This window comes from Massilia scottii (assembly GCF_030846495.1).
GTDB lineage: Bacteria > Pseudomonadota > Gammaproteobacteria > Burkholderiales > Burkholderiaceae_D > Telluria_A > Telluria_A violaceinigra.
In genome coordinates, this window is record NZ_JAVCWM010000010.1 from 113244 (window position 1) to 170914 (window position 57671).

General features: G+C 62.7%; 48 protein-coding genes and 4 tRNA genes (2 of these 52 cut by a window edge). 30 read left to right on the plus strand and 22 right to left on the minus strand.

The features are described 5' to 3' along the window. The 5 genes from RBA41_RS16050 to RBA41_RS16070 form a co-directional block, all read right to left on the minus strand. A protein-coding gene (locus tag RBA41_RS16050) for an ABC transporter ATP-binding protein (protein WP_306625081.1) crosses the window boundary here: on the minus strand, positions 1–556 show its 5' portion. Its footprint begins 575 nt before the window's first position; only the first 556 of its 1131 coding nucleotides appear in the window; it begins with the start codon at positions 554–556; the stop codon falls past the left edge of the window. Positions 557–589: 33 nt separating this feature from the next. Beyond that, positions 590–1456, minus strand: coding sequence for a carbohydrate ABC transporter permease (locus tag RBA41_RS16055; protein WP_306625082.1), 867 nt, complete (start codon positions 1454–1456; stop codon positions 590–592). After that, a complete protein-coding gene (locus tag RBA41_RS16060; RefSeq protein WP_229413767.1) occupies positions 1446–2300 on the minus strand; it encodes a carbohydrate ABC transporter permease in 855 nt (284 codons plus the stop codon). The genes RBA41_RS16055 and RBA41_RS16060 overlap by 11 nt, the downstream gene beginning before the upstream one ends. Before the next feature lie 201 nt (positions 2301–2501). Then, a complete protein-coding gene (locus RBA41_RS16065) occupies positions 2502–3755 on the minus strand; it encodes an ABC transporter substrate-binding protein (protein ID WP_306625083.1) in 1254 nt (417 codons plus the stop codon). Between the two features lie 102 nt (positions 3756–3857). Further along, a complete protein-coding gene (locus tag RBA41_RS16070) occupies positions 3858–5141 on the minus strand; it encodes a maltoporin (RefSeq protein ID WP_306625085.1) in 1284 nt (427 codons plus the stop codon). A 436-nt stretch (positions 5142–5577) separates the two neighbouring features. On the opposite strand from RBA41_RS16070, the gene RBA41_RS16075 reads away from it, so the two are divergent. The 6 genes from RBA41_RS16075 (at position 5578) to RBA41_RS16100 (ending at position 11834) form a co-directional block, all read left to right on the plus strand. Continuing rightward, a complete protein-coding gene (locus RBA41_RS16075) occupies positions 5578–6906 on the plus strand; it encodes an ABC transporter substrate-binding protein (RefSeq protein WP_306625086.1) in 1329 nt (442 codons plus the stop codon). A 7-nt stretch (positions 6907–6913) separates the two neighbouring features. Beyond that, positions 6914–7627: a response regulator gene (locus RBA41_RS16080; RefSeq protein WP_306625219.1), complete on the plus strand. Its 714-nt coding sequence runs from the start codon at positions 6914–6916 to the stop codon at positions 7625–7627. Further along, entirely contained in the window at positions 7620–9086 is a 1467-nt protein-coding gene (locus RBA41_RS16085; RefSeq protein WP_306625087.1) for an ATP-binding protein, read from the plus strand. Before RBA41_RS16080 ends, RBA41_RS16085 begins: the two co-directional genes overlap by 8 nt. A 40-nt stretch (positions 9087–9126) precedes the next feature. Further along, positions 9127–10275 carry a class I SAM-dependent methyltransferase gene (locus RBA41_RS16090; protein WP_306625088.1) on the plus strand — a complete coding sequence of 383 codons (1149 nt, stop codon included), beginning with the start codon at positions 9127–9129 and terminating at the stop codon, positions 10273–10275. 119 nt (positions 10276–10394) lie between these two features. Beyond that, positions 10395–11369 (plus strand): J domain-containing protein, encoded by a 975-nt coding sequence (locus RBA41_RS16095; RefSeq protein WP_306625089.1) that lies wholly within the window; start codon positions 10395–10397, stop codon positions 11367–11369. 51 nt (positions 11370–11420) lie between these two features. After that, the gene (locus tag RBA41_RS16100; protein ID WP_306625090.1) at positions 11421–11834 is read left to right on the plus strand and encodes a lysozyme inhibitor LprI family protein; all 414 of its coding nucleotides are present in this window, start codon (positions 11421–11423) and stop codon (positions 11832–11834) included. A gap of 93 nt (positions 11835–11927) precedes the next feature. Here the strand turns inward: RBA41_RS16100 and RBA41_RS16105 are convergent, their stop codons facing one another. Together RBA41_RS16105 and RBA41_RS16110 are read right to left on the minus strand one after the other, a co-directional pair. Then, the gene (locus RBA41_RS16105) at positions 11928–12209 is read right to left on the minus strand and encodes a type II toxin-antitoxin system RelE/ParE family toxin (protein WP_306625091.1); all 282 of its coding nucleotides are present in this window, start codon (positions 12207–12209) and stop codon (positions 11928–11930) included. Positions 12210–12218: 9 nt separating this feature from the next. Further along, positions 12219–12638 (minus strand): ParC-related protein, encoded by a 420-nt coding sequence (locus RBA41_RS16110; RefSeq protein WP_306625092.1) that lies wholly within the window; start codon positions 12636–12638, stop codon positions 12219–12221. Positions 12639–12772: 134 nt separating this feature from the next. Here RBA41_RS16110 and RBA41_RS16115 point away from each other — a divergent pair, with 134 nt between their 5' ends. Beyond that, positions 12773–13141: a hypothetical protein gene (locus RBA41_RS16115; protein WP_306625094.1), complete on the plus strand. Its 369-nt coding sequence runs from the start codon at positions 12773–12775 to the stop codon at positions 13139–13141. A gap of 148 nt (positions 13142–13289) precedes the next feature. Continuing rightward, on the plus strand, positions 13290–13874 hold the full coding sequence (locus RBA41_RS16120; protein WP_306625095.1) for a hypothetical protein: 585 nt from the start codon (positions 13290–13292) through the stop codon (positions 13872–13874). 12 nt (positions 13875–13886) lie between these two features. Here the strand turns inward: RBA41_RS16120 and RBA41_RS16125 are convergent, their stop codons facing one another. Continuing rightward, positions 13887–14393: a chemotaxis protein CheW gene (locus RBA41_RS16125; RefSeq protein WP_099873737.1), complete on the minus strand. Its 507-nt coding sequence runs from the start codon at positions 14391–14393 to the stop codon at positions 13887–13889. A 280-nt stretch (positions 14394–14673) separates the two neighbouring features. On the opposite strand from RBA41_RS16125, the gene RBA41_RS16130 reads away from it, so the two are divergent. From RBA41_RS16130 to rpoC, 16 genes are all read left to right on the plus strand, one after another. After that, positions 14674–16266, plus strand: a complete 1593-nt coding sequence (locus RBA41_RS16130) for a DUF3369 domain-containing protein (RefSeq protein ID WP_306625096.1) — start codon at positions 14674–14676, stop codon at positions 16264–16266. Positions 16267–16430: 164 nt separating this feature from the next. After that, positions 16431–18071, plus strand: coding sequence for a response regulator (locus RBA41_RS16135; RefSeq protein WP_306625098.1), 1641 nt, complete (start codon positions 16431–16433; stop codon positions 18069–18071). A 24-nt stretch (positions 18072–18095) separates the two neighbouring features. Further along, positions 18096–19652, plus strand: coding sequence for an HDOD domain-containing protein (locus RBA41_RS16140; RefSeq protein WP_306625100.1), 1557 nt, complete (start codon positions 18096–18098; stop codon positions 19650–19652). A 256-nt stretch (positions 19653–19908) separates the two neighbouring features. Continuing rightward, positions 19909–19993 (plus strand) — tRNA-Tyr (locus RBA41_RS16145). Positions 19994–20034: 41 nt separating this feature from the next. After that, a tRNA-Gly gene (locus RBA41_RS16150) sits at positions 20035–20108 on the plus strand. Positions 20109–20166: 58 nt separating this feature from the next. Next, a tRNA-Thr gene (locus tag RBA41_RS16155) sits at positions 20167–20241 on the plus strand. A gap of 93 nt (positions 20242–20334) precedes the next feature. After that, the gene (gene tuf, locus RBA41_RS16160; protein WP_167076263.1) at positions 20335–21540 is read left to right on the plus strand and encodes an elongation factor Tu; all 1206 of its coding nucleotides are present in this window, start codon (positions 20335–20337) and stop codon (positions 21538–21540) included. A gap of 108 nt (positions 21541–21648) precedes the next feature. Then, a tRNA-Trp gene (locus RBA41_RS16165) sits at positions 21649–21724 on the plus strand. A 34-nt stretch (positions 21725–21758) separates the two neighbouring features. Beyond that, positions 21759–22145 carry a preprotein translocase subunit SecE gene (gene secE, locus RBA41_RS16170; protein ID WP_306625103.1) on the plus strand — a complete coding sequence of 129 codons (387 nt, stop codon included), beginning with the start codon at positions 21759–21761 and terminating at the stop codon, positions 22143–22145. 1 nt (position 22146) lies between these two features. After that, positions 22147–22836: a transcription termination/antitermination protein NusG gene (gene nusG / locus RBA41_RS16175; protein WP_306625105.1), complete on the plus strand. Its 690-nt coding sequence runs from the start codon at positions 22147–22149 to the stop codon at positions 22834–22836. 139 nt (positions 22837–22975) lie between these two features. Further along, positions 22976–23407, plus strand: a complete 432-nt coding sequence (gene rplK, locus RBA41_RS16180; protein WP_054265745.1) for a 50S ribosomal protein L11 — start codon at positions 22976–22978, stop codon at positions 23405–23407. Next, complete coding sequence (gene rplA, locus RBA41_RS16185) at positions 23407–24102, plus strand: 50S ribosomal protein L1 (protein ID WP_054265746.1); 696 nt, start codon at positions 23407–23409, stop codon at positions 24100–24102. The genes rplK and rplA overlap by 1 nt, the downstream gene beginning before the upstream one ends. A gap of 267 nt (positions 24103–24369) precedes the next feature. Then, positions 24370–24912 carry a 50S ribosomal protein L10 gene (gene rplJ, locus RBA41_RS16190; RefSeq protein WP_166880643.1) on the plus strand — a complete coding sequence of 181 codons (543 nt, stop codon included), beginning with the start codon at positions 24370–24372 and terminating at the stop codon, positions 24910–24912. 109 nt (positions 24913–25021) lie between these two features. Further along, entirely contained in the window at positions 25022–25396 is a 375-nt protein-coding gene (gene rplL, locus RBA41_RS16195; protein WP_306625107.1) for a 50S ribosomal protein L7/L12, read from the plus strand. Positions 25397–25650: 254 nt separating this feature from the next. Continuing rightward, on the plus strand, positions 25651–29757 hold the full coding sequence (rpoB, locus tag RBA41_RS16200) for a DNA-directed RNA polymerase subunit beta (RefSeq protein ID WP_306625109.1): 4107 nt from the start codon (positions 25651–25653) through the stop codon (positions 29755–29757). A gap of 117 nt (positions 29758–29874) precedes the next feature. Then, a complete protein-coding gene (rpoC, locus tag RBA41_RS16205; protein ID WP_306625110.1) occupies positions 29875–34110 on the plus strand; it encodes a DNA-directed RNA polymerase subunit beta' in 4236 nt (1411 codons plus the stop codon). Positions 34111–34376: 266 nt separating this feature from the next. Here the strand turns inward: rpoC and RBA41_RS16210 are convergent, their stop codons facing one another. After that, complete coding sequence (locus tag RBA41_RS16210) at positions 34377–35174, minus strand: hypothetical protein (RefSeq protein WP_306625112.1); 798 nt, start codon at positions 35172–35174, stop codon at positions 34377–34379. Positions 35175–35588: 414 nt separating this feature from the next. Here RBA41_RS16210 and RBA41_RS16215 point away from each other — a divergent pair, with 414 nt between their 5' ends. The 4 genes from RBA41_RS16215 to RBA41_RS16230 all read left to right on the plus strand — a co-directional run bounded on the left by RBA41_RS16215 (position 35589) and on the right by RBA41_RS16230 (position 39833). Continuing rightward, positions 35589–38372 (plus strand): RIFT barrel domain-containing protein, encoded by a 2784-nt coding sequence (locus RBA41_RS16215; RefSeq protein WP_306625114.1) that lies wholly within the window; start codon positions 35589–35591, stop codon positions 38370–38372. A gap of 101 nt (positions 38373–38473) precedes the next feature. Beyond that, a complete protein-coding gene (locus RBA41_RS16220; RefSeq protein WP_306625115.1) occupies positions 38474–38860 on the plus strand; it encodes a VOC family protein in 387 nt (128 codons plus the stop codon). 97 nt (positions 38861–38957) lie between these two features. After that, complete coding sequence (locus tag RBA41_RS16225) at positions 38958–39398, plus strand: hypothetical protein (protein ID WP_306625116.1); 441 nt, start codon at positions 38958–38960, stop codon at positions 39396–39398. A 42-nt stretch (positions 39399–39440) separates the two neighbouring features. Then, positions 39441–39833, plus strand: a complete 393-nt coding sequence (locus RBA41_RS16230; protein WP_306625118.1) for a hypothetical protein — start codon at positions 39441–39443, stop codon at positions 39831–39833. Positions 39834–39931: 98 nt separating this feature from the next. Here RBA41_RS16230 and RBA41_RS16235 read toward each other — a convergent pair whose 3' ends face one another. The 8 genes from RBA41_RS16235 to RBA41_RS16270 form a co-directional block, all read right to left on the minus strand. Then, positions 39932–40498, minus strand: a complete 567-nt coding sequence (locus tag RBA41_RS16235) for a chalcone isomerase family protein (RefSeq protein WP_306625120.1) — start codon at positions 40496–40498, stop codon at positions 39932–39934. A 2-nt stretch (positions 40499–40500) separates the two neighbouring features. After that, positions 40501–41685: an alpha/beta hydrolase family protein gene (locus RBA41_RS16240; protein WP_306625121.1), complete on the minus strand. Its 1185-nt coding sequence runs from the start codon at positions 41683–41685 to the stop codon at positions 40501–40503. After that, a complete protein-coding gene (locus tag RBA41_RS16245; RefSeq protein ID WP_306625122.1) occupies positions 41672–42895 on the minus strand; it encodes an adenine nucleotide alpha hydrolase family protein in 1224 nt (407 codons plus the stop codon). The genes RBA41_RS16240 and RBA41_RS16245 overlap by 14 nt, the downstream gene beginning before the upstream one ends. A gap of 41 nt (positions 42896–42936) precedes the next feature. Then, complete coding sequence (locus RBA41_RS16250; protein ID WP_306625124.1) at positions 42937–44151, minus strand: hypothetical protein; 1215 nt, start codon at positions 44149–44151, stop codon at positions 42937–42939. A 65-nt stretch (positions 44152–44216) separates the two neighbouring features. Further along, on the minus strand, positions 44217–45935 hold the full coding sequence (locus RBA41_RS16255) for an alpha/beta fold hydrolase (RefSeq protein WP_306625125.1): 1719 nt from the start codon (positions 45933–45935) through the stop codon (positions 44217–44219). Between the two features lie 144 nt (positions 45936–46079). After that, entirely contained in the window at positions 46080–47234 is a 1155-nt protein-coding gene (locus RBA41_RS16260) for an ABC transporter permease (protein ID WP_374709561.1), read from the minus strand. A gap of 8 nt (positions 47235–47242) precedes the next feature. Then, entirely contained in the window at positions 47243–48166 is a 924-nt protein-coding gene (locus RBA41_RS16265; protein ID WP_306625126.1) for an ABC transporter ATP-binding protein, read from the minus strand. Beyond that, positions 48163–49125 carry an HlyD family secretion protein gene (locus RBA41_RS16270; RefSeq protein ID WP_306625128.1) on the minus strand — a complete coding sequence of 321 codons (963 nt, stop codon included), beginning with the start codon at positions 49123–49125 and terminating at the stop codon, positions 48163–48165. Before RBA41_RS16270 ends, RBA41_RS16265 begins: the two co-directional genes overlap by 4 nt. A gap of 203 nt (positions 49126–49328) precedes the next feature. Here RBA41_RS16270 and RBA41_RS16275 point away from each other — a divergent pair, with 203 nt between their 5' ends. Further along, positions 49329–49922, plus strand: coding sequence for a L,D-transpeptidase family protein (locus RBA41_RS16275; RefSeq protein WP_306625129.1), 594 nt, complete (start codon positions 49329–49331; stop codon positions 49920–49922). Here RBA41_RS16275 and RBA41_RS16280 read toward each other — a convergent pair. Beyond that, entirely contained in the window at positions 49919–50287 is a 369-nt protein-coding gene (locus RBA41_RS16280) for a LysR substrate-binding domain-containing protein (protein WP_306625130.1), read from the minus strand. The two genes, RBA41_RS16275 and RBA41_RS16280, sit on opposite strands and share 4 nt — an antisense overlap. A 13-nt stretch (positions 50288–50300) precedes the next feature. On the opposite strand from RBA41_RS16280, the gene RBA41_RS16285 reads away from it, so the two are divergent. Then, positions 50301–50669, plus strand: a complete 369-nt coding sequence (locus tag RBA41_RS16285; RefSeq protein WP_306625221.1) for a DoxX family protein — start codon at positions 50301–50303, stop codon at positions 50667–50669. Between the two features lie 40 nt (positions 50670–50709). Here the strand turns inward: RBA41_RS16285 and RBA41_RS16290 are convergent, their stop codons facing one another. The 4 genes in view from RBA41_RS16290 to RBA41_RS16305 are tightly spaced (each overlapping or abutting the next) and all read right to left on the minus strand, a layout consistent with a single transcriptional unit that may run on beyond the window. After that, entirely contained in the window at positions 50710–53802 is a 3093-nt protein-coding gene (locus RBA41_RS16290) for an efflux RND transporter permease subunit (RefSeq protein ID WP_306625131.1), read from the minus strand. Next, positions 53799–54884, minus strand: a complete 1086-nt coding sequence (locus RBA41_RS16295) for an efflux RND transporter periplasmic adaptor subunit (RefSeq protein WP_306625132.1) — start codon at positions 54882–54884, stop codon at positions 53799–53801. The genes RBA41_RS16290 and RBA41_RS16295 overlap by 4 nt, the downstream gene beginning before the upstream one ends. Beyond that, entirely contained in the window at positions 54881–56071 is a 1191-nt protein-coding gene (locus RBA41_RS16300; RefSeq protein ID WP_306625133.1) for an MFS transporter, read from the minus strand. The genes RBA41_RS16295 and RBA41_RS16300 overlap by 4 nt, the downstream gene beginning before the upstream one ends. Continuing rightward, positions 56068–57671, minus strand: the 3' portion of a protein-coding gene (locus tag RBA41_RS16305) for an ATP-grasp domain-containing protein (RefSeq protein ID WP_306625134.1). The gene runs 472 nt beyond the window's last position; 1604 of the gene's 2076 nt are visible here — the last part of the coding sequence; the start codon falls outside the window, past its right edge; its stop codon occupies positions 56068–56070. Before RBA41_RS16305 ends, RBA41_RS16300 begins: the two co-directional genes overlap by 4 nt.

Consider the following 57671-nt stretch of genomic DNA (forward strand, 5'->3'; position numbering starts at 1 on the left):
TGCCCAGGCGCTGGTGCATCAGTTTGATCTCGGCGCGCATTTCCACGCGCAGCTTGGCGTCCAGGTTCGACAGCGGTTCGTCGAACAGGAACAGCGACGGGTCGCGCGCGATGGCACGGCCCATGGCCACGCGCTGGCGCTGGCCGCCCGACAGCAAGGCAGGTTTACGGTCGAGCAGGTGGGTCATCTGCAGCGTTTCCGCCACGCGCGCCACGATCTTTTCCTGTTCCGCCTTGGGCACCTTGCGGATGCCCAGCCCGAACGAGATATTCTCTCGCACCGTCATGGTCGGATACAGCGCGTACGACTGGAACACCATGGCGATGTCGCGCGACTTGGGCGGCACGTCGTTGACGACACGGTCGCCGATCAGGATCTCGCCTTCGGACACCGTCTCCAGCCCGGCGATCATGTTCAGCAAGGTCGACTTGCCGCAGCCGGAGCCGCCGACCAGGATCAGGAACTGGCCATCCTCGATCTCGAGGTTAATGCCTTTTAAGATTTCGGCGCCGTTCGGGTACACCTTGCGCACATTGCGAATCGATAAACTGGCCATCGTTGTGGTTCTCCTGCCTTGAATTAGTTGAAATCAGCCCTTGACCGCGCCCGCGGTCAGCCCGCGCACGAAGTATTTGCCAGCCACCAGGTACAGCCCCAGGGTCGGCAACGCGGCGATGATGGCGGCGGCCATGTTGACGTTGTATTCGGTGACGCCGGTCGAGGTGTTGACCAGGTTATTGAGCGCCACCGTGACTGGTTGCGCATCGGCGCCGCCGAACACCACGCCGAACAGGAAGTCGTTCCAGATCTGGGTGAACTGCCAGATGAAGCACACCATGAAGATCGGCAGCGACAGCGGAAAGATCACGCGGCGGTAGATGGTGAAAAAGCCTGCGCCGTCGATGCGCGCCGCGTTCACCAGTTCTTCCGGCACGGTGACGTAGTAGTTACGGAAGAACAGCGTGGTAAACGCCACCCCGTAGATGATGTGCACGATGACCAGGCCGGTGGTGGTGTTGGCCAGGCCGGCCATGCCGAGCAGGCGCGCCATCGGCAGGATCACGACCTGGAACGGGATGAAGCAGCCCACCATCAGGGCCGTGAACACCACGTTCGAGCCGCGAAAGCGCCAGTGCGCCAGCACGTAGCCGTTGAGGGAGCCGATCAGGCTCGAAATGAGCACCGCCGGTATCGTCATGCCGACCGAGTTCCAGAAGTAGGGCGCCAGGCCTTCGCAGCGCACGCCGGTGCAGGCGCCGCTCCAGGCGCGCGTCCAGGCTTCGGTGCTCGGTGCCAGCGGCAGGTCGAGGATGGTGCCGGTGCGGATCTGCTCGAGCGACTTGAACGAGGTGGTGAGCATCACGTACAGCGGCGCCAGGTAGTACAGCGCCACGAGGGTGAGCAGCACGTAGATGAAAATACGTCCCGGGGTGAGCTGCTTCTGATCAGCGTCCATGGCGCGCTCCTTTGGTTTCGAGGTACATGAGTGGCACCAGTACCGCCAGCACGGTGGCCAGCATCATCATGGCCGACGCCGCGCCCAGGCCCAGCTGGCCGCGCGTGAACGAGAACTGGTACATGAAAATGGCCGGCACGTCGGACGAGGTGCCCGGCCCGCCGGCGGTCAGCGCCATCACCAGGTCGAAGCTCTTGATGGCGATGTGCGACAGCACCAGCAGCACGCTGAAGAACACCGGCCGCAGCGCGGGAATGACGATGCGCAGGTAGATCGTGGGCAGGCTGGCGCCATCGACCATGGCGGCCTTGATGATGGCGTCATCCACGCCGCGCAAACCGGCCAGGAACAGCGCCATCACAAAACCCGACGACTGCCACACGCCGGCGATGACGACCGTGTAGATCGACATCTCGGAGTCGACCAGCCAGTCGAGCCTAGCGTTGACGAAACCCCAGTCGTGCAGCATTTTTTCCAGCCCGAGGCCGGGATTGAGAATCCACTTCCACGCCGCGCCGGTCACGATGAACGACAGCGCCATCGGGTACAGGTAGATCGCGCGCAGGGCGCCCTCGGCGCGGATGCGCTGGTCGAGCAGGATCGCGATCGACAGGCCGATGGCCAGGCACAGCAAGATGAACAGGCCGCCGAAGATGCCCAGGTTGGCCGCCGCGGTCCACCAGCGATCGAGGCCGAACAGGGCGGTGTACTGGCCGAAGCCGGCGTACTCGAAGCGCGGCATCATGCGCGATTCGGTCAGCGACAGGAAGGCGGTGAGCACGATGAAGCCGTACACGAACACCAGCGACATCAGGATGGTGGGCGCCAGCACCAGGCGCGCCATCCAGGCGTCGACGCGGGCGGCCCAGCGGCCGGGAACCGCGGGGGCGCGCGTGCGCGCCTGCGGCCCCGGACTGGAAGTCAGGGAGGAAGCGGACATGAATAGATCTCCAAAAGACGGATGCAGGCCGGCGCCAAATGCGGCGGGCCGGGCTGACGGGTGCGCGCGCGGCCGTGAGCCGCGCGCGGGGGTGCTACAAGAGGCTTACTGCGTCTTTGCTGCCTTGGCCAGGGCCTGCACGGCTGCCTGCGGAGTCATGGTGGAGTTCATGAACTTGGCCACCACGTCCTGGATCGCGCCGGCCTTGGCCGAATCGAGCGCCATGCCGTGCGCCAGGCTCGGCAGCAGGGCGTTGCCCTTGTTGCTGGTCGCCATGTCATCCATCGACTTGGTGGCGCAGCTGTCGAACTTGGTGCGGGCGATGTTGGCGCGCGCCGGGATCGAACCCTTGTTCAGGTTGAACACTTCCTGGAATTCCGGGCTCATCACGGCCGACGCCAGGGTCAGCTGGGCTTTCTGCTCTTCCGGATTCTTGACCGTGAACATGGCCAGCGAATCGATGTTGAAGGTGAACGATTTCTCGGTGCCCGGCGCGGCGACGCACAGGAAGTCCTTGCCCGCAACCTTGCCGGCGGCGGTGAATTCGCCTTTGGCCCAGTCGCCCATGAACTGCATGCCGGCCTTGCCGTTGATGACCATGGCGGTTGCCAGGTTCCAGTCGCGGCCTGCGGCATCCTTGTCGATGTAGGTCTTGATCTTCGCCAGCGTTTCAAACGACTTGATCATGGTCGGGCTGGTCAGGCTGGCCTGGTCGAGCTTGACCAGCGACTTGTTGTAGAAGTCGGCGCCGCCGACGCCCAGCACGACCGTTTCAAAGATGGTCGTGTCCTGCCATGGCTGGCCGCCGTGGGCGATCGCCACCAGGCCGGCTTTCTTGATCTTGTCGGCCGCGGCGAAGAATTCGTCGAAGTTGGTCGGGGTCTTGGCGCCGGCCTTGGCCAGTACCGCAGGGTTGATCCACAGCCAGTTGACGCGGTGCACATTGACCGGCGCGGCGACGTAGTGGCCCTTGTATTTCATCACGTTGGAGATGACCGGCGGCAGCAGGCTGTCCCATTTGCCGGCCGTGGCCGCGCTGTCGATATTGGCCAGCACGCCTTCATTGCCCCATTCCTGGATGGCCGGGCCCTTGATCTGGGCCGCGGTCGGCGGGCTGCTGGCGATCACGCGCGCTTTCAGGGCGGTGGTGGCGTTTTCGCCGGCGCCGCCAGCGACCGCGAAGTCTTTCCAGACCACCCCCTTCGCTTCCATCATTTTTTTCAGTTCGGCAATCGATTTGGCTTCGCCGCCGGAAGTCCAGTAGTGCAGCACTTCGACTTGCGGTGCGGCTTGCGCCACGCCGGCCAGGGTGGCCAGGCCGGCCGCGGCCAGGAAGAACTTGAGTTGTTTGATTTTCATCTGGTTCGTCTCCAACGATTTTTTGATTTGACTGCGAGTGTGACTGCGTCGATCTCGGTGCGCGGGGTCAGCCGCGCACCATTGCTGCTCGATTTCCTGCTGTTACCACCAAGCTTCCAGGTGGACGCCATACGAGGTGCCGCTGGTCTTGTCGCCATACACCGGGCCGCCGTTGTTGAAGGCATTCACGGCGCCCTTGGCGGCGTCGTTCCATTTGCCGTAGCTGACGAAGGCGCGCAGTTCCGGACGGGCGTAGTAGTCGCGGCCCAGGCTGATGGTCGGGGCGATGGTCAGCTTGGTCAGGCGCTGGGCGGAAGGATTGAGCTTGTCTTTCAGGCGCGTTACGCCCAGTTCCGCCTGCATCTTGAAGTTTTCAGCCAGGGCGTACGCAGGGCGCGCGCCGACGGTGGTCCAGGTGCTGCTGCCGCCCAGGTCCGACTTGTCGCGCTGGTACAAGGCCACGAATTCCATGCTGAAGTCGCGCGTCGGCTGGATCACGATATCGTTGAACACGCGCACGCGGGTGACGTCCGAATCGAGCAGGGTGCTGCCGGAAGGGCCGATACGGGCGCAGCAAGGACCGTTGATGCCGGTGCCAGGGCCGACGCCGTACTGCACGCCGAAGGTGTTGCCGCCGCCGAGGATCTTGGCCTGGCGGTGGAACAGCGAGACCTGGTAGCCGTCGTGGGTCTTGACGTTGTTGTTGTCGTCCTGGGCATGGATCAGGCTGACAGCGATGTCCAGGGTGCCGTTCGGGTTGACCGGCAAGCCTTCGTACACGATGTTCTGGCGCAGTGCGGAATTGGTGCTGCGCAGGGTGCGCACGCCGGTCAGCGGGTCGGTGGCGTAGACGTTGTCGTCGTTGTCCTTGAACAGGGCGTAGCTGATCTTGCCCGGGCCGACAGGGTAGCCGTCGACGCCGCCGCCGGTGCCGTTCATGTTGATGTACTGCATGTCCAGCATGTGGATATCAGGACGGTAGTAGTGACGCTTACCGGCCCAGATGATGCCGCCGTTCATGAACGGCAGGTTTTTCGCTTCCACATAGGCTTTCGAGACGGCCAGTTTGGCGTCGCCGAAGTCCGAGCTGTTCTTGTAAGCGTCGACCCAGAAGGTGCCGACGAAGGTGGCGCCGTTGCTGGCCTTGGCCAGGGCGTGGGTGTAGCCGAATTCGGTGAAGCTGTCGCACTCGTTGCCGAGGCGGTAAGACATGGTGATGCCGCCCAGGCCGTAGCAGCTTTGCGAGCCGCCGTTGGTGGCCGAGCCGACGCCTGCGCGCAGGTAACCGTGGAAGCCCTCGGTCTCATGGTCCCCGGCGACGGCGGCGCTGCTGGCGAAAGCGAGCAGCAATGCAGTTGCTAATGTACTCAAAGTAATGCGTTTCATTTAGTCTCCTTATTAGTATGTAAAGTAGCGGGGCGAGGTGGCGCTACCTTGATCAGCACGCTTGCGGCACTGTTGCGTCGACATCCCGGCCACCTTAAAGCGTGTTCAAGCGACAACGTGGGCGACAGTAGCATCGGCTCGCAAAAAAGTGCGATTGGCGAACAATCGCCCCTTGTAACATTCCAAGTGCTTGATTTGTAAGGAAAGCGCCATTTTCGCGCTGTTGAGCTTGCAACATATCTTTACAATCGCGGCGCGCGGGAATTCACGTTCGCTCACTCTGCCGTAGCGCCGAAAATACCGATCAATCCGGACGGCGCCGCCTGCAACAAAACGAAACAATTCGCAAAATAACTTTGCAAATCGCTGTAGTAAAATTACATTTTTTGTGCAGTTTTTTCGTTATACACTGTCCCGCAAACAGGAGGGCGTGATAGTGGCGAAAGCGACAACGGGTAAAGTGCCCCGGGAGGCAGGCGCGCGCGGCAGGCGCTTGCTGGCCGCGCTGGCGCTTGCCGTGCTGGTTCTGCCGGTTCCGGCCAGGGCGGAGGCCAAGGCCAAGGCCGAGGCCAGGCCCGCGCCCGAGTCGCTGCAGGTGCTGCACTGGTGGCAGTCGGCCAGCGAGCGGCGCGCGGTCGACCTGCTGGCCGAGCGCCTGGGCCAGCAGCACGTGCAGTGGCGCGACGCCATGGTGCCGGGCGGCTCGGGCATCGGCGCCGGCATCGTCCTGCGCAGCCGGGTGCTGGCCAAGGATGCCCCGGAAGTCGCCCAGCTCAATGGTATCGTGATCCGCGACTGGGCCCGGCTCGGTTTGCTGGCCGACCTGGACCAGGTGGCCGCGCGCGGCGACTGGGAGCGCCAGCTGTTGCCCGGTATTGCGGCCCTGATCCGCCCCGGCCAGCATGTGGTGGCGGCCCCGCTCGGCATTCACCGGATCAATATCCTGTTTCACAACCGCGCCCTGTTCGCCCGTCACGGCTTGAGCGCGCCGGTTACCTGGCCCGATTTCGAGCGCGCCGCCGCCGTGCTGGCGCGCGCCGGCGTGACGCCGCTGGCGCAAAGCAGCGAACCGTGGCAGGTCGCCACCCTGTTCGAGACCCTGGTGCTGGCCGAGGGCGGGGCGGCATATTTCCGCCAGCTGTTCCAGCAGCGCGAGCCGGCCGCGTTCGCCGATCCGCGCCTGGGCCGCGCCCTGACGCGCCTGCGCGGCCTTAAAAAGTGGATGGGTACGCCGGTGCGCGAACTGAGCTGGGCGGAAGAAGTGCGCCAGGTGGCCGACGGCAGCGCCGGCATGCTGGTCATGGGCGACTGGGCCAAGGGCGAGCTCAACGCCCTGGGATTGCACAGCGACCGCGATATCGGCTGCGGCGCCGTGCCCGGCACGGCCGCCTTTCACCTGTATAACGTCGACATGCTCAGCATGCTGGCCGAGCGCCCGGCCCAGCGCGCCTCGCAGGAAACGCTGGCGGCCATGGTCATGCAGCCGGCCCTGCAGCGCGACTACAGCCGCGTCAAGGGCTCGGTGCCGGTACTGCGCGCGCCCGACCTGGCTTCCATGGATGCCTGCGCGCGCGCTTCCTGGACCCTGTTCGCCACGTCCCCGGCCGGGCAGGTGCCGAGCATGGTGCACCGCATGGCCACCGACGAAACCGCACGCGACGCCATGGTGGCCGAGCTGCACCGCTTTTTTCTTAACGAACGCGTCAGCGTCGCCGATACCCAACGCCGTCTGGGCGTGATCGGCCGCCGCCCGCAAGACAGGTAAGCTACACATAATGCGAAACATCCTCATCGTCGACGATGACCAGAAGATCAGGACCCTGCTCAAGACTTACCTGGAAAAGAACCAGTACTCGGTCACCCTGGCCCACAACGGCGCGTCCTTCTTCACCGAATTCAACCGCAGCGTGGACACCCTGTCGCTGGTCATTCTCGACGTCATGCTGCCCGACACCGACGGCTTTGCCTTGTGCCAGGCAGTGCGGCGCCGCTCGAACGTGCCGATCATCATGCTCACCGCCAGTTCCGACGAAGCCGACCGCGTGGTCGGGCTGGAACTGGGCGCCGACGACTATATTTCCAAGCCGCACAGCCCGCGCGAGCTGCTGGCGCGCATCAAGGCGATCCACCGCCGCACCGGCATGGAAGCGGCTGCGCCGCCGCGCTACCACCGTTTCGGCGGCTTTACCATCGACACGGTCGAGCGCAGCGTGGTCGACCATATCGGCACGCCGGTGCCGCTGTCGGGGCTCGATTTCCAGCTGCTCAAGTATTTTATCGACCACGCCGGCGAAATCCTCGACCGCAGCGTGCTGTGCGAAGCCACGCGCGGGCGCGACGCCGGGCCGTTCGACCGCTTCCTCGATGTGCAGATCAGCCGCCTGCGCCTGCGTTTCAACGATTGCGGCAAGCAGCCGTGGCTGATCAAGACCGTGCGCGGCGCCGGCTACGTGTTCGCCGCCAGCGTCATCAGCAGCCATGAATAAACGTCCGCGCGGCTGGGCGCGCTGCCTGCCGCAGTCGCTGCTCGGACGGCTGACCTTGCTGATGGTGGCCGGCGTGATGCTGACCCAGCTGGCCGGCAACTACATCTGGGCCAGCCAGCGCCGCGCCGAGTCCCAGGTCGAGGTGGCCAACGCCGCCCAGCAGCTCGGCCACAGCGCCGCCAGCGCGGTGCGCTTTTTCCTCAGCCTGCCGCCGAATTACCGGCCCCTGATCATCCAGCAGTTCGGCGAAATGGGCGGCACCCGCTTCTTCGTCAGCCTGAACCGCGCCGCGGTGCCGGCCGAAAGCATCGGGCCGCAGCCGCTGGCCGATATCGCGCTCGCCACCGTCCAGTCCACCCTGCACGCCGACCTGCCCAACAACCGCAATGTGCGCGTCGCTTTTGTGTGGCCCGAGCACCTGGTGGTGGCCGACGACGGCACCCGCCTGTCGGCCCTGCCGGAGAGCCGGGTGCGCCAGATCGTGCTGGCCAAGCCGGCCCCGGTGCTGCTGATGCAGGTGGAAATGGAACCGGGCCACTGGCTGTACCTGGCCACCCTGATGCCCAGTCCCTATTTTCTCGACAGCGGCAAGCTGTTTACGCGCGACCACCTGCTGCTGCACGCGCTGTCGCTGCTGGCGGTGGTGATGCTGTCGATTCCCGTGGTGCGCTGGACCACGCGCCCGCTGGCGGCGCTGTCGGAAGCGGCCACCGCGTTCGGCAACGGCGAGCGCATGCCGGCCCTGCCGGAGACCGGCAGCCGCGAATTCGTCAACACCGCGCGCGCCTTCGGCGCCATGCGCGAGCGCATCGGGCGCTACATCGACGACCGCGAACGCCTGTTCGTGTCGATCTCGCACGATTTGCGCACCCCCATCATGCGCCTCAAGCTGCGCGCCGAACTGCTCGACGACGACACCTTGCGCGCCGAATTCCATGAAGATATCGACGAACTGGAAATGATGGTCAAGGGCGCGCTCCAGTGCGTCAAGGACAGCGATATCCACGAAACCCCGACCGAAATCCGGCTCGACGCCTTTTTGGCGCGCATGGTGCGCGGCGCCCAGCTGGCCGGGCACGAAGTCTCGTTCGCCCCGACCGGCCTGTCGGTGACGGCCAAGCCGCTGGCGCTCAAGCGCGCCATCGGCAACCTCTTGGAGAACGCGCTGCACTATGGCGAACGGGCCCAGATCGCGGTGCGCGCGGTCGGTTCCAGCATCCGCATCGCCGTGCGCGACCACGGTCCCGGCGTGCCGGAAGACGCCCTGGCCCAGCTATTCGAGCCGTATGTACGCCTCGAACACGGGCGCAAGCAAAACAGCAGCGGCATGGGGCTGGGACTGGGCATCGCGCGCGGCATCGCCCAGGCCCACGGCGGCCAGCTGCTGCTGCAGAACGCCGAGGGCGGCGGCTTTTGCGCCACCCTGGTGCTGCCCAACGCGTCCGGGGGCGCCGGCTGAACGGATTGTTCACTGCGGCCGTTGTCGCTACAATGCCCGGATGTCCCTTCCTGTCCCCGATAGCGACGCGCTGGCCGCGTCCCACGCCCTGCAAAACCTGATTGCCGCCGAGATCGAGCGGCACGACGGCGCGATTTCCTTTGCCCGCTTCATGGAGCTGGCCCTGTACGCGCCAGACCTGGGCTACTACACCGGCGGCGCCGCCAAGCTGGGCGCGGCGGGCGACTTTGTCACCGCGCCCGAAATCAGTTCCCTGTTCGGGGCCGCGCTGGCGCAGGTGGCCGCGCCGCTCATGGCGCAAAGCGCACCGGCGATCCTGGAATTCGGCGCCGGCACCGGCAAGCTGGCGCGCGACGTGCTCACCGCGCTGGCGGCCGATGGCGTGCCGGTGGCGAGCTACGCGATCATGGAACTGTCGGGCGAACTGCGCGCGCGCCAGCAGGAAGCGCTAAAAGACTTCCCCCAGGTGCGCTGGCTGGACGACTTCCCGCCCGCCTTCGACGGCGTGGTGCTGGCCAACGAAGTGCTCGATGCCATGCCGGTGGCGCTGGTGCGCAAGGATGCGGGGCTGTGGCGCGAGCTGACGGTCACGGTGGAGCAGGGCGAGTTCGCCTGGCTGCCGCGCGTGCCCGACGCCGCGCTGGCGGCCCAGATCGGGCGCCAGATTCCGGACGCCGACCTGCTGCCGGACGGCTACCTGACCGAGGTCCATCCCGTGGCCTGCGGGTTCATGGGGTCGCTGGCGCGCATGTTCGGCACCGGAACGGGCGCCGCCATCCTGCTCGACTACGGTTTTCCGGCGCACGAGTTCTATCTCGACCAGCGGATCGGCGGCACCCTGATGTGCCACTACCGCCACCACGCTCATCCCGAGCCGTTCTACCTGCCCGGTTTGCAGGACATCACCGCCCACGTCGACTTCACCGCCATGGCGCTGGCCGCCCAGGATGCCGGACTCGACGTGCTGGCCTACATGAACCAGGCCTCGTTCCTGCTCGGCGCCGGCATCGGCGAACTGCTGCTGCGGCACGACCCGTCCGATCCGATGCGCTACCTGCCCCAGTCGAAGGCCCTGCAAAAACTGGTTTCCCCGGCCGAAATGGGTGAACTGTTCAAGGTGCTGGTGGTGGGACGCGGCGTGGCCCTGCCCGAGGCGGTGGCGCGGGCCGACCGCAGCCACCGCCTGTAGAGCATCTGGCAACTTGCCTTGCCGCTACAATGACGATGAAGGTGTTACGCCGGGCGGGCTTGCCGGCGTGACGACATCGGCTATCATGGACGACTGCCCGCTTCCCCGACCCGACGACAATGGCCAAGATCCACACACATTATGACAACCTGAAGGTGGCGCGCCTGGCGCCGCAGGAAGTCATTCGTGCCGCCTACAAGGCCTTGAGCCAGAAATATCATCCCGACAAGAATCCCGGCGACGAGAAGGCCGCGCGCATCATGGCGATCCTCAACAGCGCCTACGGCACCTTGTCCGACCCGGTGCGGCGCAAGGAGCACGACGAGTGGATCGCGGCCGAGGAATGGGAAATCGAATGGCTGGAGAGCACCCGTACCGAGGACGGCCGCGACAAGCCGCGCCATGAAGCGGCGCCGGCGTGGGATGCGGCGCCGGTCGAGGTGGTGGCGCCGTACCGGGCCGTGCGCGATCCGCGCTGGTGGTTCGGGCTGATGCTGTTTTTCGGCCTCGGGTGCGCGGCCGGCGTCTTGTTCATGGACCAGGAGCGCGCGGTGCCGGTGCCGGTGGTGCTGGCGTCGGCGTTGGAAATGCCGCGCGCGGGGGCGTCCGCGCGCGCCGGGCCGCCGGCCGACGCGCGCGTCGACAGCTGGGCGGTGGCCAAGCCGCACGTGGCCGACGCCGGCCAGCGCCCGCCCGATATCCGCGCGCTTGGCGTGACCGAACTGGTGGTACCGGCACGGGTGGCCGACTGCGAGACCGAACTGCATTCGCTGATCGCGCCCAACGGCGAGCCGTGGCCGGCGCAGTCGGGCTATGTGGACGGTTTCCCGATCGGCAACCAGGGGCCGGAAACCCAGATCAGCATCGACAACACGCGCAACGGCTCGCCGGTGCTGGTCAAGATTTTCGATCTCGACCGGCGCTCGAACGTGCGCCATGTGTACGTGCTGGCGCGCGACACGTTCGTGGCCGACCGCCTGGCGGCCGGCAAGTACGAAGTGCGCTACCAGAATGTGGACGTGGGCGGCAGCCAGGCCGAATGCGTGGGACGGCGCAAGCAGGCGGCCGCGGCGCGTCCTCTTGATCCGGGTTGAACCGGATTTTTTTTCATCCCGGGTGCGCCCGGAGTTGCCTGGATTTTGCCCATGACCGTATTACGAACGATGATGTTGCTGGCGCTGGCCGCCGGCGCCGTATCCACCGTCACCGCCGCCGCGCCGGAGGGCGCGCCGGCTACCGCGCGCGGCAAGCAGTACGAGCGCTGCATGGACAAAGCGGTCAGCAATGTTGACATGCAGGAGTGCATGTCGGCCCAGTACGCACTGGAGGACAAGCGCCTCAATGTCGCGTACCGGGCGCTGATGGCGCGTCAGCCAGCAGCGCGCAAAAAAGAGCTCCAGGAAGTCCAGCGGCTGTGGCTGAAATACACCGAGGCTAACTGCGGGTTTTATGGCGATCCCGATGGCGGCACGGCGGCGCGCCTGGCCGCCCATGAATGCGCTGTCAGCGCACGCGCGGTACGGGCGAGCGAGCTGGAGGAACTGGCGGGCGTTCGCTAAGAAGCTGGCCAGCTATCCGATTCGTACAAAAGGCGGCTGGAACGGCTGTGTTCTACCCAAAAATTAGAGATTTCCGTGAGCGAGTTGGCGTCCTCACTCGGCGTGCCACTGCTGTGCTGTGTGCTTGATCCGCAAGACTTCGACCTTCGTGGATAGCACGCGGTAAATAATGAGGTAGTGTTCGTGGGCGACCAATTCGTAAGTGCCGCGTTTGTGGCCGGGGCGGCCGATACGTGGATGGGTGGCGAGGGGAAGAACCTTGCTCTCGATAAGGTCGATCATTTTGCCCGCATTCGTCGGGCTGTCCTTGGAAATGAACTGGCCTATTTTGATCAAATCTTTGATAGCCTGTTTTTTCCAGTGGATCGCATGCATATGCTCCCCTTACGAGAGCTTCACTGCGGCGCGGATCTGACGCATCGCCTCGTCATGGAGGACGCTGGGGCTGGTATCGTCAATTGCTTCCTGCACCTCTGCCTTGAGCCATTCGACATAGGCGGTGGAATGCGAGTCCTTCGTCGCGGGAGGGAGGTCCGGACGCATGGTGTCGGCGATCATGGCAGGACCAAAGTTGACTGCATCCACATCGAAATGCACGATCCCGATATCTTTGAGGTAGGCGGCCAACGTATCGAGCTTGGGAAAAATGCGTACCCGCCCGCCGGGCAGATCAGAAAGCGCTTGTTCGGACTTGCCGTGCGTCACGAGTATGCGCCAGCCATCCGCTTGCCCGACTACGCGCGCGCTGCTTACCATCCCCGACCCCGCCAAGCCAGCAAGCGTCGTGTGGTCGATGATATCCATGATGTACTCCATAATTTGCGTGACTGCTACCGGATGAATTATCCGCAAATGAAATACGATTGCAAGCGCCACGCTGGATGCGTGAGTATCCCGACCGTTCACCGCCACACGAGCAACTTCAAAGGTGACATATCGTGAACCAAATCATCGAAGCGCGGCAACTGATCGATCAGGCTTGGCAACGCCTGGAGCACTGGGACAGCAACATTGCCGCCGCTCAGGCGCTGCTCGAGCACGCCCGCGCCAGCCATCCGCATGATCCGCAAGTACTGACCTGCCTCGGCGCGCTGCTGTGCGACCGCGCGCTGTACCGCGAGGCCGAAACCGTGCTGCGCGAAGCGCTGGCGTGGGGATCGCTTGATCGCCACACCACATTCAATCTGGCGGTGGCGGTGTTCAATACCGGCACGCGCAGGCAGGCGCTGGCGTTGTTCGGGGCTGCGGCCAAACTGCAACCGTCGGCCATCACCTGGGCCGCCTATTTTGATCCGCATGGAACCTGAAGCGGACGACTGTGGGAACCGCGCCTCATTCATCCCTATGTACAACGCAACTCGAACGTCTGGCACTGCGACTCAGAATATGCTCATAACGAAATGGGAAGTCGGTAAGTATCACGATGGGTGGAGTGATGGATTTCACCGAATTGTATTGCACACTCGCAAGGTCAAGACGGATTTTCATCTTGCCAGGGCAACAGTAGAGCGACTCGATTCGGGAGAGCAAATCGGCGGTGTCCAAAAATCCGGTGCCACGCCAGAACTGGCCTTTCGTTCTCTCGCAGCGACCTTGGATGAGTATGTTGCCAGTTTTCCACAGCCCCCTGCCGAATGGGGGCGGTTGGAATTGCGGAGCCTGCAAGTTGACTACAGGAAGTTCAATGATGAGCTAACGAGCATCCTCGTGAAGTTGCAAAAGCTGCGAGCGAACGGTCACTTGTCTGAGTCGAATTTGCATGACCTGTATTGGAAAAACAGGAATTTCTCCGTCAAAAACATTGGCACCCTTACGCATCGGTTGGCAGTGATATCCGAGCAAGATCGCATTGATTTGATGACATCGCCAGACGATGTGTACAGGAATCTTACTAATCCCTGGAATCTGGATGACTATGATAATAGGGCTTCGCTGTTCGAGTTCATCGTTAACCCCTCTGATCAAGTTTTAGCCGCGCATGAAGTTCACGAAGCAAGGGCAATGAGGTCGCTCCCACCAGACGTCCACGGACCAATCTAGATTTCCTGGCGGTCAGCTCGCCAAGGACTCGATCAGCCCCATGTCGCTCGACGACATCAGTTTGTCGATATCGACCAGAATCAGCATGCGCTCGTCGATCGTGCCCAGCCCGATCAGGTAGTCGCTGCCGAACGCGGTGCCCATTTCCGGCGCCGGCTTGACTTGCTCGGGGGTCAAGGTGGTCACGTCGCTCACGCTGTCGACCACCATGCCCATCACGCGCCCGGAAATATTAAGGATGATGACCACGGTGAACTGGTCGTACACCGGCGTGCCGAGATTGAACTTGATGCGCATGTCGACCACGGGAATGATGATGCCGCGCAGGTTGATCACGCCCTTGATGAACTCGGGCGCGTTGGCAATCCGCGTCACCGCCTCATAGCCCCGGATTTCCTGTACCTTGAGGATGTCGATCCCGTACTCTTCCGAGCCGAGCGTGAAGGCGAGAAACTCGTGGCCCGCGATGTCCTTGCCGGATGGCCCGCCACCGGCTACAGTCGAAGAAGGAACTTGCATGGTGTCTCCCTGTCAAAGTAGCGCCGCGGCGGACGCCTGTGCTGTCAAAGAGTAGCAGATGCCGCGCCAAATGACGAGCGGTGCTGTTGCCAGCCCGCAAAATATGAATGCAGCGGTGCTCGCTTGGGACAAAACATTGTTTATAATTTGATTGGTAAAAAGGGGATGGTGGCGATGTCACAGTCGCACTGTTTGCTTATAGTTAAGGTCGGGCAGGGAAGCGCTGTTTTGATTGCATCACGTATGACGCCCCGTTGACAGGGGCCCTTATGGAGCCTGTATGACCGACCCCACAGATGCATCGGACGATAACTGGCTGCTCGACGAAGACGACGAGAGCGGCGCCGGCGCCAGTGCCGCGCCGATCGACCAGCGCCTGTGGCGCGTGCTGATCGTCGACGACGACGTCGATGTGCACGCCGTCACCCGGCTGGCGCTGCGCAACGTGGCCTTCAAGGGCCGCGAGCTCGAACTGTTTTCCGCCTACAGCGGGGCCGAGGGCTACCGCATCCTGCGCGACACGCCCGACATCGCCCTGGTGCTGCTCGACGTGGTCATGGAAACCGACGACGCCGGCCTGATCCTGGCGCGCCGCATCCGCGAGGAATTGAACAACCAGATCGTGCGCGTGGTGCTGCGCACCGGCCAGCCGGGCCAGGCGCCCGAGCAGCGCGTGATCATCGAATACGACATCAACGATTACAAGGCCAAGACCGAGCTGACCACGCAAAAGCTGTTTACCACCGTCATCTCGGCCCTGCGCGCCTTCGAGAGCCTGATGATGCTCGAACGCAGCCGCATCGGCCTGGGCAAGATCCTGGCCGGCGCCACCAATCTGTACCAGATCCATTCGCTGCGCGAGTTCGCTTCGGGCGTGCTCAACCAGGTCAGCGCCATCCTCGATGTGGGCGCCGACGGCGTGCTGTGCGTGATGTCGGCCGTGACCGGCGGGCCCACCGTGGTGGCCGCCACCGGCAGCTACACCAACCTGGCCGACAGCGAAGCGCTGCCGCCCGACCATCCTTTGATGCCGGCCATTGCCAAGGCTTTCCGCGAAAAGCAGAGCCAGTTCGAGCATCCGGCCAATGTGCTCTATATCCACACCCAGGAAGAGCGCCAGCTGTGCATTTCGGTCACGCCGCCGTGGCCGCTGGCGCCGATCCAGCGCGACCTGCTCGAAGTGTTTTGCCAGCGCATCGCGGCCGCCTTCGACAATCTGTACATGTTCGGCCAGCTGCGCAAGGCGCAGGAAGCAACCGTGGTGGCGCTGGCCGACCTGGCCGAGTTCCGCGACCACGGCACCGGCGGCCATGTGCGGCGCGTGCAGGACCTGTCGTCGCGCATCGCGCAGCGCATGAAGCAGGGCGGGGTGGACGATCCGGGCCTGACCCCGCAACTGCTGGAAATGATCGGCCTGGCCAGCATCCTGCATGACGTGGGCAAGGTGTCCACGCCCGACCAGGTCTTGCTCAAGCCGGCCGCGCACACGCCCGAGGAGCGGCGCGTGATGCAGACCCATGCCGAAATCGGCCGCTCGATCCTGGAGCGCGCCGCCAGCATGGTCGACGGGGTCAGCTACCTGACCTACGGCGCCCAGATCGCCGGCGCCCACCACGAGCATTTCGACGGCGCCGGCTATCCCGAGGGCCTGAACGGACGCGCCATTCCGCTGGCCGCGCGCATCGTGGCGGTGGTCGACGTGTTCGATGCGCTGCTGCACCGGCGCCCGTACAAGGAGCCGTGGCCGTATCCCGATGTGGTGAGCTACATCGCCGAGCGCAGCGGGACCCAGTTCGACCCCGAGGTGGTGACGGCGCTGCTCGACATCATCCGGACCAGCCCGCCTGAACCGGTCGAGGCCGACGACGATTGAAGCGGCGTGCGCGGCCCAGCCGGTGTGGCATTCCCGCATCGGCTTCGCCGTTCCGTACGGCTGAATTCAACTATTTCGTTCCCCTGCCGTAATATACTGAGACCCAGCGTGCCGACGTACGTCGCGGAACTCTGCCCGCCACAGGCTGATCGGAAAAACAAGAGATGAACGAACTTGAGGGACTGACCGCGTTGATTGTCGAGCCGCATGCGGGCATGCGCGCGAGCATCCACAACATGCTGACTCTGTGCGGGCTGACCAGGATCGACCATGCGGGCAGTTCCAACGCCGCCATCAAGCACCTGGGCCTCAAAGCGTTCGACGTGGTGCTGTGCGAGTACGACCTCGACGGCGGCCAGGATGGCCAGCAATTGCTGGAAGACTTGCGCCACCATAAGCTGATGACCATGTCGACCATGTTCATCATGGTCACCGCCGAAGGCAATTACAGCAAGGTGGTCAGCGCGGCCGAACTGGCGCCCACCGATTACATCCTCAAGCCGTTTACCGCCGACCTGCTGCTCGAGCGCATCGGGCGCGCGCTCGACAAGCGCAATGTGTTCATGCCGGTCTATCAACTGATGGATTCGGGCAACCAGCGCGAAGCGATCGAGGCCTGCGCCGAGGGCATGCGCCTGCACCCGCGCTACGCGGTCGATTTCCTGCGCCTGCGCGCCGAGCTGCATATGTTCCTGGGCGAGCCGGAGCTGGCCGAGCCGATCTACCAGCAACTGTTCGATGCCAAGGCGATCGCCTGGGCCCGCCTGGGCCTGGCCAAGACCCTGTTCATGCGCGAGCGCTTCGACGAGGCCAGGGAGATCCTGACCGCGCTGGTCGATAGCAACAAGAAATTCGTCGATGCCTACGACTGGCTGGCGCGCACGCATGCCGCCGTGGGCGAACTGGCGCAGTCGCAGGCGGTCCTGAGCGATGCGGTGGCGGTCTCGCCGCATGCGGTGCGGCGCTTGCGCAAGCTGGGCGAGGTGGCGCTGGAAACGGGCGACACCGAGACCGCCGAAAAAGTGCTCAAGCAAGTGGTGAGCAAGGCCAAGTATTCGACTTTCCGCGACCCGGAAGACCACGTCAAGCTGGTCCAGACCTTGGTGAAAAAGGGCGATCCGGTGCAGGCGGCGGCCGTGATCCGCGACCTCGACAAGTCGATGGGCGGACAGAAGAACACGGCCGTGTGCAGCGCCATTTCGTCCGCCATGGTGCATGAGTACACCGGCAACGATGCGCGCCTGGAAGAGTCGCTCACGGCGGCGCTGGAAGGTTGCCGCATCACCAGCGGGCTGTCGCCGGAGGTCAAGATGGAACTGGCCCGCAATTGTTTGCAAAACAATATGGAGCAGGGCGCGGCCGAAGTCATGAGCGATGTGATGCGCAACGCCGCCAACGGCGCCGTCATGGCCAAGGCGATGGCGGTGTTCGAGCAGGCCGGGCGCACCGACCTGGCCCTGAGCGTGGCGCACGAGAGCCGCCAGGCTGTGGTCGACCTGGTGGCGGCCGGCGCGGCCAAGGCCAACGAGGGCGACTACCGCGGTTCGGTCGAGCTGATGGTCGAGGCGGTCGGCAGGCTGCCGGACAATCCGCAAGTGGTGTTCAATGCCGCCGTCGCCGTGCTCAAGTGCCTGGAAAACGTCGGCTGGGACGAGCTGCTGGCCCAGGATGCGCTGGCGCTGATCGACAATGTGCGCCGGCTCGACCCGGTCAATCCGAAATTGCCGGCCCTGGCCGGCCTGCATCAGCAGATCCTGACCAAATACGACAAGGGCGTGCGCAGGAAAGCCGGCGCGCCCGCCTGACTTTCGCACCCCTGCCCCTTATCCATGTCCAGCGCATCTCCTCCTTCCGCTTCTCCCTCCTACGCCGATGGCGACACCCGGCGCGTGCGCGCCTCCCTGATCCACAAGGTGTGCGGCGACGAAGACATGTTTGCCCTGGGCGCCTCGGTGGCGCGGGTGGTCGAGATGACCTCGTCCGACGACGAGGGCACGCACGACCTGGCCTATTACGTGCTGTCGGACGTGGCCCTGACCCAGCGCATCCTGCGCCTGTCGAACACGCCGACCTACCGCACCAAGTCCGGCACCACGGTGACCACGATCTCGCGCGCCATCTCGCTGCTCGGCTTCGACAATGTGCGCACCACGGCGCTGGCGATGCTGCTGGTCGACGCCCTGTCGAACAGCGCCCACGCCACCAGCGTGCGGATCGAGCTCGAAGCGGCCCTGTGCGCCAGCCTGGTGGGGCGCGAAATGGCGCGCCACAGCTTTTACCAGGGTGCCGAGGAAGCCTCGATCGGGGCCCTGTTCAAGAACCTGGGGCCGCTGCTGGTGGCCTCGCACGAGCATGACCGCTACCGCGAGATCAACGCGCTGGTCAAGGGCGGCACCCACAGCGTGGGCCAGGCCTCGCAAATGATCCTGGGCGCGAGCTACGACGCCCTGTCGCAGGCGGTGATGGCGGAGTGGAAGATTCCGGACGTCATTGTCCGCTCGCTCAGTCCGCTGCAGGCGGGGGCGCAGAAGGTGGCGATCAACCGCGGCGAGTGGATGCGCCAGGTGGCGTCGTTCGCGATGGAAGTGTCGCGCCTGCTGGGGCGCTCGGCCAGTCCGGCCGAGAGCAAGGAGTTCCAGGCGCTGCAGCTGCGCTACGGGGTGGCGCTGAACCTGACCGCCGACCAGATGACGGCATTGTTCGAGACGGTCCAGACCGAGATGACTGCGCTGCTGCGCAGCATGAACATGGAGCCGCAGCCGCGCGACGAGGAAACGCTCGACAGCGGCGGGCTGCCGAATGTGCTGCTGCTGGCCACCATGGACGCCGGCGGGGGCGCGGCGGGCGGCTCCCATCCGAGCGGCAAGCCGCACAATGCGCGCGAGCTGCTGCTGGCCGGGGTGCAGGATGTGACGCAGATGCGCGCCGCGGGCGACGCCAAGGTCAACGATGTCATCCTGGCCGTACTGGAAACCTTGTACAAGAGCATGGGTTTCCGCTTCGCCACGGTGTGCCTGAAGGATGCGCGCAGCGGCCAGTACCGGGCGCGCCTGGCGTTCGGCGAAGAGCATGCGCGGCGCCAGGCCGGTTTTGCCTTTCCCATGGGGTCGGCGCGCGACCTGTTTCACCTGGCCATGGAAAACGATGCCGACCTGATGATCGCGGACGCCACCAGCCCCAAGATCCGCGACCTGCTGCCGGGATGGCACCGGGCCCTGCTGCCGGACGCCAAGAGCTTCATCGTGCTGCCGCTGGTGGTGAGCAAGGTGCAGGTGGGCCTGTTCTACGCCGACCGCGCCGAGCTCGCGCCGGAGGGCGTGCCGCCCGACGAAACCTCGCTGATCAAGGCCCTGAAAGGGCAGGTGCTGCTGGCGCTGGCGCCCTGACTCAGAGGTAGCCCCGTCATTCCCGCGCCAAGGCGGCACTCGGCGGGAATGGCGGCTCATCAGTCAAGGGCCCAAATGGCGTTGCTCATAGGCACCCAAAAAAAGATTTCACATTTTTTCGCCAAGCCCTTGCACATCCCGACTTCTTCCCGTTACAATCACGCCCCGAAGCAAGACGTCAATGAGATAGCAGAAAGCACCCTGCAAATATAATTGACAGTAGATTGATCTTGCTTCATACTCTGCGGTTCCTCGCGGAGGGGTGGCCGAGTGGTTAAAGGCGACAGACTGTAAATCTGTTCTCTATGAGTACGCTGGTTCGAATCCAGCCCCCTCCACCAAGTTGTTGCAGAAGATGTTGTAGTCGGTGAAGTAGTAACTCGCGGGTGTAGCTCAATGGTAGAGCAGAAGCCTTCCAAGCTTACGACGAGGGTTCGATTCCCTTCACCCGCTCCAGTGCTTCATGCAATGCGCGATCGGTGGCAGCAAGATCGCAAAGTCGTAATACATAATCGCCCTTTTAGCTCAGTGGTAGAGCACTCCCTTGGTAAGGGAGAGGCCACGTGTTCAATCCACGTAAAGGGCACCAGAATTCAGTGCTTCAGGCATTCGTAACATTCGCAGTATTCAATAGTTAGTCAGGCGCGTGCCTGGTCACACTCAAAATCGTTAGGAGTCTAAAATGGCAAAAGGTAAATTCGAACGGACCAAGCCGCACGTCAACGTCGGTACCATCGGACACGTTGATCACGGCAAGACCACCCTGACGGCAGCTATCGCAACCGTTCTGTCGAAGAAATTCGGCGGCGAAGCAAAAGCATACGACCAGATCGATGCGGCACCAGAAGAAAAAGCGCGCGGCATCACCATCAACACCGCCCACGTCGAGTACGAAACGGCCAACCGCCACTACGCTCACGTTGACTGCCCAGGCCACGCCGATTACATCAAGAACATGATCACCGGCGCAGCACAGATGGACGGCGCGATCCTGGTTTGCTCCGCAGCTGACGGCCCAATGCCGCAGACCCGCGAGCACATCCTGCTGGCACGCCAGGTTGGCGTTCCATACATCATCGTGTTCCTGAACAAGTGCGACCTGGTCGACGACGCAGAACTGCTGGAACTGGTTGAAATGGAAGTGCGTGAGCTCTTGTCGAAATACGAGTTCCCAGGCGACGACCTGCCGATCATCAAGGGTTCGGCACGTATGGCCCTCGAAGGCAACACCGGCGAAATGGGCGAAGTGGCGATCATGGCTCTGGCCGAAGCGCTGGACACCTACATCCCTACGCCAGAGCGCGCTATCGACGGTGCTTTCCTGATGCCAGTGGAAGACGTGTTCTCGATCTCGGGTCGCGGTACCGTTGTGACCGGCCGTATCGAGCGCGGTATTGTTAAAGTCGGCGAAGAAATCGAAATCGTCGGCATTTCCGACACCGTCAAGACCACTTGCACCGGCGTGGAAATGTTCCGCAAGCTGCTGGACCAGGGTCAAGCCGGCGACAACGTTGGTCTGCTGCTGCGCGGCACCAAGCGTGAAGACGTACAGCGTGGTCAGGTTCTGGCAAAGCCAAACTCGATCAAGCCGCACAATCACTTCACCGGTGAGATCTATGTCCTGTCGAAAGACGAAGGCGGCCGTCACACCCCGTTCTTCAACAACTATCGTCCACAGTTCTACTTCCGTACCACGGACGTGACTGGTTCGATCGAGTTGCCAGCGGACAAAGAAATGGTTATGCCAGGCGATAACGTGTCGATCACCGTCAAGCTGATCAACCCGATTGCGATGGAGGAAGGCCTGCGTTTCGCGATCCGCGAAGGTGGCCGTACCGTTGGTGCAGGTGTTGTTGCAAAGATTCTCAGCGAAGTAGCTGGTAAGTAATTAGTTAGGGTGGGCCCGGACTCTCCGTCCGGCTCCCCGCCGAAATCAGCAGCTTGCCATCAGCGGCCGGACGATGGTATAATTGCTGATTCCACTGAAGTTTTACGTAGGGACGTAGCTCAATTGGCAGAGCGTCGGTCTCCAAAACCGAAGGTTGGGGGTTCGATGCCCTCCGTCCCTGCCACCGTTCTGGTGCAGGGCACCGAAAGTAAAAACGTATGTCTAATCAATCCGTGCAAACCGTCAGCACGTCGAACGACAAGTTTAAAGTCGCGCTGGCAGTGGTTGCCGCGATTGCAGGGGTCGTCGGGTTCTTCTACCTGAAGGGCCAAAGTAAACCAGCTTGGATGTGCGGTTCCGCACTCGCGGCTGGTTTAGTTTTTGCCGTCCTGCTTTTGTGGACCTCGTCCAGTGGCCGTGAGTTCTTGAATTTCGCCAAAGAGGCTGTGCGCGAGACCAAGAAAGTCGTTTGGCCCGCTCCCAAAGAAGCTATGCAGATCACGGGTATCGTGTTTGCGTTTGTGACCGTCATGGCGCTGTTCCTGTGGGGCACGGACAAGATGCTTGAATTTTTGTTGTACGACGTGATCCTGGGTTGGAAATAACATGAGCGAAAATGTGCAAGATGATGCGGCCGGCGAACCTGCGGTCGACGCTCCGGCGGCAGACGCATTGGCGGCCGACGCTTCGGCGGCCGACGCATCGGCGCCGGGCGTAGAGGCTCCGGCACAAGACGCTGCTGCAGCGCTGAGCGTGCCAGTTAGCAACAAGCGCTGGTACGTTGTGCATGCTTATTCTGGCATGGAAAAAAGTGTCATGCGTGCACTGACCGAGCGCGTCGAGCGTGCCGGTATGCAAGATCAGTTCGGCCGCATCCTGGTGCCGGTCGAAGAAGTCGTTGAAGTCAAGAATGGCCAGAAGTCGGTCACGGAACGTCGTTTCTTCCCAGGCTATGTGCTGGTTGAAATGGAAATGACGGACGAGACCTGGCACTTGGTCAAGAACACCAGCAAGGTCACCGGCTTTATTGGCGGTAAGTCGAACAAGCCGACGCCGATTCCCGCGCGCGAAATCGACAAGATCATGCAGCAGATGCAAGAAGGCATCGAGAAGCCGCGCCCGAAAGTGCTGTACGAAGTGGGCGAGCAAGTGCGTATCAAGGATGGTCCGTTCACCGACTTCAACGGCAACGTCGAAGAAGTCAATTACGAGAAATCCAAAGTGCGCGTCTCGGTCACCATCTTCGGTCGTGCAACGCCTGTCGAACTCGAGTTCGGCCAGGTCGAGAAAGTCTAAGCGCTGCCCCCACGGGGGCAGCAGCTGCAGCAAGCGCCTGATCGGGGCGTCGCGGTAGTTTAAGCGGAACCCGGTAAGAGGAGCCCTGCCATGATTGTACCGGCGGGGCGCTACTACTCAATCCAAGATAGGAGCCATCATGGCAAAGAAAATCATTGGTTTTATCAAGCTGCAAGTGCCAGCTGGTAAAGCAAACCCATCCCCACCGATTGGCCCAGCACTGGGTCAGCGCGGCCTGAACATCATGGAATTCTGCAAGGCGTTCAACGCCCAGACCCAGGGTCAAGAGCCAGGTATGCCAATCCCGGTCGTGATCACGGCGTTCGCGGACAAGTCCTTCACTTTCGTGATGAAGACCCCTCCAGCAACCTACCTGATCAAGAAGTTCGCCGGCATCACCAAAGGTTCGCCAACGCCACATACCACCAAGGTAGGCAAGCTGACCCGCGCTCAAGCTGAAGAAATCGCTAAAATCAAACAGCCGGATCTGACCGCTGCCGACATGGATGCCGCAGTGCGCATCATCGCCGGTTCCGCTCGTTCGATCGGCATCACGGTGGAGGGTCTGTAATGGCTAAGCTGTCCAAACGCGTTAAAGCAATCAAAGCCAAAGTCGACCGTAACAAGTCCTACGGCTTCGACAATGCAGTCGCTCTGGTGAAAGAATTCGCCACCGCCAAGTTCAACGAATCGATCGACGTATCGGTTCAGCTGGGCGTGGATCCTAAGAAGTCGGATCAAGTCGTGCGCGGCTCCGTCGTTCTGCCAGCAGGCACCGGCAAGACCGTTCGCGTTGCAGTATTTGCAACCGGCGAAAAAGCCGAGCAGGCAAAAGCTGCCGGCGCCGACATCGTTGGTATGGAAGACCTGGCTGAGATGGTTAAAGCCGGCAACATGCCTTTCGATATCGTCATCGCTTCGCCAGATACCATGCGTATCGTCGGTACCCTGGGCCAGATACTGGGACCACGCGGCCTGATGCCTAACCCGAAAGTCGGCACTGTTACTCCTGACGTCGCTACCGCCGTGAAAAACGCGAAAGCCGGCCAGGTTCAGTACCGTACCGACAAGGCAGGTATCATCCACGCAACGATCGGCCGTAAATCGTTCGCTGACGCTGACCTGAAAGCCAACCTGGTTGCGCTGATCGATGCACTGAACAAGGCTAAGCCAGCCTCGTCGAAAGGTGTTTACCTGCGCAAGGTAGCCCTGTCGTCGACCATGGGCGCCGGCGTTCGCGTCGACCAGGGTTCCCTGGCAGCTTAAGTTTGAAAGAATTAAGTCCACGGTGCACACCGTGGCGACTCTTTGGGATGTCCGGGCGCAAGCCCGGGCAGACAATCAAAGACCGTTGGGCTGAAGGCAGCAGGCAGGCCGGAGGTTAATAGACCACCCAACGCAGATGGTGCACCCGAGCAAGTTTTGTTAGTCCCGCTGCGTGAATTCATCCGCTCAGTTGTACTTCTAAACGTCGGACGCCGTTGTTCGAACCGATGCAAGGCATTTGCCGCGCATCATTTTAGGAGGTTGACCGTGGGTCTCAATCTGAATGACAAAAAGGCCGTCGTCGCCGAAGTTTCCGCAAAAGTAGCAACTGCGCAAACCATCGTCGTGGCCGAATATCGTGGCATCCAGGTTGGTCACTTGACGCAACTTCGTGCCAAAGCGCGTACCCAGGGTGTGTACCTGCGTGTTCTGAAGAACACGCTGGCTCGCAAATCCGTTGAAGGTACGCAGTTTGCTAACCTGGCCGACTCGATGGTCGGTCCGCTGATCTACTCGATCTCGGATGATGCCGTTGCAGCAGCTAAAGTCATCGCTGACTTTGCTAAAACCAACGACAAACTGGTTATTACCGCAGGTAACTACGCAGGCAAGCAGCTGGATAAAGCAGCTGTTGTCGCGTTGGCAAGCATTCCTAGCCGTGAAGTCCTCATCTCCCAGATCCTGGGTCTGATGCTGACGCCGGTGTCGAGCTTTGCACGTGGTCTGGCTGCCCTGGCAGCGAAAAAAGGCGAAGGCGCCGCTCCTGCAGAAGAAACTGCAGCAGCAGAAGAAGCCCCAGCAGCAGCGTAATCGTTCGCGATTACCCTTGCACTTTTTTAGTCAATACCAATCTATACAACGTATTAGAGGACATTGCCGCCAAGCGGTCCTGTCCTCCACAAAATAAATGGAGTTTCAAATGGCAATCAGCAAAGACGACATCCTGGCAGCAGTTGGCGAAATGTCCGTAATGGACCTGAACGACCTGGTCAAGGCATTCGAAGAAAAATTCGGCGTATCGGCAGCTGCAGTCGCAGTTGGCGGCGGCGCTGGTGCAGGTCCAGCAGTTGTTGCTGAAGAGCAGACCGAATTCAACCTGGTTCTGGCTGATTTCGGCGCGAACAAAGTTGGCGTCATTAAAGCAGTTCGCGAAATCACCGGCCTGGGCTTGAAAGAAGCTAAAGACCTGGTCGATGGCGCACCAAAAACGGTGAAAGAAGCGATCTCGAAAGCTGACGCTGAAGCCGGCAAGAAAAAGCTGGAAGATGCTGGCGCGAAAGCCGAAATCAAGTAATAGTAACAAAGCCTTATTTGGCGTTCAGTTCTGCGCCGGAGTCAAAGCTTGCGGTCCTCTCCCGAAAGGGGGAGGATGCGGCTTTGGCTCTTTTGTCGTCCCTGTCGTATAAGTAACGCTTAAGCAGTACCCAGTCGTATTCGTATTATCTTCTTATCACCTGGCAAAAAGTTCGAGACTTGAGGCCTTTCTAGTGCGCGCCCGGCCCTGGAAATTCCTGAATTCTCATCCTTTCTGTCACTCACGGAGTGTCCATGCACTACTCATTTACTGAGAAGAAACGCATTCGCAAGTCATTCGCGAAGCGCGCCAACGTTCACAACGTTCCCTTCCTTCTGGCTACACAGCTCGAATCCTACGAGAATTTCTTGCAAGCGGATACCATCCCGTCGACCCGCAAGAACGATGGCCTGCAGTCGGCTTTCACCTCGATTTTCCCTATCGTGTCGCACAATGGTTTTGCGCGTCTCGAATTCCTGTCGTATGTCCTGGGTGACCCGGCCTTCGACGTCAAGGAATGCCAACAGCGTGGCCTGACGTTCGCGTCGCCGCTGCGCGCCAAGGTGCGTCTGGTGATTCTGGATAAAGAATCGCCGACCAAGCCTGTGGTTAAGGAAATGAAAGAGCAAGAAGTTTACATGGGCGAATTGCCGCTCATGACGACCACCGGCTCGTTCGTCATCAACGGTACCGAGCGCGTGATCGTCTCGCAGCTGCACCGTTCGCCTGGCGTGTTCTTCGAACACGACCGCGGCAAGACCCACTCGTCGGGCAAGCTGTTGTTCTCGGCACGGATCATTCCTTACCGCGGCTCGTGGCTGGACTTCGAGTTCGATCCGAAGGACATCCTGTTCTTCCGCGTCGACCGCCGCCGCAAGATGCCTGTGACGATCCTGCTGAAGGCTATCGGGATGTCGCACGAACAGATCCTGGCGAACTTCTTCGTATTCGACAATTTCAACCTGCGCTCCGAAGGCGCCGAGATGGAATTCGTCGCCGAACGCCTGCGTGGTGAAGTCGCGCGTTTCGACATCGTGGACAAATCCGGCAAGACCCTGGTGCTGAAAGACAAGCGTATCAACGCCAAGCACGTGCGCGATATCGAAGCGGCCGGCATCAAGCACATTTCCGTGCCTGAAGACTACCTTTTGGGGCGTGTGCTGGCCAAGAACATCGTCGACTCGGACACCGGCGAAGTCATCGCTTCGGCCAATGACGAGCTGACCGAAGACGTCCTGGGCCGCCTGCGCGACGCCGGCGTCAGCGAAATCCAGACCCTGTACACGAACGACCTCGACCAGGGTGGCTACATCTCGCAAACCCTGCGTATCGACGACACCGCCGACCAGATGGCCGCGAAAGTGGCGATCTACCGCATGATGCGTCCAGGCGAGCCGCCAACCGAAGATTCGGTCGAAGCGCTGTTCAACGGCCTGTTCTACAGCCCTGAGCGCTACGACCTGTCGGCCGTCGGCCGCATGAAGTTCAACCGCCGCATCGGCCGCGATGAACTGACCGGCATGATGACCCTGTCGAACGACGACGTCCTGGCTGTGATCAAGATCCTGGTGGAACTGCGCAATGGCCGCGGCGAAGTCGACGATATCGATCACCTGGGTAACCGTCGCGTACGTTGCGTCGGCGAACTGGCGGAGAATCAATTCCGTGCCGGCCTGGTGCGCGTTGAGCGCGCCGTCAAGGAACGCCTCGGCCAGGCCGAAGCGGACAACCTGATGCCGCACGACCTGATCAACTCGAAGCCGATTTCGGCCGCGATTCGCGAGTTCTTCGGTTCGTCCCAGCTGTCGCAGTTTATGGACCAGACCAACCCGCTGTCGGAAATCACCCACAAGCGCCGCGTTTCCGCGCTCGGACCTGGTGGTCTGACCCGCGAACGCGCCGGCTTCGAAGTGCGCGACGTGCACCCGACCCACTATGGCCGCGTGTGCCCGATCGAAACGCCAGAGGGCCCGAACATTGGTCTGATCAACTCGCTGGCTCTGTTTGCCCGCCTGAACGAATACGGCTTCCTCGAGACGCCGTACCGCAAGGTCGAAAACAGCATGGTCACCGACAAGATCGACTATCTGTCCGCGATCGAAGAAGGCCGCTACATCATCGCCCAGGCGAATGCGACCATCTCGAAAGAGGGTACTTTGTCGGATGAACTGGTTTCCGCACGTGAAGCCGGCGAAACGATCCTGGTATCGCCGGAGCGCATCCAGTACATGGACGTGGCGCCTGGCCAGATCGTCTCGGTCGCTGCTTCCCTGATTCCGTTCCTCGAACACGATGATGCGAACCGCGCATTGATGGGTGCCAACATGCAGCGCCAGGCCGTTCCTTGCCTGCGCCCTGAAAAAGCCTTCGTCGGTACCGGTATCGAACGCACCGTGGCAGTCGACTCCGGCACCACCGTGCAAGCGCTGCGTGGCGGCGTGGTCGATTACATCGATGCAGGCCGTGTCGTGATTCGCGTCAACGACGACGAAGCACTGGCGGGCGAAGTCGGTGTGGACATCTACAACCTGATCAAGTACACCCGTTCCAACCAGAACACCAACATCAACCAGCGTCCGATCGTGCAAGTCGGCGACCGTGTCGCCAAGCGCGACGTGATCGCCGATGGCGCCTCGACCGATCTGGGCGAACTGGCTCTGGGTCAGAACATGCTCGTGGCATTTATGCCATGGAACGGTCTGAACTTCGAGGATTCGATCCTGATCTCGGAAAACGTCGTGAAAGACGACCGCTACACCTCGATTCACATCGAAGAGTTGTCGGTTGTTGCACGCGATACCAAGCTGGGCGCCGAAGAAATTACGCGCGATATCTCGAACCTGGCTGAAAACCAGCTGGCTCGCCTGGATGAGTCCGGCATCGTCTACATCGGTGCTGAAGTGCAAGCTGGCGACACCCTGGTCGGTAAAGTGACGCCAAAAGGCGAAACCCAGCTGACCCCGGAAGAGAAGCTGCTGCGCGCGATTTTCGGCGAGAAAGCATCGGACGTCAAAGACACCTCGCTGCGCGTGCCTTCGGGCATGGTCGGCACCGTGATCGACGTACAAGTGTTTACCCGTGAAGGCATCGTCCGCGACAAGCGCGCCCAGCAGATCATCGATGATGAACTCAAGCGTTTCCGCCTCGACCTGAACGACCAGATGCGTATTGTGGAGGGCGATGCCTTCCAGCGTCTGGAAAAAATGCTGATTGGTAAAGTAGTCAATGGCGGCCCTAAAAAGCTGGCCAAGGGCGTGAAGATCACCAAAGAGTACCTCGACGACCTCGACAAGTACCACTGGTTCGATATCCGTCCAGCTGACGACGATGCCGCCACTGCCCTCGAAGCGATCAAGGAATCGATCGCCGAGAAGCGTCACCAGTTCGACCTGGCCTTCGAAGAGAAGCGCAAGAAGTTGACCCAGGGTGATGAACTGCAACCTGGCGTGCAGAAGATGGTCAAAGTGTACCTGGCCGTCAAGCGCCGCCTGCAGTCGGGCGACAAGATGGCCGGCCGTCACGGTAACAAGGGTGTGGTTTCCCGTATCGTGCCAGTCGAAGACATGCCATACATGGCGGACGGTACCCCGGCCGACATCGTGCTCAACCCGCTGGGCGTTCCGTCGCGGATGAACGTTGGTCAGATTCTCGAGACCCACTTGGGTTGGGCAGCCAAGGGCCTGGGCCTGCGCATCGGCGAAATGCTGAAAGCGCAAGCCAAGGTCCAGGAAATGCGCAAGTTCCTGAACCTGATCTACAACGAAACCGGCAAGACGGAAGACCTGGACAACTTCAGCGACGACGAGATCATGACCCTGGCGCAAAACCTGAAGAACGGCGTGCCTTTCGCGACGCCAGTGTTCGACGGTGCGCACGAGTCGGAAATCCATCGCATGCTGGACCTGGCGTATCCTGACCATATCGCGACCAAACTCGGCATGACTCCGTCGAAGAACCAGGTCACGATGTACGACGGCCGCACCGGCGAATCGTTCGAGCGCAAGGTAACTGTTGGCTACATGCACGTACTGAAACTGCACCACCTGGTCGACGACAAGATGCACGCGCGTTCGACCGGTCCTTACTCGCTGGTAACGCAGCAGCCACTGGGCGGTAAAGCCCAGTTCGGTGGCCAGCGTTTCGGTGAGATGGAAGTCTGGGCACTGGAAGCGTACGGCGCATCGTATGTGCTGCAAGAAATGCTGACCGTCAAGTCGGATGACGTGAACGGCCGTACCAAGGTGTACGAGAACCTGGTCAAAGGCGACCATGTGATCGACGCCGGTATGCCGGAATCGTTCAACGTGCTGGTCAAGGAAATCCGTTCGCTGGGTATCGATATCGACCTCGAACGTAACTGAGCGATAAACGACGATTAACGTTTATCAATTGGTTTGAGAACAACGATGCCCGGCAGGGAAACCTGTCCGGGCAACGTAGTCTCAGGTAGAGAAGTTTAATCACCACTGGAGTGATACATGAAAGCACTGCTCGATCTATTCAAGCAAGTTCAGCAAAACGAAACGTTCGACGCGATCAAGATTGGTCTGGCGTCGCCTGAAAAAATCCGTTCGTGGTCCTACGGCGAAGTAAAAAAGCCGGAAACCATCAACTACCGTACCTTCAAGCCAGAACGCGACGGTCTGTTCTGCGCCAAGATCTTTGGTCCTATCAAGGATTATGAGTGCCTGTGCGGCAAGTACAAGCGCCTGAAACACCGCGGTGTGATCTGCGAAAAGTGCGGCGTCGAAGTTACGCTGGCCAAGGTGCGCCGTGAGCGCATGGGCCACATCGAGCTCGCTTCGCCAACCGCGCACATCTGGTTCCTGAAGTCGCTGCCGTCGCGTCTGGGCATGGTCCTGGACATGACCCTGCGCGATATCGAACGCGTTCTGTACTTCGAAGCATATGTGGTCACCGATCCAGGCATGACCCCGCTGAAGAAGTGCCAGATCATGTCGGAAGACGACTACGCCGCCAAGTACGAAGAGTACGGCGACGACTTCACCGCCTTCATGGGCGCCGAAGGTATCCGTGAACTGCTGCGCTCGATCGACATCCACCGCGATGCCGAAGCCCTGCGCGTGGAACTGAAGGAATCGAAGTCCGAAGCGAAGATCAAGAAATACGCCAAGCGCCTCAAAGTGCTCGAGGCATTCCAGCGTTCGGGCATCAAGCCGGACTGGATGATCATGGAAGTGCTGCCAGTGCTGCCGCCGGAACTGCGTCCGCTGGTGCCGCTGGACGGCGGCCGCTTTGCGACCTCCGACCTGAACGACCTGTATCGCCGCGTCATCAACCGTAATAACCGCCTGAAGCGCCTGATGGAATTGCGCGCTCCGGAAATCATTACGCGTAACGAAAAGCGCATGCTGCAAGAAGCGGTCGATTCGCTGCTGGACAACGGCCGTCGCGGTAAAGCGATGACCGGCGCCAACAAGCGTCCGCTGAAGTCGCTGGCTGAAATGATCAAGGGTAAAGGCGGCCGTTTCCGTCAGAACTTGCTGGGCAAGCGCGTCGACTATTCGGGCCGTTCGGTCATCGTGGTCGGTCCTCAGCTCAAACTGCACCAGTGCGGCTTGCCGAAACTGATGGCGCTGGAACTGTTCAAGCCATTCATTTTCAACAAGCTCGAACTGATGGGTCTGGCAACGACGATCAAGGCCGCCAAGAAGCTGGTCGAGATCCAGGAACCGGTCGTGTGGGACATCCTGGAAGACGTGATCCGCGAACACCCGGTCATGCTCAACCGCGCACCTACCTTGCACCGTCTGGGTATCCAGGCGTTCGAGCCAGTCCTGATTGAAGGCAAGGCCATCCAGCTGCACCCACTCGTCTGCGCGGCGTTCAACGCCGACTTCGACGGTGACCAGATGGCGGTCCACGTCCCGTTGTCGATCGAAGCGCAGATGGAAGCGCGTACGCTGATGCTGGCGTCGAACAACATCCTGTTCCCGTCGAACGGCGAACCGTCGATCGTGCCGTCCCAGGATATCGTGCTGGGTCTGTACTACGCGACGCGTGAAGCGATCAACGCCAAGAACGAAGGTATGCTGTTTACCGACGTCTCGGAAGTGATCCGCGCCTACGACAACAAGGAAGTCGAACTGACGACCCGCATCACCGTGCGTATCGTCGAGAACCCGAAGGATGCCGAGACCGGCGAATTCGTGCGCACCGTCACGCGCTACGAAACCACGGTCGGCCGCGCGATCCTGTCCGAAATCCTGCCGAAGGGCTTGCCGTTCTCCGTACTGAACCGCGCCCTGAAGAAGAAAGAGATTTCGAAGCTGATCAACACGTCGTTCCGCAAGTGCGGCCTGCGTGCCACCGTCGTGTTCGCCGACAAGCTGATGCAGTCCGGTTTCCGTCTCGCGACGCGCGCCGGTATCTCGATCTGCGTCGACGACATGCTGGTACCACCACAAAAAGTGACCCTGATTTCCGCCGCGGAGCAGGAAGTCAAGCAGATCGAGCAGCAGTACGCTTCCGGTCTGGTCACCGCGGGCGAGCGTTACAACAAGGTCGTCGACATCTGGGGCAAGACCTCGGACGAAGTCGGCAAGGCCATGATGGACCAGCTCAAAGTAGAAGATGTCATCAAGCGCGACGGCACCAAGTCGACGCAGGAATCGTTCAACGCGATTTACATGATGGCCGACTCGGGCGCGCGCGGTTCCGCAGCCCAGATTCGCCAGTTGGCTGGTATGCGAGGCCTGATGGCCAAGCCGGATGGTTCGATTATCGAAACGCCGATTACCGCGAACTTCCGCGAAGGTCTGAACGTGTTGCAGTACTTCATTTCGACCCACGGCGCTCGTAAAGGTCTGGCCGATACGGCACTGAAAACGGCGAACTCGGGTTACCTGACCCGCCGTCTGGTCGACGTGACCCAGGATCTGGTTGTGATCGAGGACGATTGCGGCACCACCAACGGCGCGCTGATGAAGGCGATGGTCGAAGGCGGTGAAGTCATCGAGCCGCTGCGCGACCGTATCCTCGGCCGTGTCAACGTGCATGACGTCGTCAATCCTGAAACCCAGGAAACGCTGTACGAAGCTGGCACCCTGCTCGACGAAGACATGGTCGAAGAAATCGAACGCCTGTCGATCGACGAAGTCAAGGTTCGCACGCCACTTACTTGCGACACGCGCTTCGGCCTGTGCGCCAAGTGCTATGGCCGCGACCTGGGCCGCGGCATGCTGGTCAACGCCGGCGAAGCGGTTGGTGTTGTCGCTGCGCAGTCGATTGGTGAGCCGGGTACCCAGCTGACCATGCGTACCTTCCACATCGGTGGTGCGGCATCGCGTGCGGCAGTGGCCTCGTCGGTGGAAGCGAAGTCGAACGGTACCATCCGTTTCACCGCGACCATGCGTTACGTTACCAATGGCAAGGGCGCCCAGATCGTCATTTCCCGTTCCGGCGAAGTGCTGATCACGGACGACCACGGCCGTGAGCGCGAGCGTCATAAAGTGCCGTACGGCGCGACCCTGATCGTCAAGGATGGCATGGTCATCAAGGCCGGTACGGCCCTGGCAACCTGGGATCCGCTGACCCGTCCGATCATTACCGAGTACGCCGGTACCGTCCGCTTCGAGAACGTCGAAGAAGGCGTCACCGTCGCCCGTCAGGTTGATGATGTGACCGGTCTGGCAACCCTGGTGGCGATCGATGCGAAGCGTCGCGGTTCGCTGACCAAAACGCTGCGTCCGCAAGTCAAGCTGCTCAACGACGTCAACGAAGAAGTCAAGATTGCCGGTACCGAACACTCGGTGGCGATCGGCTTCCAGGTCGGCGCGCTGATCATGGTCAAAGACGGTCAATCGGTATCGGTCGGCGAAGTGCTGGCACGTATCCCGACGGAATCGCAAAAAACGCGCGACATTACCGGTGGTCTGCCACGGGTTGCCGAGCTGTTCGAAGCGCGTTCGCCGAAAGACGCCGGCATGCTGGCGGAAGTCACGGGTACGGTTGCGTTTGGTAAAGAAACCAAGGGCAAGCAGCGTCTGGAAATCACGGACATGGACGGCAACAAGCACGAGTTCCTGATCACCAAGGACAAGCAAGTGCTGGTACACGACGGCCAGGTAGTGAACAAGGGCGAGATGATCGTGGACGGCCCGGCCGATCCGCAAGACATCCTGCGTCTGCTGGGTATCGAAGCGCTGGCGCGTTACATCGTTGACGAAGTGCAGGACGTGTACCGTCTGCAGGGCGTGAAGATTAACGACAAGCACATCGAAGTGATCGTGCGCCAGATGCTGCGCCGCGTGCAGATCGTGGAAGCGGGCGATGCGAACTACATCGTCGGCGAACAGGTCGAGCGTTCGGAGCTGCTGGACGAAAACGATCGCGTGATCGCCGCTGGCAAGATCCCTGCGACGTACGAAAACGTACTGCTGGGTATTACCAAGGCATCGCTGTCGACCGATTCGTTCATCTCGGCCGCATCGTTCCAGGAAACCACCCGCGTGCTGACCGAAGCGGCGATCATGGGCAAGCGCGATTCGCTGCGCGGCCTGAAAGAGAACGTCATCGTCGGCCGCCTGATTCCTGGCGGTACCGGTCTGGCATTCCACCGCGCCAAGAAAGAGAAAGAGGCGTGGGAAGTGGAAGAGCGCAAGGCGCTGCTCGATGCTGAGAAGGCCAACATGGCCACCGAACTGCAAGCCATGGAAGACAACACGGCAGCACAGCACAGCGACGAAGCGTAATCTAGCTTAGACGCACACGAAAACGGCACCGAGGAGCAATCCCGGTGCCGTTTTTTTATGCTCATCGGAGGTTTCTTTCAGGCGGTGGCCGCGCGCAAGGAAGGCTTCGCGAAGGTGGAGAAGGTGCAGATACTTCTTCGCAGCCTTAGGGGTAGGGATAGCGAGAGTGGAAATGACAGAGCTAAGTAAGCTCCAGACGCTGGCAGCGCGCCGACAGTGATTGCGCACTTACTCAAGCCAGTCGCGCGACCATTGGCGCTGCGTTCTCACAGCACGGACTTGGCCCACCCATCCCACAAGCTCCCCAATTTCCCAAAGTTGCCCACCGCCTGCGTTGCCGTGGAATCCGGCCTGCCCAGCGCGTCTTCGACCGCCTGCAGCCCCAGCTCTTCCGCGAGCCGGCAGGCTTGCAAACCTGCGCCCAGGCGTTCTTCCTTGCGGGCGAAATCATGGAAGCGCAGGCGGTCGTGTTTGCCGAAATAGGCAAACCGGATCACCGGACGCCTGGCCAGCCAGGCAATCAGCGGCCAGTCGAAGCTGGCGAAGGCTTGCTCCACGCCGGGTACGACAATATGGTCCTGCTCCCACTCGATCAGGGCGTGGAATAACTGTTCGCGCTTGTGGCGCGGATACGCGGTACCGGCCTCGCAGGACGCATGGCAGTCGACCAGCAAATCGGTGAAACGGTCGCCGATCACCGAGCGGATGAAGGCGCTGCCGCCATGCTGTCTGGTGTAGTAGAAAATGGCGTACGATTCGGCGCAGACCTGGCGGTTGATGCTGCGAAAGCGGTCCACAAACGCGGCAACCGTCGCCAGCTTCCGAACGCGCATGCCGGGCATGCACAGCCACGGCAGCGCGGCGATGCGCGCGCCGACCATTCCCAGCTTGAAATAGCCTGACGCCCACAAGGTACCGTGCGCCGCGATCAAGGCGAATGTCAGGCGCTTGCCGGACTCCTGGTAGATGCGCTGATACAGCCTGACGCGTCGCTGCAGATCGTGCGCGTGGCCCGCCAGCGCATAGCCTTCGGTCCTGAAATTCTCGTACGCTGCTGCTGTCATCGTGTCCTCGCCTGCTGATAAGTTTGCCGTACTCATCTATATGCAAGGGCCATGCCACTCGTGCAACTCTCTCAAGTACCTGATTTTTAAGACATTCATGCCAGCAGCCGCGCCATGTCTGTCAACTTCGTGTACAGCAATCAGCCGGCAGGTATCAACGACGCTTACACCAGCCCGAGGATCTCACGTCGCGATGCCCGTCAATCGAGGGATGGATTCACCGGCACGGCACTGCACTTGCGATCCTGCGGTCAGGCGGAATGCGGACTCAAATTTCCAATAAAAATTGCTATTTTGTATACTCGTAAATACAATGATCGCTGCCTGTGTGCCCACTACGATGCTGATCCATGTCATCTCGGGCCCCGATTCTCGCCGCTTGTTCCTCAAGGAACAGTATTTCAGGAGGTCCCAATGCCATTCCGATCACTCCGCCAACGCGTCCATGCGCTGCCGACCCAATCCGCCGCCATTGCCGCTGTGCTGATGCTGGCCTGTGCTCCCCAGTTCGCTGTTGCTGCGGGGCCCTTTCCCGGCGCCGCCGACCGCTATGTTCCGCTGACCTTGAACCCAGGACCGGCGGCATCGTCGGTACCGCTGCGTACCGGCATTCCTTTTCCCATCGGTACCTTGAAATCGGTGGCCAACCTGCGCCTCGACACTGGCGATGGCAGCAGGGAGGTTGACGCCCAGTTCGACGCCCTCGCCACCTGGCCGGACGGCTCGGTCAAGGTCGCCTTGTTGAATGTGGTAGCCGATGTCGGCAATGCCACCAGCTTTCGCGTCGCCTACGGTCCGGGCGTGAGCCGCAAGCCGCTGCTGCGTCCGCTGTCCGTTACCGGAGCCGCGGGCGGCGACCTCACGGTGGATACCGGCCCGCTGAAGTTTGTGCTCAACAGGCAGGGAATGATCGGCGCCCTGTGGCGCGACGCCGATGGCAACGGCCGCTTCGACAGCGATGAACACGTCATCGATGGCGGCGACCTCGTCATGCTCAATGCCTTCGACAACCGCGACTACACGGCGTCCGGTGCGCGCGATGCCGTCGTCAGTGTCGAGGAAATCGGTCCCGTGCGCGTGGTGCTCAAGGCCCAGGGATCGCTGACGGACGCCAGCGGCACGGTCCTGATGAAATACCTGGTGCGCTATTACGCCAGCCGCGGTTCCGACAAGGTCGACATCGAAACCACGGTCATCGACGACCGCCTCGAACCGAACGTCGAGCTGCGCGCACCGGCCCTGGCGATCGCGGCGAAAGCGCTGCGCATGCGCTGGAACTACCGCTCGGACAGCGCCGCCAGCTACCGTTTCGGCGGCGACAGTGGCAGCGTCTACGCGGGCATGGTGCGTGGCGAACACTATCTTTCGCAAACCGGCAAGTTCACGGCAAGGACCGATGCCACAAGCGAACTGAAAAACTCCTACGAATTCGGCTACAGCGGCGTCGGCAGCGGGTCGAAGGCGCCCGGCTGGGTTGCCCTCGATACCGGCAAACGCCACATGATGCTCATGGTCAGGGACTTCTGGCAGCAGTTTCCCAATGAACTCAACATCAACGGCAACGTGATCACTGCCGCCTTGTTCCCCGAGCGGGCGGTCGGCGCAGCGCCTGATTTGGCCATGCCGGCCCAGTCCGGGGACGTCTACAAGCGTCCGAACACCTTGTATTTCCACCGCCAGGGCGGCGCCAAGACCTACCAGCTGCGCCTGGCGTTTGGCGATGCCGCCGCAGCGACCACGCTACTGGCCAGCATGAACGACAGCTACCAGCGCCACAGCTTTGACCTGCTGGCCGAGCGCGCGTGGTACGCGCAATCGCGTGTCTTTGGCGAGATCGACGTCGGCGCACCGTCCACCGCCACGACCGGCTACGACGCCAGCCTGATGCGCGATATCTACCTGCCGAGTTTTAATCATCCGCCCGAAGCCGGCAAGGTCGGCAACAGTTTCGGCTGGCACGATTTCGGCGCCCGCCGGCGTCCGGGCTGGACCCGCGTGGAAAACGGCGTTCGCATTCCGGGGTTTTACAACGATACGCACGTCGGCTCGAACAACTTCTTCAAGCAATTCCTGCGCACGGGCGACCAGCGCTGGTTCGGCATGGCCGACATCGCGACCCGCAATTTCATGGACATCGGCGTGCATCACGGCCCGCGTTCAGGCTATTGGAACGGCCATATGGGAGGCCGCCAGCAACCCGCCGGCGAACTCAATTCCGAAATGCACGATACTGCGGACACCGACGGCCGCAGCCTCCATTGGGGGCATGCCCACGTCAGCGGCCTGAGCGATCTGTATTTGCTCACTGGCGACAAGCGTGCCCGGGACGTGCTGGAAGAAGTCGCCGGGTGGTGGAAGGCCGTCACGCCGCATTTCTTCAAGCTGCCCTTCAGCGCCGGCAGCGAATACAGCCTCCCCGGCAAGGCCGGCAACTACAAGCCCGCGCTGTACCGCGAAGCGGAGCGCGATTTCGGCTGGCCGCTGTACGTGATGAACGAATACGTGCGCGTCACCGGCAACAGCGACTACCATCGCAGCGTCTCGGCCCATCTTGCCAATTACCTGGTCCAGTGGTGGCAGACGCCCTTGTGGCACATCGGTTTCAATCCCGCGACAGGGGTTGCCTCGAACGCGGTGATCGGCCTGAACGATGCCCGCAACGGCACCGGTTACTGGACGATGAGCAAGATGGACAATCACGAAGGCTCGATCGCCACCGGCACCAATCCGTGGATGGCGGGCGCACTGATCAGCAGCGTGATCCAGTTCTACGAACAGGACAAGCAGTTCGCCGCGGTGGGCAAAGCATCGGGCGTGCGGCACGACCAGTTGAAGGACATGCTGTTCCAGGGCTTGAATTATGTCGTCAAGCACGGTTACGACAAGACCAACCAGGCCTTCTACTATTCAGAGATGCGGCGCGTTCCACGCAGCGGCGGCGCTGACCACGACCACCATATCGTGTACGGGCTGGCGTATCTGGACAGGCTGTACAAACAGGAGCTGGCCGCAGGGCGCATTGCCCATCCGCAGTGGTACGATACCCAGCCGCTGTGGGGCACCCTGGCCACGCGTACCTACCAGCAGCTCAAGAACAAGCCGGCCGGGAAGGGCAGCCAGTCCTCGGGATTCTACGGCTATGAGATGATTTATCCGGTGGACTTCTTCCAGATCATGGGAGGCAGCGCCACGCAATAAGCTTGTCTGCAAGCGCTTGCGGCGGAAGGCGCGCGGATTTCGGTATGATGAAGGCATGGCGTCGGAGGCGGCGCGAACCACGGAAACGTCAGGAGCCCGACATGAAGCGTGTTACCGGTATTGGCGGTGTTTTCTTCAAATCTCCGGACCCGCAGCGGCTGGCCGAGTGGTATCGGGTTCATCTTGGCTTCGATCTCGAGGAATGGGGCGGTGCCGTTTTCCGATGGTCTGGCCCGGATAATCCGGCAGGCACCGGCACCACGGTGTGGAGTGCCTTCAAGGAAGACACGAATCACTTCGCACCGAGCCCGGCCGCCTTCATGATCAACTATCGGGTGGCCGACCTGCACGCCCTGTTGGCCGCGCTGCGCGCCGAGGGATGCCAGGTAGAGGACAAGATCGATGAATCGGAGCTGGGCAAGTTCGGATGGGTTATGGACCCGGACGGCAACAAACTCGAACTGTGGCAGCCACCGGAAGGCAGATGAGTACAATACCGTAATTGGACGATAGCACCTTGTGTCAGGTCGACACGACATCCATCAAATTTTATCAACGCTATGTCGAGCGCACTGCGACCTGCCCATGACCGTGTTTCGCTTTCGCCTCCTGTTGTCCCTGTATATCATCCTGTGTCTTGCGCAAGCTGCTGCGGGCTGGTATTCCTCTCACCTCATCTCGCCTGCGATGCAGGCAGCATGGGAAGCCGAGCCGGATAGCTGGGACATCGCCAATCTTCCGCTTTCCCTCTCGATACTCCTTCCTCTTGCCATCGGTTCCTTTGCAGGCGTGATCGGCATGTTCACGTTCAAGTCGTGGGCCCGTAGCTTCTCGCTGTACTTCACTGCCGCTACCATCATCGCCCTGCCGTTTTCGGGGACGTGGGTCTTCTCGTGGCTCGATTACACACTGGTGGAAATAACTGCCATGGTGTGGGGCGCCGTCATGGCGCTGGCGTATTACTCGCCGGTGAGCAGTCAATTCTCCCACCGGCAGCCTGCGCAAAAAGCAGCCGATCCGTCCTGATTCTTTTGTGCCACCACCGCAGCGTCTGCCTCATTTGTCTCTATGCCTCGTTATGCCCGCTTTGCTCAATATCTCCTGATCGCCGTCCTGCTGTATGCGGCCGTGCGCTCGGGATGGCGCTTTGCCGCCGACAGCGACTCCTGTCTGGAACTGGCCCTCATCGCCTGGCTGTGCGCCGCCATTGTCGGCCTCTGGCGGCGCGTGGCATGGGGCCGGTTCTTCGCATCATGCTTCAGCGTGGTGCTTGCCTTCACCAGTTCATGGTCGCTGATACCGCTGGCAGGCCCGATGCGCTACCAAACTCTCCTGCACGAGATTGTCAGCATCTCGCCCTCGCTGGCGTGGCTGTTCGTCGTCACTGCGGCGACGCTCATTCTCATGCCCGCATTCCTCATCGGTATCCGGCGCGATTGGTTCCGCTCCGCGTGGTGGTAGTGCATACGACGCGGCCAATGGCCGCCAGGTTCTTCAGCATCCGCAACGAAAGATGGGAGTGCGCAGCGCAAACATGAAGATCATGCCGCCCGCCGTGGTCAATCGGGGATGCCCAGCAAGCGCTGCTTCAACGCGGGGTTGACGGGCTCCGATCCCAGCCACACCCGCAGTAACTGGGCGGGAAACGCGGCATCCTCGATACAGCCGCGCACCACACCATTGACGGTGAAGCGTACACCGCCGGCACGCCAGTCGAAACGCAGCACGTCGCCACGGGCGAGCGGCGTGCCGCTGCCCAGCATGGCATCGATGGCGGCAATATGCGGCTGCGCCTGGCGAAATTCGTCGGCGCTGGTGTTGGCGCGCAGGCCTGCGCGCAGCCGTTCGGCAATCAGCGCGCCGCTCAGGCCAAAAAAACGGATGCGCATGACCAGCGACTTGTCGCCAGCGGACGCCAGAATGGATGCGGCGTCCGTCTGTTTGGCAGGCAGATACAGTTCTGCCGCATACAGGTCGACGAACGCCTTGCTGCTCATGCCCGCGCCATTGATCACCAGCGGATGCGCTGGCCCATCCGCGCCAGCGCATTCCGGCACCTGCGTTTGCGCCTGGACCGTGCCGCACAGCGTCCAGGCCATCCATCCCAAAGCGACACGCATCCGCATGGTCAGGCTCCCGCCGCTTCGACTTCGCGCGCGGCCAGCGCTTCGTCGAAGAACGCTGCCGTATCGGTGCGCACTTGCGCCGCCTGCCCGGTGCAGCAATGGTCGCCCGTGGGATGGACCAGCAGGGAATGGTGCACGCCCGGATGCAGTTTATCGAGTTGATCGAGCAGCCACTGCTTGTCGCTCGTCTTGACCAGCGGGTCCTTGTCGCCATGGACGATGCGTACCGGGCACCCCACCTCCCTGAGCAGGTCGATGCTGTCGATGGCGAACGCGGTGTTGTTCTCCACATGCTGGCTGGCCACGGGGCCCAGCACCTGGAACGATTTACTCTTCAGGAAGAAGGGAATCTTCATGAAGGTGCTCGCGTTGATTGGTCCGCCCAGATCGAGCACGCCCTTGATGCGCTTGTCGCTGGCGGCCAGCTTGATGGCCCAGGTGCCGCCCCAGCTGATGCCGATCGCGCCCACCCGCTGGCTGTCGCAGTCATGCTGCGCGCACAGCACGTCGATGGCTGCGCTGGTGAAGTCGTTGAAGTCCTCGGGCCACACGATTTCGTCGCAGAACAGGGCCTCGCCCTGGCCGGGACCGTCGAAGCAGAACACGGCGTAGCCCCGTTCCTGCAGCGCGTTTTCGGTCGTCAGGTGCTCTTCCTTGGTGTCGTCCATGCCGTGGATGATCACCACCAGCGGGAACGGTCCGCTGCCGCTCTTGGGCAGATGCAGGTTGCCCCAGCAGGTCGCGCCCTTCCACGGCACGCCAACGCGCCGGTAGGATGCGCCATGGGCCTGCTGTTCGGCGGCGATGTAATAGTCGCGCGAGAGGCGGTAGCAATAGCGCTTCTGATCGGTCAGCCCCAGGCAGCCCCACTGGCCCATGTGGCACAGGTAGGACAGGCGCCGCAGCGCGGTGATCTGCTCGCCCTGAGTGCCACTGGCCATGATGGCCTGCAGCTTGGCCTGCTCTTCGCCGATGATCTTGATGACCGCGTCGGGCCAGTCGTTGATGGTGTTGATACTGCCCAGGAATTTGTTGATCGTCTCTTCGCCAATCAGCGAGGCGCGCCAGCGGTTCCAGAACGGCAGCATGATGTTCTTGACGCCGACAATCGCCGACAAACCCCGCACGGCCTTGCTCGCGACCCGGTCCATCAGCGAGTAGTATTCGCTGTTCTCAATGTTCGCCATGGTTCTTCACCTTCTTGATGTCAAATTCGCTCATTTCCGATTCGCTCAGGCCGATCAAGGTCGCGCCCAGGTAGACCGCGTCGTCATCGAGGGCCGGCTCCAGCGTTACCACCGCGGGCGGCGCGCTGTTGCCCATGCGCCGTTCGTGCGACGCGATGACCTGGTACAGGTCGAAGCCGAAGCGGGTGCGCATGACCTTGCGGCCCAGCTCATTCATCATGCAGTTGGTGCTGCAGGCGCCCGTATTCTTCGGCATCTCCCAGCCCGCTTCCTCCAGCATCCGGATCTGGTCGTCGAACTCCGGCTTCTTGACGAATTCATAGAAAGGGATGAGCACCGTGTCGCAGGCGCCGTTGGCGAGGATGCCGGCGGCTTCGGGGTGGGTCTGCTGCGCATGGTTCCTGAACGGCGTGACGAACTTGCGTACCAGCGCGTCCAGGCGCGGCAAGCCTTGTCCGGCCAGCGCCGGCTTGCCGTTCAGGTCGAGCCGGTTCTGTCCTTCCTGGGTGCCGATGAAGCACAGGGGGATATGATGGGTCTCGCAAAAGCGCGTCGAGGCGGCGGCAATGGCGGCGAAGCATGGCATGCACGCCGAACCATAGGTCATCACCGCGCGCGTGAGCTCCACGTTCGCCGACGACTTTCCGACCTCGAAGCCGGTCCGGAACAGGGTATCCATCGATGTGCGCTGCGGACGTTCGATCACCAGCGTCACGCCCAGCTTGTCGCACAGGCGCTGGGCATTGGCGATCGCCGTGGCCGACTGGTAGCCCTGGTCCAGCATCCAGGCGCACACCCGCAGGCCCCTTTCGGCCAGCTTGATGAGCATGTACGACGAATCCTTGCCGCCGCTATAGAGCACCAGCGCGTCGTAGTCCGACTCGGTGCGCCGGTGCGGCAGGCTCTCGACCAGGGCAGCCAGCACCTGCACCTTGGACGGAATCGCCACCTTGGCCAGGTTGACCATGCGGGCCAGCGCGCGCTTGCCGTCGCTGCCTGTCTTATAGATGTTGAGCAGCATGTCCAGCACCCAGGCGTTATCGGCGCTGTCACGGTAGGTGCCGGTGGCGGCCGTGGCCGGGTCGGCGCAATAGGAGCACAGCTGCGCATGCTGCGCCAGCGCTTGCGGCGCGCCGACGGTGAAACGGTCATATTCGTGGGGCATACCGCACTGGCTGCAGAATTGCTCGCTACGGTGGTTTGACGTCATGGGGTGTTCCGCATCAATGGGTGAAGGGGAGGGCCGTCATCTCAGGCGGAAAAGTGCTTGCGGATCTCGTCGATGGGCAGTTTGTGGTTGCCGCACTGGAGTGCGGGCACCTTCAGGCCGCACTTGCCGAACGCTTCGTCGTAGGCCAGCAGGCTGTCGATGCAGGGCTCGCCGATGGTGGGCGGCAGGTCCGGTGCCACCACGCGCAGCAAGCCTTCGGCCATGCACGACCATGAGGTGCTCGATTCGCCTGTCGCGTCCTGGTCGGCGAAGTCGAAGCTGAACCTGGAGCGGTAGCCGATGCTGCTGCAATCGATCAGGCCCGCTTCGCACGGCGCGATATCCTGGCGCGCACGCACGCGCGCCCAGGCCGACTGTCGCGACCAGCAGTACGGCTGGCTGTCGTCGATCAGCACGGTGCCCGGCGCCACCCGGTCGATGTCGATGATGTTGGCGGTGCTGACGGCACTGATCACGAAGCGCGACCGGTAAGCCGCGCTATCGATCGACAGCGCGCCCGCCGGCGAGGTGAACTCCACCTCGACGCCAATGCCGCAGTCGGCCTGCAACTGTTCGGCACAACGCCTGACGTGGTCGGCGCGGCTGGGCGTATCGACCAGCACGATGCGTCCGGGCCGCCGGCGCTGGTGCGCAAGCAGTTGGGTGAACGAGCCGCCGATGCTGCCCACGCCGATGACGGTCATGGTGGCGCTGGCGTGGTCGATGCGCAGGTCGTCCAGCGTGCGCAGATAGGTGCGCAGCACGGAAACGGCCGTCATCGAGTGGCCGGTGGTGATCTGCAAGCCCAGCTCATTGGCCTTGCCCAGCAGCCGGCGCCCGTACAGCGACAGCGCGCCGGTCAGCCCGCCCAGGCAAATCATTTTGGCGCCGGCCCTTGCCGCGATCTCCAGCGCCGTCTCTTCGAGCACCTTGCGGCAGTGCGCGCGGGTGCGCGGGTTGATCATCTCGTCGGCGTACATGGGCAGGAACAGGATGCCCGCGTTCAGGGTCGGCGTCTTGATGATTTCGCCGAACACGGGCATCAGGAGGCGCGTGAGGGCGCGCCGGTCCTGCATGGTCAGGTGTTCGCTCCACGGCAGCAGGCGCGGCAGATCGGTTTCGTCGCGCGGGTGGGTCAGCAGCACCACCTGAAGCTCCTCCTTGCTGTTGCTGGTTTTTTGATAGCTGACCCAGTCATCCATCGACGAGGCGCCAATCAGGCACATGTTTTCGCGTTCCAGTTCCATCAGTTCCACAGTATTCTCCGGTCAGGCTTGACTTCAGGGCTCTCGCGGCGGGCGAGCGTGTTTTCTTGCGTGCTTTATTGCTGCCGCACGGGCAGCACCAGCGTCGATTCCAGGGCCCGGTCGAATACAAGCTTCATGCTGAAGCGTTCGCCCGGGCGCACGGCCGGCGCGTACAGGGGATCGGCCGTATCGATCACGATGCCCAGGTGGTGTCCGGCCGGGATGTCGTACGCGGCTGCCGACAGCTCGATCGGATAGCGCAGGGTCTGGCCCGGCACGGCCGCATGCACGCTGCGCGAACCGTAGGTAATCAGCCTGGCGATGCCGATCGCATCGACGTCGTACAGATACGCCACCAGCTGCGCGCGCGCCTGCGATGGCGCCACCTGCACCGTCAGGCGCGGAATGCCCCGAATCTTCAGCGGCGCGGCCAGCACGGCGCCTTCGTAGCGCACGCCGGTGCTCAGGCCGACGCTCTGCATCATCGTGACGATCGGGATATCGTGGGCGGTGCGGATGGTGGCCAACAGCGGCAGCGGGCCCGTGGTGGCGGTGGTATCGGAAAAGTTATGGACGGTGTCGCTCGCACTGCTGCTGTTGCGCGCGGCCGACAGGGTGCCCTTGTCGCCCTTGCGGCAGAAGCAGGACAGGTCGAAGCGCAGCGCGCCGCGCGGCGTCAGGTGCCACGTCTGCTCGGTCACTTCCGGCGCCGGCCAGGTGCCGAACGACTCGCGCACGTTGGCCGGACGTACCTGCATCGACACTTGCGGCTCGGTGTCGACACCGTTGCGCACGCCCTTGAGAAACCGGTCGAACCAGCGGCGCGCTTCGTCATACGGGTAATTGTCTTCACCCAGCAGCGCGCCGGGAAATTCGGTCAAGGCATGGATGCCCTTATTGAGCAGCAGCTTTTTCGGTCCGGTCAGGGCGCTGAACATGGCCATGCTGGAATTGGCCGTGAACATATCGTCCTGGAGGTTCTTGCTGATGAAGACGGGCGCATTGCGCTGGTTGATCTGGGCGATGAACTGCGACGGCGAGCGCGGCGCGGCCCACGCGGCCACGTCGGCGATCTGCGCGCTGGTGCTGTCCGGATCATTCAGTATCCGCACCTGCTGGTCGACCAGGGGATCGCGCCGGCCGGTGGCCGCGCCCAGCAGATTGAGCACGTTCGACCAGGTGTAGTTGGCGCTGCCATCGAGGTACATCTGGTCCATCAATTGGCCCCAGCCGGAAAACGCGACCGCCGTCTTGAAGCGCGCATCCTGTGCCAGCGCCATCATCGACAGGCCGCCGCCGTACGAAATGCCGCTCACGCCGACGTTGTGCATGTCGACGGGGGTATTGGCCTGCAGCCAGTCGAGCACACTGGAGACGTCGCGCACGTCGGCCGGCGCGGCCACGCCAGCCAGCCCTTCGGAGTTGTGGAAGCCGCGCGCGGTGTAGCTGACCACGATGTAACCGCCCTTGGCCAGGCGCTGCGCCTGCCCCATGTATTCGTACTGGCCGGGCGTGGCCCAGCTGCCCACCATGACGATGCCGGGCGATACCGCGCCGCCTTCCGCCCCCTTGGGCAGGAACAGGCTGGCCATCAGCCTGGCGCCATCGTGACTGGTGATGGCGATTTCCGGGACCCAGCAGGTGCCGTCGACAGGAGAAATGATCGACGGCGAACTGAAAGGGGACACATACCCGGCGATCTCGCTACCGGCCGCGGGGCGGCACAGGCTTGCGTGAGCGGCCGGGGGGCAGATGGCCATGGCCACCAGGGACAGCGATATGCAGCGCGACATAGGAGACTCCTGACATGGTCGAAAAATACCGGCGCTGGCGCCGGCGCCGGCGTTGATGTCGGCGTGCCTTCACAACCCGGCCCGTCGATTTGCTGCCACACCGGCCAGGAATACCCTGTCCCGCCGCACCTGGTCACTAGCGATTCAGTCCAGGGTTTTATGAAACAGCATCAGGCCCACTGCCATGACCACGGCGATGAACGCCAGCAGGGGCCAGATGTTGGGCCACAGCTCGATCCAGCCATTGCCCTTCAACAGAATGCCGCGCGCGAGCCGCACGAAATGGGTCAGCGGCAGCGCTTCGCCCAGCGACTGGGCCCAGCGCGGCATGCCGCGAAAAGGGAAGGCGAACCCCGACAGCAGAATCGAGGGCAGGAAAAAGAAAAACGTCATCTGCATGGCCTGCAGCTGGTTGCGGGCCAGCGAAGAAAACGTGATGCCCAGCGTCAGATTGGCGCCGATGAAAATCATGATCACCACGTACAGCTGCAGCACGCTGCCCACGAACGGCACGTGGAACACGAAGCGGGCGGCGGCGATCGTCAGCGTTGCCTGGATCAGGCCAATCATGATGTAGGGCGTGATCTTTCCCGTCATGATTTCCAGCGGCAGCGTGGGCGTGGCCAGCAGGTTTTCCATGGTGCCCCGCTCGCGTTCGCGCGTCATGGCCAGGCTGGTCATCAGCACCATGGTCATGGTCAGGATCACGCCCATCAGGCCGGGCACGATGTTGTACTGGGTGATGCCCTCTTCGTTGTAGAGGCGGTGCACGCGCACCTCGAACGGCGCGGCGCCGCCGTTCAGTCTGGACAGGGCACCGCGCAGGTCCTTCTGCAGCACGTTGTGCGACAGCTGGGTGATGGCCGCCAGCGCATTGCTGGTCGACGCCGGATCGGTGGCGTCGGCCTGGATCAGCAGGGCGGGGCGCTCTCCGCGCATCAGCTTGCGGCTGAAATCGGGCGGAATGCTGACCACGAACTGCACCTTGCCGGCGGCCAGGGCGGCATCGGCCTGCGCCTCGCCGGCGATATTGCGGTCGATGCTGAAGTAGCGCGTCTTCTCCATGCCGGCGATGAAGCTGCGGCTAAATTCCGACTGGTTCAGGTCGACAACGGCCGTGGGCAGGTTCCTGGGGTCGACATTGATGGCGAAGCCGAACAGCAGCAGCTGCACGATCGGGATGCCGATGATCATGCCGAAGGTCAGGCGGTCGCGCCGCAGCTGGATGAATTCCTTGAGCACGATGCCGTACCAGCGCAGCACGGAAAAGCGCACCGGTAAAGCCGCCGGCGGGGTCATGGTCTCCATCATGCGAAATTGTCCTCGGCCCGTTTCATCAGGTAGATGAAGGTATCTTCCAGCCCCGTGGCGATCTGCTCGTAACGGAACGCCATGCGGCCATGCAGCTCGGCCAGGGTGTGCGCGAGCGTGTCGCCCTGTTCGCCGATCACGTGCAGGCTGTTGCCGAAAATGATGACCTGGTCGACGCCGGGGCTGCCCCGCAGCGCCTGGGCCACGGCCGCCATCGCGCCCTCATGGAGCACCCAGGTGCTCAGGTTCTGGCTGGCGATGACCTCGTCCACGGTGCCCTGCACCAGCAGCTTTCCGTAAGAGAGATAGGCCAGCTTGTGGCAGCGCTCGGCCTCGTCCATGTAGTGGGTGCTGACCAGCACCGACACGCCCTGCGCGGCCAGCAGATGGATCTCTTCCCAGAAGTCGCGCCGGGCCTGCGGATCGACGCCCGCGGTGGGCTCGTCGAGCAGCAGCAGTTCGGGCTGGTGCAGCATGCAGGCGGCCAGCGCCACGCGCTGCTTCCAGCCGCCCGACAAGGCGCCGGCCAGCTGGTGGCTGCGCGAGCCGAGGTTGAGCTGCTCCAGGGTGCGCTCGACGACGGCGCGGCGCCGGGGCATGCCGTAGATGCGCGCAATGAAATCGAGGTTTTCGCGGATGGTCAGGTCTTCCCACAGCGAGAAGCGCTGGGTCATGTAGCCGATGCGGCGCTTGACCTGCGCGCTGTCGCGGATGACGTCGAACCCCAGGCAGGTGCCGCTGCCCGAATCGGGCGTCAGCAGGCCGCACATCATGCGGATCGACGTGGTCTTGCCGCTGCCGTTGGGGCCGAGGAAGCCAAAAATCTCGCCGGCATGCACCTGCATGCTCAGGTCCTTGACCACGTGCTTGTCGCCAAAGTGCTTGTTCAGCTGGCGCACGTCGATAACGCAGCGGTTCATCGTGGCATTCCGATGCGAATGGGCTGGCCCGGATGCAGGGTAAAGCCGTCGCGCGCGTCGACCGGCAGCGCTTCGACCAGAAACACCAGCTTGGCCTGGGAATCCTTGCTGTAGATGACGGGCGGGGTGTATTCGGCCTGCGGCGAGATATAGTTGATGCGCGCGTCGACCTCCCTGGCGCAGCCATCGCACTGCACCTTGACCGTCTGCCCGACCTTGAGCGACGCCAGTGCCGCGGTGCTGGCGAAGAAACGCACCTTGATGGCGCCGGGCGGCAGAATCGTGATCACTTGGTTGCCGCTGGCGATCCAGTCGCCTTCCGAATACAGGGTGTCGAATACCAGTCCGGCGCGGGTGGCCACGCCGCTCTTCTGGCGCAGCTGCCAGTCGGACTGGCGCAGCTGCGCCTTGGCGACGGCGATTTCCGCTTTCTGGATGCGCAGCTGGTCGACACGTCCACCGAGCTGGGAGGCGGTGAGCTGATGTTCCAGCTCGGCGATGCGGGCACGGTCGCGCAGGTTGTTGGCCTGCGCCGTTTCTTCCTGCACCCGGGAGACGAAGCCCTTGGCGACCAGCTCGCGGCTGGTATCGAGCTGGGTGGCGGAGATTTTTTCCATCGCGACCGACTGGGCCAGCTGCGAACGGGTGACGTCGAGTTCCTCGGACCGCTTGCCCTTCATCAGGTCGTCCAGGTGGGCCTGGGCCGATTGCAGACGCTCCGCGGCCATCTTGCGGGCCGACGCTTCGTTTTCATCTTCGAGCGAAAACAGGGGCATGCCCGCTTCGATGTGCTGGCCGCGCCGCACATGCAGCTTGACCAGGGCACCGGCAAACGGCGCCACCACCCGGACGAACTCACCCTCCACGTAACCGGTGAGCTGCGCCGGTCCGGTCTCGGAACAGGAACTGAGCGCCATGCACATCAGCAGCGCGCTCGACAGGCGGCGAAGATTCATCATGGGATGCGGAAAAACAGTAGGGTGAGGTCGATCACGGTGCAGCTCCCGGTAGGGCAGGATCACTGACTTCCTGCAAGGCATAAAATTGAGTCTATGCAATGGAAGTGGGCACCATATTGATTATGGGCAATGTGAGCAACTGATGAGCAGGTCGATGGGATGGCGCCCCGCGCCGGGCGGCACGGCGTATTTTTTGCCACGCCATGCTTGAACCAGTGCAAAATAGCCAGTTCGACAACAGCCTCTCGAACGCGTCGCAGTGCGACCGGTTCACCCTTATGCGCCACTACTTCTTTTTAGCCAGTTTCTTTGTCCTTCTGCTCACCAGTTTGCCGGTGTGGGCCGCGCAGATCACCGTATTCAAAGCGAAACGCATTCTGGAGTACAAGGCCGACGGCGTGACCCGCACCTTCAAGATCGGGCTCGGTTCCTCCCCAACCGGACGCAAGCTGCGCCAGGGCGACCGCAAGACGCCCGAGGGAAGTTACGTCATCACGCATAAGAATCCGCAGAGCCAGTTTTACCTCTCGCTCGGAATCAGTTATCCCAATCTCGATGACGCCGCACTGGGCCGCAAAGCCGGCGTGATCTCGGCCGCGCAGTACGCGGCGATCGAGGCGGCGATCAGGCAGGGCCGCACGCCATCCCAGCACACCCCGATGGGCGGCGATGTTTTCATCCACGGCAAAGGCGCCGGCAGCGACTGGACCTGGGGCTGCATCGCCCTCGACGACAAGCAGATGCGCGTGCTGTACGACCTCGTGCGCCCGGGCGACAAGATCAGCATTCGTCCTTAGCCCTGTTTCAGCTTGTCGATGAACCAGCGGCCGGCGCGGCCCGGCGGATTGTCCGCCAGGTGGATCGCATGCATTGAAAACCCCGGCCCGGCCGTCGCGAACACGTCCAGCTGAATCGGCACCAGCGCCCCGCTGCGGATGTCGGCCTCGACCATGTGCAGCGGCAGGTGCCCCCATCCCAATCCGGCCCGCAGGAACGCATGCTTCGCGCCCAGGTCCGCCAGGCGCCACACACGCGTCGACACCACCCCGAAATTGCGTCCCGCAGTGAGCGACGAGCGGTCCGTCAGCACCAGCTGGATATGCTCGGCTGCCGCGGCGCGCGGCGCCACCACGACGCAACACACTTCCGTCATTCCCGTCATCGGCCGCGTGCTGCTGGCAGCGATCTTCATCTTCAGCGGGATCGGGAAAATCCTGGCGCCGGCGGCCACCATCGGCTACATCGAGGCCATGGGCCTGCCACTGGCCTCGGTTGGTTTAATGATTGCCATCGCCGTTGAACTGGTGGGCGGGCTGATGCTCGCCCTGGGAATCAAAACACGGCTGGTGGCATTGGGGCTGGCGCTGTTCTCCATCGTGACCGGCCTGGTGTTCCACCATGCGATCGGCGACCAGAACCAGCTGATTCACCTGCTGAAAAACCTGGCCATGGCCGGTGGCCTGCTGCAAGTGGTCGCCTTTGGCGCCGGTGCGTATAGCCTGGAGCCGAAAGCTGCTGGCACGGCTGATCGCCAGCTTGCCTGATCGCTGTTTGACCAACAGGAGCGCCGGGGATGGCGCTCCGTTAAAAGACCGTCTCGCTGACGACTGACTGGCCCCGTCCCAGCCGCACCGGCTCACTGCGCAGACGCTTCTTCTTGCGGTCGAACCGGTCCAGCGCCAGATACATCACCGGCGTCACATACAGCGTAATGAGCTGCGAAAACACCAGTCCCCCGACCACCGCAAGCCCCAGCGGCTGGCGCAGCTCGGCCCCCGCACCCCATCCCAGCGCAATCGGCAGGGCGCCCATCAGCGCCGCAATCGTCGTCATCATGATTGGCCGAAAGCGCAGCAGGCAGGCCTGCCGCACCGCCAGTTCCGGTGCCATGCCTTCCTCGCGCTGCAGGTGAAGCGCAAAGTCGATGATCATGATCGCGTTCTTCTTCACGATCCCGATCAGCAGCAAAATACCGACCACCGCGATCATGGTCAACTCCATCCCGAACAGCCATAAGGTCAGCAGCGCGCCCACAGCCGCCGACGGCAGCCCCGCCAGAATGGTCAGCGGATGAATATAGCTTTCGTACAGCACCCCGAGCAGAATGTAGATCACCCCGAGCGCGGCCACGATCAGCCACACCTGGCTCGATTGCGCCTCCTGGAACACCGCCGCGTCGCCGCCATAACGCGCCACGATGGACGCCGGTAGCCTCATGTCGTGGCCCATCGCATCGATGGCGCCGGTCGCCGCGCCCAGCGGCACGCCGGGCGCCAGGTTGAACGACAGCGTGATCGCCTGCAGCTGCCCCTGGTGATTGACCGACAGTGGCCCGAGCGTGCGCTCCACCGTCGCAAAGCTCGATACGTTCACCAGCTCACCTGCCTTGCTGCGCACCGACACATGGCCCAGCGCATCCTCGAACTGGCGCTCGGCCTGCGCCGATTCCAGGATCACCGAATAGGTGGCGGCCGTGCCGTAAATGGTCGCCACCTGACGCTCGCCGAAGGCCGAATACAGCGCGCTGCGCAGATCGGCGACGCGCACGCCCAGCACCGCTGCCTTGTCGCGATCTATCTTCAAGGTCGCCTGCAAGCCGCGGTTGCGCGCATCGCTGGTGACGTCGCTAAAGCGCGGGTCGGCCCGCATCCGCTCCAGGAACTGGGTTGCCCATTCATCGGGACCGCCGGCGCCCACGCTTTGCAAGGTGTACTGGTAGCGGCTCTTGCTGGGCCGTCCGCCGACCTGGAAATTTTGCACGGGTTTCAGATAGACGGCCACGCCGGCAATGCCGCTGGTGGCGCGCTTCAGGCTCTTGATCACATCGGCCATCGCCGCGCGCTGTTCGCGTGGTTTGAGCAGCAGGAACATGCTGCCGCTATTGTCGCCGCTGACCGACGATGTCACATCGCGCACATTTGGATCGGCCTTGATCGCCGCCGCCACTTTCACTTGCAGTGCCAGCATGGCGGAGGATGAAATATCTTCCGAGGCTTCGGTCGATACGCGGATCTGGCCCAGGTCCTCTTCCGGCAGAAGCCCCTTTGGAATGGCCACATACAGCCCCACCGTCAGCACCAGGATGGCCAGCGCCGCCAGCAGCACCAAGGTGCGGTGGGCGAGCGCCCGGTCCAGCGAACTCGCATACGCCCTTTCAAGGCGCCCGAAAGCGCTACCGGTGGCTGCGACGTGATGTTCATTTTCGCGCAGCAGGCGGCTCGACAGCATCGGCACCAGCGTCAGCGACACCAGCGCCGACACCAGCACCGCCAGCGAGACCACCACCGCAAACTCGTGGAACAGCAATCCCATCACGCCCGGCATGAAGAAGATCGGCATGAACACCGCCGCCAGCGAGATCGAGATCGACACGATGGTCAGGCTCACTTCGCGCGCGCCGACGAAGGCCGCATCAACCGGGGTCTTGCCCGCCTCGATATGGCGCACGATATTTTCCAGCACGACGATCGCATCGTCCACCACCAGCCCCACGGCCAGGGTGATCCCCAGCAAAGAGACATTATTCAGGCTGTAGCCGAGCCAGTGCATCAGCAGCAGTGCGCCAAGAAGCGAAATCGGAATCGTCAGCGCCGGGATCAGCGTGGCCGCGGCACGGCGCAGGAATAGAAAAATCACCAGGATCACCAGCACGATGGTCAGCCCGAGCGTGATGTTCACATCAATCATCGCCTCGCGTACCGATACCGAACGGTCGTTGACCATATTGATCGCCACCGACTGCGGCAGCTGCGTGCGCATGCGGTCAAGCGTCCGCTTGGCCGAGTCGACCACGGCCAGCGTATTCGCGTCCGGCTGGCGGTACAGCAGCAGCACGATCGAGCGCTCGCCGTTAAAGCTGCTGGCCGAGCGCACCGACTGGTAGCTGTCTTCCACATCGGCCACGTCTTCCAGCCGCACCGGCTGGCCTGCGCGCATGGCCACGATCAGCCCCGCGTAGTCGGCCGCCTTGAGCAGTTGCGCGTTGCCCTGGATGACCATCGTCTGCGCCGGCCCGTCCAGCACACCGAGCGGCGAATTGGCGTTGGCCGCTTGCAGCGCGGCCGACAGTTCATCCATCGACAGGTCGCGCGCCTTCATGCGGCCCGGATGGGCGCGCACCCGCACGGCAAAGCGCTTCTGTCCCAGCACTGTCAATTGCGCCACGCCCGGAAGACCCGACAGGCCTGGTGCGATCAGGTTCTCCGCATAGTCGTTCAACGCCGACAAGTCCATCGACGGCGACGTCATCTCCATCGACAGCACCGGCGCTTCCGCCGGATTGACCTTGCGGTACGACGGCAGTTCGGTCATTTCACGCGGCAGTGCGCGCTGCGCCCGCAGCAGCGCCGCCTGCACGTCCACCGCGGCGGCATTGATGTCGATGGCCGGTCCGAACTCCAGCGTCAGCGACGTCGCGCCCAGGGTGCTGGTGGAGGTCAGCAAGGTGACGCCGGCAATCGCCGAGAACTCCTTCTCCAGCGGCAGCGCCACCGACGACGCCATCGTCTCGGGGCTGGCGCCCGGCAGGTTGGCCTGCACATTGATGACCGGCGTGTTGTAGCTCGGTAGCGCGGACACGGGAATGAAGCGGTACGCCAGCAGTCCGGCAATCACCAGGCTGACCGACAGCAGCACCACCATCACGGGGCGCTCGATGCAGTATCCGGATAAGTTCATCCCTGGCCCGCCTTGATGCGCGCGCCCGGCTTCAGATTCTGCTTGCCCTCCGTGACGATGGTTTCGCTGCCCGCCAGGCCCGTGACCGCCGCACTCGATCCGAACGCATGCAGCCGCTTCACCGCCACCTGTTTCACCGTCTGGTCCGGCCCCACCACGTACACGAAGCTGCCGGTGGGGTTGGTAATCATCGCCGCCTGCGGAATCACGACCGCGCCGCGCAGGGTGCGCACGGTCACGCGCGCGTCGACGTACTGCCCCGGCCACATGCCGGCGTCGCCGTTCTCGAAACTCGCCTTGACCCGGATTGCCCCGGCCGCCGGGTCGACGCTGTTGTCGATGAAGCTCAGCCTTCCTGTGCGCTTGTTGGCTTCCACCGCCACCGCGCCGCGCTGCTGCGCCGCCAGCAGCTCGCCCACATTCGATTCCGGCAGCGTGAACGCGACCGCAATCGGATCGAGCCGCGCGACGGTGGCAAGCAGGGTACTGACCTGCACCAGGCTACCCGGATACACCGTAATCGCGCCGACCCGGCCCGCCATCGGCGCGCGGATTGCGTTGTAGCTGGCGCCCACCTGCGCCGCGCGCAGTGCTGCCTGGTCGGCCCGCAGAAGCGCACGCGCCGCATCGACCTCGCTGCGCAGCGTATCGACCGCTGTGATGGCGATGAACTGCTTGTCCAGCAGTTCCACGCTGCGCCGGTAGCGCTGCTCCAGGCCGGCCAGCGCCGCCTCGTCGCGCATCACCTGCGCCTGCGCGCGCTCCACGCCGGCGCGCTCTGCGCGGTCATCCAGCGAAAACAGCAACTGGCCTTCCTTGACGAACTGGCCTTCGCGAATGTGCACGTGCTTCACCGTGCTGGTGGTCTGCGCGTGCACGTCCACCATGCTCGTCGGGGTCACCGTGCCGTTCGCCCGCAGTACCACCGGAACGTCGCGCACCACCGGCACCACGGTGTTGACCACGATGGCGGGCGGGGAGGGCGGCGCCGCTTGTGCGCGCGCGGGCGTGTTCCAGTAGCGCGCCGCACTGGCCACGACGATTGCGCCGCACAGCATCGCAATCGCATGCTGCTTGTTCATGCGGCCTCCCGCGCGCGTGGCGCCAAACGGAACAGGCCGAACGCGCTCAGGAGCCCGACCGCGCAAAATATCATCCACGGCAGTTGCGGCCATTGTCGCGCGCCCGAAAATTCGACCAGCCAGCCGCCGGTCACATTCCCGATCGCGCCGCCAAGCGCCAGGCTGAGCGAACTGAAACCGAGAAAAGTCCCCAGCGCCTGCGGATTGGCCATGCTGGCGATCAGGTTCTGCATCGTCGGCCGCACCAGGATGGCGCCAACCGAAAACGCCGCCACGCACACCAGAAAGGCCGCAAAGGTATGCGCCAGCGCGATGGCGCCGGCGCCGAGCGCGATGATCGTCACGCCCAGCACCAGGATCTGCTGCGTCGACAGCCAGCGCTCCGCCACCCGCAGCAGGTGGTACTGCAGCAGCACCGTCAGGCCGGCGCTGAGCGCGAACATGATGCCCACGCTATCCTGGTTGCCGCTCAGGCGTTCGGCCAGCAGCGGGAAGCTGATATTGATCTGCACCGCCACGAACCAGTACCCCATCATCAGGCCGGTGAACAGCAAGAAGGGCCGGTCGCGCGTAACCAGGCCGAGACGGTGCGTCATGGCCTGCGGCGCCTCCTGGATTTCCAGCGGCGGCAGCATCCACATGGCGATGCCGCAGTTGAGGGCAAAGCAGGCCGCAGCCGCCAGGCACACCATCTGGAAGTCCACATGCAGCAGCGCCACGCCAACCAGCGGGCCGATGGTGCTGGCAATGCCGCTGACCCAGTTACTGAGTGCGTAGTAGCGCGGCCGCGTCTCTTCCGTGGTCAGTGCGGCAATCGCCGCCTGGTAGGGCGCCTCGAACAGCGCACCGCCCAGCGCCGACACCACCATTGCCACGCACAGCATGAGGGCGTCATCGGCGAACGCCAGGCTGGCAAAGCCGGCGGCGCGCAACAGGACGCCGAGGCAGATCATGGGCCGCACGCCGAAGCGGTCGGCCAGCATGCCGCCCACCAGCGCGAGTCCCTGCTGCGTCATCTGGCGCAGCGCCAGCGCGCCTCCGACCACGGCCGCGGCCATGCCAGCGTTGCTCACGAAGTGCACGCTTACCAGCGGCATCAGCATGGCAAAGCCGACCACCATCAGGAAGGTGTACACCAGCAGCGCATTGAGCCCGCGCTTGCGAACCTGGTCGGAGAGAACGGTCATGGCGCGCGGTACAGGTAGACGGAAGTCGGATCGGCGCTGAACTGCGAGAACGGGAACGGTTCGGCGCATACCGCGGCCACGCCGTCGCCCAGGAAGCGCGGGATGATGCCGCTGCCGGTCTGCGCGTACACGATCAGCGGAATGCCGCGCCGCCGCGCCGCCATCAGGATCTCGTCGAACGACCCGTTCGACAGGGTCATGCCGGTGGCGATGATCATGTCGGCCTGCTCCAGGATCGGCAGCATGTCGCGCGCCACTTCCAGCCCGTTCTGCGTGCGTTCCATGTTGAAGTCGCACGGCAGGCAAATGCCGCCATGCTGCACGATCGCGTCGACCAGCGGATTGACCACGCCGATCAGGCCCACGCGCTGGCCCGGCTTGATCGACACCAGCGCGGCAATCGCATTGTCGCGCGCCACGGCCCGCACCGGCGGCGCGCCGACCGGCAGCAGCATCGCTTGCGCCAGCGCCGACTCGCGCGGCGGACGCACCGCATTCAGGTACGCGTCGAGCGCGGCGATGCGCACCGGCAGGCGCGGATCGACCAGCAGGTCGGCCACGCTGCTGCCTGCCAGCGCCGGTGCAATCGTCGGGTCGAGCGCATCGCGTTCGATGCAGCAGGCGCCAAAAGCCGCGCCCACGCGCAGCACCAGATAGTAGTTGCGATAGGTTTGCTGGGTGCCCGGAAAGCGCGTGCTTTGCGAAATCCACGACGCGCCGACCACGTGCATCGTCGCCGGTGCCGGTCCGTACAGGCCGCACTGCACGTCTTCGATCAGGCCCGCCACGTTCCATGGCGCGGCCGGCTCTTTCGCATCGCCGGCAAAACTCATCTCAACCCGGGAGAGCGCTTTCTCGGCATATTTGCGCGCATCCAGGCCGTCCGGATCGGTCGCTACCACGTGGCCGAGGTAGCAGGCGTTGTCGATGGGCGCGGCCAGTTCCTTGCCGGCCGCATTGGGGATCAGCGCACGTGCAACGTGTGGCGCACCGGCCACGCTGTCGATGCCCGTCATGGCGCTGACCCGGCCCACGCCCGCCGGGACCAGGAACTTGATGGCGGCGCTCTGAACGCCGGTCTCCTTGCGCGTGAGGTCAGGCTGCCGGCCGAGCGCCAGGTCGATCTGGGCGGACAGGAATTCGATACCCGTAACCCGCTCGATCAGCTCCGCAATGTAATTCCCGCCCGGGCGCGGGTTGATTTCGACGATGCGCGGTCCCTTGCGCGTGATCTTCACTTCGGTGTGGCTGATGCCGTGGTCGAAGCCGACCGCCTCCAGCGCCGCCGTCACCAGTTCGCAAACCGCTTCGCTCACGTCGCCATCCAGCCGCGCCGGGAACATATGTCCGTCCTCGATGAAGTAGGGGAAGCCTGTCAGGCTCTTGTCGGTGATGCCGATGATGGTTGTCTGGCCGCCGAAGGTGCACGCTTCCACGCTGACTTCCTCGCCTTTCATGTACTCTTCCAGCAGCCATAGCGGCTCGCGCGCCTGCTCGCGGAAGTTGGTCGGGAATGCTTCCAGCGCCGTAAAGGCGGCGTGCAGCTCCGCTTCATCCTTGACCAGCTTGACGAACGCGCTCGATGCCAGGTCCGACGGCT

Excerpts from the sequence above, each read along its gene's own strand:
- RBA41_RS16055 (WP_306625082.1), bottom strand. The coding sequence starts at position 1,456 with ATGGACGCTGATCAGAAGCAGCTCACCCCGGGACGTATTTTCATCTAC.
- RBA41_RS16060 (WP_229413767.1), bottom strand. The coding sequence starts at position 2,300 with ATGGCGCGCCTGGTGCTGGCGCCCACCATCCTGATGTCGCTGGTGTTC.
- RBA41_RS16065 (WP_306625083.1), bottom strand. The coding sequence starts at position 3,755 with ATGAAAATCAAACAACTCAAGTTCTTCCTGGCCGCGGCCGGCCTGGCC.
- RBA41_RS16070 (WP_306625085.1), bottom strand. The coding sequence starts at position 5,141 with ATGAAACGCATTACTTTGAGTACATTAGCAACTGCATTGCTGCTCGCT.
- RBA41_RS16085 (WP_306625087.1), top strand. The coding sequence starts at position 7,620 with ATGAATAAACGTCCGCGCGGCTGGGCGCGCTGCCTGCCGCAGTCGCTG.
- RBA41_RS16090 (WP_306625088.1), top strand. The coding sequence starts at position 9,127 with ATGTCCCTTCCTGTCCCCGATAGCGACGCGCTGGCCGCGTCCCACGCC.
- RBA41_RS16095 (WP_306625089.1), top strand. The coding sequence starts at position 10,395 with ATGGCCAAGATCCACACACATTATGACAACCTGAAGGTGGCGCGCCTG.
- RBA41_RS16100 (WP_306625090.1), top strand. The coding sequence starts at position 11,421 with ATGACCGTATTACGAACGATGATGTTGCTGGCGCTGGCCGCCGGCGCC.
- RBA41_RS16105 (WP_306625091.1), bottom strand. The coding sequence starts at position 12,209 with ATGCATGCGATCCACTGGAAAAAACAGGCTATCAAAGATTTGATCAAA.
- RBA41_RS16110 (WP_306625092.1), bottom strand. The coding sequence starts at position 12,638 with ATGGATATCATCGACCACACGACGCTTGCTGGCTTGGCGGGGTCGGGG.
- RBA41_RS16125 (WP_099873737.1), bottom strand. The coding sequence starts at position 14,393 with ATGCAAGTTCCTTCTTCGACTGTAGCCGGTGGCGGGCCATCCGGCAAG.
- RBA41_RS16130 (WP_306625096.1), top strand. The coding sequence starts at position 14,674 with ATGACCGACCCCACAGATGCATCGGACGATAACTGGCTGCTCGACGAA.
- RBA41_RS16135 (WP_306625098.1), top strand. The coding sequence starts at position 16,431 with ATGAACGAACTTGAGGGACTGACCGCGTTGATTGTCGAGCCGCATGCG.
- RBA41_RS16140 (WP_306625100.1), top strand. The coding sequence starts at position 18,096 with ATGTCCAGCGCATCTCCTCCTTCCGCTTCTCCCTCCTACGCCGATGGC.
- tuf (WP_167076263.1), top strand. The coding sequence starts at position 20,335 with ATGGCAAAAGGTAAATTCGAACGGACCAAGCCGCACGTCAACGTCGGT.
- secE (WP_306625103.1), top strand. The coding sequence starts at position 21,759 with ATGTCTAATCAATCCGTGCAAACCGTCAGCACGTCGAACGACAAGTTT.
- nusG (WP_306625105.1), top strand. The coding sequence starts at position 22,147 with ATGAGCGAAAATGTGCAAGATGATGCGGCCGGCGAACCTGCGGTCGAC.
- rplK (WP_054265745.1), top strand. The coding sequence starts at position 22,976 with ATGGCAAAGAAAATCATTGGTTTTATCAAGCTGCAAGTGCCAGCTGGT.
- rplA (WP_054265746.1), top strand. The coding sequence starts at position 23,407 with ATGGCTAAGCTGTCCAAACGCGTTAAAGCAATCAAAGCCAAAGTCGAC.
- rplL (WP_306625107.1), top strand. The coding sequence starts at position 25,022 with ATGGCAATCAGCAAAGACGACATCCTGGCAGCAGTTGGCGAAATGTCC.
- rpoB (WP_306625109.1), top strand. The coding sequence starts at position 25,651 with ATGCACTACTCATTTACTGAGAAGAAACGCATTCGCAAGTCATTCGCG.
- rpoC (WP_306625110.1), top strand. The coding sequence starts at position 29,875 with ATGAAAGCACTGCTCGATCTATTCAAGCAAGTTCAGCAAAACGAAACG.
- RBA41_RS16210 (WP_306625112.1), bottom strand. The coding sequence starts at position 35,174 with ATGACAGCAGCAGCGTACGAGAATTTCAGGACCGAAGGCTATGCGCTG.
- RBA41_RS16215 (WP_306625114.1), top strand. The coding sequence starts at position 35,589 with ATGCCATTCCGATCACTCCGCCAACGCGTCCATGCGCTGCCGACCCAA.
- RBA41_RS16220 (WP_306625115.1), top strand. The coding sequence starts at position 38,474 with ATGAAGCGTGTTACCGGTATTGGCGGTGTTTTCTTCAAATCTCCGGAC.
- RBA41_RS16225 (WP_306625116.1), top strand. The coding sequence starts at position 38,958 with ATGACCGTGTTTCGCTTTCGCCTCCTGTTGTCCCTGTATATCATCCTG.
- RBA41_RS16230 (WP_306625118.1), top strand. The coding sequence starts at position 39,441 with ATGCCTCGTTATGCCCGCTTTGCTCAATATCTCCTGATCGCCGTCCTG.
- RBA41_RS16235 (WP_306625120.1), bottom strand. The coding sequence starts at position 40,498 with ATGCGGATGCGTGTCGCTTTGGGATGGATGGCCTGGACGCTGTGCGGC.
- RBA41_RS16240 (WP_306625121.1), bottom strand. The coding sequence starts at position 41,685 with ATGGCGAACATTGAGAACAGCGAATACTACTCGCTGATGGACCGGGTC.
- RBA41_RS16245 (WP_306625122.1), bottom strand. The coding sequence starts at position 42,895 with ATGACGTCAAACCACCGTAGCGAGCAATTCTGCAGCCAGTGCGGTATG.
- RBA41_RS16255 (WP_306625125.1), bottom strand. The coding sequence starts at position 45,935 with ATGTCGCGCTGCATATCGCTGTCCCTGGTGGCCATGGCCATCTGCCCC.
- RBA41_RS16260 (WP_374709561.1), bottom strand. The coding sequence starts at position 47,234 with ATGACCCCGCCGGCGGCTTTACCGGTGCGCTTTTCCGTGCTGCGCTGG.
- RBA41_RS16265 (WP_306625126.1), bottom strand. The coding sequence starts at position 48,166 with ATGAACCGCTGCGTTATCGACGTGCGCCAGCTGAACAAGCACTTTGGC.
- RBA41_RS16270 (WP_306625128.1), bottom strand. The coding sequence starts at position 49,125 with ATGATGAATCTTCGCCGCCTGTCGAGCGCGCTGCTGATGTGCATGGCG.
- RBA41_RS16275 (WP_306625129.1), top strand. The coding sequence starts at position 49,329 with ATGCTTGAACCAGTGCAAAATAGCCAGTTCGACAACAGCCTCTCGAAC.
- RBA41_RS16280 (WP_306625130.1), bottom strand. The coding sequence starts at position 50,287 with ATGACGGGAATGACGGAAGTGTGTTGCGTCGTGGTGGCGCCGCGCGCC.
- RBA41_RS16290 (WP_306625131.1), bottom strand. The coding sequence starts at position 53,802 with ATGAACTTATCCGGATACTGCATCGAGCGCCCCGTGATGGTGGTGCTG.
- RBA41_RS16295 (WP_306625132.1), bottom strand. The coding sequence starts at position 54,884 with ATGAACAAGCAGCATGCGATTGCGATGCTGTGCGGCGCAATCGTCGTG.
- RBA41_RS16300 (WP_306625133.1), bottom strand. The coding sequence starts at position 56,071 with ATGACCGTTCTCTCCGACCAGGTTCGCAAGCGCGGGCTCAATGCGCTG.